Annotated in this window: 52 protein-coding genes and 1 pseudogene (1 of these 53 cut by a window edge); 25 read left to right on the forward strand and 28 right to left on the reverse strand. The window is 59.0% G+C overall.

Features of this window, described 5'->3' with window-relative positions:
- The 4 genes from PMI36_RS19170 to fecA all read left to right on the forward strand — a co-directional run.
- Positions 1-490: the 3' portion of an AraC family transcriptional regulator gene (locus PMI36_RS19170; protein WP_157214944.1), read on the forward strand. Its footprint begins 428 nt before the window's first position; the window shows 490 of its 918 coding nt (coding positions 429-918); its start codon lies beyond the left edge, outside the window; the stop codon is at positions 488-490.
- 235 nt (positions 491-725) lie between these two features.
- Positions 726-1,214, forward strand: coding sequence for a sigma-70 family RNA polymerase sigma factor (locus PMI36_RS19165; protein WP_007903262.1), 489 nt, complete (start codon positions 726-728; stop codon positions 1,212-1,214).
- Positions 1,211-2,149, forward strand: coding sequence for a FecR domain-containing protein (locus tag PMI36_RS19160; RefSeq protein ID WP_008070484.1), 939 nt, complete (start codon positions 1,211-1,213; stop codon positions 2,147-2,149). Before PMI36_RS19165 ends, PMI36_RS19160 begins: the two co-directional genes overlap by 4 nt.
- Before the next feature lie 270 nt (positions 2,150-2,419).
- Positions 2,420-4,753: a TonB-dependent Fe(3+) dicitrate receptor FecA gene (gene fecA / locus PMI36_RS19155; RefSeq protein WP_008070485.1), complete on the forward strand. Its 2,334-nt coding sequence runs from the start codon at positions 2,420-2,422 to the stop codon at positions 4,751-4,753.
- 266 nt (positions 4,754-5,019) lie between these two features.
- On the opposite strand, the gene PMI36_RS19150 is transcribed toward fecA, so the two are convergent.
- Both PMI36_RS19150 and PMI36_RS19145 read right to left on the reverse strand, forming a co-directional pair.
- Positions 5,020-5,427, reverse strand: coding sequence for an HPF/RaiA family ribosome-associated protein (locus tag PMI36_RS19150; protein ID WP_008070486.1), 408 nt, complete (start codon positions 5,425-5,427; stop codon positions 5,020-5,022).
- Positions 5,428-5,643: 216 nt separating this feature from the next.
- Positions 5,644-6,591, reverse strand: coding sequence for a LysR substrate-binding domain-containing protein (locus tag PMI36_RS19145; RefSeq protein ID WP_008070487.1), 948 nt, complete (start codon positions 6,589-6,591; stop codon positions 5,644-5,646).
- Between the two features lie 135 nt (positions 6,592-6,726).
- On the opposite strand from PMI36_RS19145, the gene PMI36_RS19140 reads away from it, so the two are divergent.
- Together PMI36_RS19140 and PMI36_RS19135 are read left to right on the forward strand one after the other, a co-directional pair.
- On the forward strand, positions 6,727-8,103 hold the full coding sequence (locus tag PMI36_RS19140; protein WP_008070488.1) for an L-serine ammonia-lyase: 1,377 nt from the start codon (positions 6,727-6,729) through the stop codon (positions 8,101-8,103).
- 63 nt (positions 8,104-8,166) lie between these two features.
- Positions 8,167-9,468 (forward strand): serine/threonine transporter, encoded by a 1,302-nt coding sequence (locus PMI36_RS19135; RefSeq protein WP_008070490.1) that lies wholly within the window; start codon positions 8,167-8,169, stop codon positions 9,466-9,468.
- Here PMI36_RS19135 and PMI36_RS31425 read toward each other — a convergent pair.
- Complete coding sequence (locus PMI36_RS31425; RefSeq protein ID WP_008070492.1) at positions 9,450-9,683, reverse strand: hypothetical protein; 234 nt, start codon at positions 9,681-9,683, stop codon at positions 9,450-9,452. The two genes, PMI36_RS19135 and PMI36_RS31425, sit on opposite strands and share 19 nt — an antisense overlap.
- 83 nt (positions 9,684-9,766) lie before the next feature.
- Between PMI36_RS31425 and PMI36_RS19130 the strand changes: the two genes are divergently transcribed.
- Positions 9,767-10,081 (forward strand): DUF3509 domain-containing protein, encoded by a 315-nt coding sequence (locus tag PMI36_RS19130; protein ID WP_008070494.1) that lies wholly within the window; start codon positions 9,767-9,769, stop codon positions 10,079-10,081.
- Here PMI36_RS19130 and PMI36_RS19125 read toward each other — a convergent pair.
- Positions 10,078-10,578: a phosphate-starvation-inducible protein PsiE gene (locus tag PMI36_RS19125; RefSeq protein WP_007903272.1), complete on the reverse strand. Its 501-nt coding sequence runs from the start codon at positions 10,576-10,578 to the stop codon at positions 10,078-10,080. The two genes, PMI36_RS19130 and PMI36_RS19125, sit on opposite strands and share 4 nt — an antisense overlap.
- A gap of 359 nt (positions 10,579-10,937) precedes the next feature.
- Here PMI36_RS19125 and PMI36_RS19120 point away from each other — a divergent pair.
- Positions 10,938-11,192 (forward strand): annotated as a pseudogene (locus PMI36_RS19120) (YebG family protein); the annotation flags it as partial.
- Between the two features lie 177 nt (positions 11,193-11,369).
- Here PMI36_RS19120 and PMI36_RS19115 read toward each other — a convergent pair.
- The 4 genes from PMI36_RS19115 to PMI36_RS19100 all read right to left on the reverse strand — a co-directional run bounded on the left by PMI36_RS19115 (position 11,370) and on the right by PMI36_RS19100 (position 15,713).
- Complete coding sequence (locus PMI36_RS19115; RefSeq protein ID WP_008070496.1) at positions 11,370-12,479, reverse strand: dihydrolipoamide acetyltransferase family protein; 1,110 nt, start codon at positions 12,477-12,479, stop codon at positions 11,370-11,372.
- A 28-nt stretch (positions 12,480-12,507) separates the two neighbouring features.
- Entirely contained in the window at positions 12,508-13,497 is a 990-nt protein-coding gene (locus PMI36_RS19110) for an alpha-ketoacid dehydrogenase subunit beta (protein ID WP_008070504.1), read from the reverse strand.
- On the reverse strand, positions 13,490-14,584 hold the full coding sequence (pdhA, locus tag PMI36_RS19105) for a pyruvate dehydrogenase (acetyl-transferring) E1 component subunit alpha (protein ID WP_008070506.1): 1,095 nt from the start codon (positions 14,582-14,584) through the stop codon (positions 13,490-13,492). Before pdhA ends, PMI36_RS19110 begins: the two co-directional genes overlap by 8 nt.
- A gap of 109 nt (positions 14,585-14,693) precedes the next feature.
- Positions 14,694-15,713: a Glu/Leu/Phe/Val dehydrogenase family protein gene (locus PMI36_RS19100; RefSeq protein WP_008070507.1), complete on the reverse strand. Its 1,020-nt coding sequence runs from the start codon at positions 15,711-15,713 to the stop codon at positions 14,694-14,696.
- A gap of 183 nt (positions 15,714-15,896) precedes the next feature.
- Between PMI36_RS19100 and PMI36_RS19095 the strand changes: the two genes are divergently transcribed.
- Positions 15,897-16,700 (forward strand): SirB1 family protein, encoded by an 804-nt coding sequence (locus PMI36_RS19095; RefSeq protein WP_008070509.1) that lies wholly within the window; start codon positions 15,897-15,899, stop codon positions 16,698-16,700.
- A gap of 111 nt (positions 16,701-16,811) precedes the next feature.
- On the opposite strand, the gene maiA is transcribed toward PMI36_RS19095, so the two are convergent.
- From maiA to hmgA, 3 genes are read right to left on the reverse strand one after another with little or no spacing between them, the layout of a single operon-like run.
- The gene (gene maiA, locus PMI36_RS19090) at positions 16,812-17,447 is read right to left on the reverse strand and encodes a maleylacetoacetate isomerase (protein ID WP_008070512.1); all 636 of its coding nucleotides are present in this window, start codon (positions 17,445-17,447) and stop codon (positions 16,812-16,814) included.
- A 12-nt stretch (positions 17,448-17,459) separates the two neighbouring features.
- Entirely contained in the window at positions 17,460-18,764 is a 1,305-nt protein-coding gene (gene fahA / locus PMI36_RS19085; RefSeq protein WP_008070514.1) for a fumarylacetoacetase, read from the reverse strand.
- Positions 18,765-18,766: 2 nt separating this feature from the next.
- Positions 18,767-20,071, reverse strand: a complete 1,305-nt coding sequence (hmgA, locus tag PMI36_RS19080; RefSeq protein ID WP_008070516.1) for a homogentisate 1,2-dioxygenase — start codon at positions 20,069-20,071, stop codon at positions 18,767-18,769.
- Between the two features lie 164 nt (positions 20,072-20,235).
- On the opposite strand from hmgA, the gene PMI36_RS19075 reads away from it, so the two are divergent.
- Positions 20,236-21,015: an IclR family transcriptional regulator gene (locus PMI36_RS19075; protein ID WP_008070517.1), complete on the forward strand. Its 780-nt coding sequence runs from the start codon at positions 20,236-20,238 to the stop codon at positions 21,013-21,015.
- A 17-nt stretch (positions 21,016-21,032) separates the two neighbouring features.
- On the opposite strand, the gene PMI36_RS19070 is transcribed toward PMI36_RS19075, so the two are convergent.
- From PMI36_RS19070 to PMI36_RS19055, 4 genes are all read right to left on the reverse strand, one after another.
- Positions 21,033-24,479, reverse strand: a complete 3,447-nt coding sequence (locus PMI36_RS19070; RefSeq protein WP_008070519.1) for a dermonecrotic toxin domain-containing protein — start codon at positions 24,477-24,479, stop codon at positions 21,033-21,035.
- Between the two features lie 164 nt (positions 24,480-24,643).
- Complete coding sequence (locus PMI36_RS19065) at positions 24,644-27,199, reverse strand: LuxR C-terminal-related transcriptional regulator (protein WP_008070521.1); 2,556 nt, start codon at positions 27,197-27,199, stop codon at positions 24,644-24,646.
- Positions 27,200-27,339: 140 nt separating this feature from the next.
- Positions 27,340-28,707, reverse strand: a complete 1,368-nt coding sequence (locus PMI36_RS19060; RefSeq protein ID WP_008070523.1) for a DUF1329 domain-containing protein — start codon at positions 28,705-28,707, stop codon at positions 27,340-27,342.
- Positions 28,708-28,730: 23 nt separating this feature from the next.
- Entirely contained in the window at positions 28,731-30,524 is a 1,794-nt protein-coding gene (locus PMI36_RS19055) for a DUF1302 domain-containing protein (RefSeq protein ID WP_008070525.1), read from the reverse strand.
- 668 nt (positions 30,525-31,192) lie between these two features.
- Here PMI36_RS19055 and PMI36_RS19050 point away from each other — a divergent pair.
- Positions 31,193-31,960, forward strand: coding sequence for an N-acetylmuramoyl-L-alanine amidase (locus tag PMI36_RS19050; RefSeq protein ID WP_008070527.1), 768 nt, complete (start codon positions 31,193-31,195; stop codon positions 31,958-31,960).
- Positions 31,961-32,036: 76 nt separating this feature from the next.
- Here the strand turns inward: PMI36_RS19050 and PMI36_RS19045 are convergent, their stop codons facing one another.
- The 4 genes from PMI36_RS19045 to PMI36_RS19030 form a co-directional block, all read right to left on the reverse strand.
- A complete protein-coding gene (locus PMI36_RS19045) occupies positions 32,037-32,948 on the reverse strand; it encodes an SDR family oxidoreductase (protein WP_008070528.1) in 912 nt (303 codons plus the stop codon).
- Positions 32,949-33,058: 110 nt separating this feature from the next.
- Positions 33,059-33,961 (reverse strand): alpha/beta fold hydrolase, encoded by a 903-nt coding sequence (locus PMI36_RS19040; RefSeq protein ID WP_008070529.1) that lies wholly within the window; start codon positions 33,959-33,961, stop codon positions 33,059-33,061.
- Entirely contained in the window at positions 33,962-34,744 is a 783-nt protein-coding gene (locus tag PMI36_RS19035) for a class II aldolase/adducin family protein (RefSeq protein ID WP_008070530.1), read from the reverse strand. It abuts the gene before it with no gap.
- 216 nt (positions 34,745-34,960) lie between these two features.
- Complete coding sequence (locus PMI36_RS19030) at positions 34,961-35,416, reverse strand: flavodoxin (protein WP_008070531.1); 456 nt, start codon at positions 35,414-35,416, stop codon at positions 34,961-34,963.
- Positions 35,417-35,519: 103 nt separating this feature from the next.
- Between PMI36_RS19030 and PMI36_RS19025 the strand changes: the two genes are divergently transcribed.
- Positions 35,520-35,996, forward strand: coding sequence for a PAS domain-containing protein (locus PMI36_RS19025; protein ID WP_008070532.1), 477 nt, complete (start codon positions 35,520-35,522; stop codon positions 35,994-35,996).
- A 54-nt stretch (positions 35,997-36,050) separates the two neighbouring features.
- Complete coding sequence (locus PMI36_RS19020; protein ID WP_008070533.1) at positions 36,051-36,656, forward strand: hypothetical protein; 606 nt, start codon at positions 36,051-36,053, stop codon at positions 36,654-36,656.
- 15 nt (positions 36,657-36,671) lie between these two features.
- Here PMI36_RS19020 and PMI36_RS19015 read toward each other — a convergent pair whose 3' ends face one another.
- Complete coding sequence (locus tag PMI36_RS19015; RefSeq protein ID WP_008070534.1) at positions 36,672-37,631, reverse strand: MerR family transcriptional regulator; 960 nt, start codon at positions 37,629-37,631, stop codon at positions 36,672-36,674.
- Positions 37,632-37,837: 206 nt separating this feature from the next.
- On the opposite strand from PMI36_RS19015, the gene PMI36_RS19010 reads away from it, so the two are divergent.
- The 7 genes from PMI36_RS19010 to PMI36_RS18980 all read left to right on the forward strand — a co-directional run bounded on the left by PMI36_RS19010 (position 37,838) and on the right by PMI36_RS18980 (position 42,465).
- Positions 37,838-38,407, forward strand: a complete 570-nt coding sequence (locus tag PMI36_RS19010; protein ID WP_008070541.1) for an antibiotic biosynthesis monooxygenase — start codon at positions 37,838-37,840, stop codon at positions 38,405-38,407.
- Between the two features lie 156 nt (positions 38,408-38,563).
- Positions 38,564-39,274: a dihydromonapterin reductase gene (gene folM, locus PMI36_RS19005; protein WP_008070543.1), complete on the forward strand. Its 711-nt coding sequence runs from the start codon at positions 38,564-38,566 to the stop codon at positions 39,272-39,274.
- A 22-nt stretch (positions 39,275-39,296) separates the two neighbouring features.
- A complete protein-coding gene (gene folE / locus PMI36_RS19000; RefSeq protein ID WP_008070545.1) occupies positions 39,297-39,872 on the forward strand; it encodes a GTP cyclohydrolase I FolE in 576 nt (191 codons plus the stop codon).
- Positions 39,873-39,874: 2 nt separating this feature from the next.
- A complete protein-coding gene (folX, locus tag PMI36_RS18995; protein WP_007901645.1) occupies positions 39,875-40,246 on the forward strand; it encodes a dihydroneopterin triphosphate 2'-epimerase in 372 nt (123 codons plus the stop codon).
- Between the two features lie 85 nt (positions 40,247-40,331).
- A complete protein-coding gene (locus PMI36_RS18990) occupies positions 40,332-40,628 on the forward strand; it encodes a DUF1244 domain-containing protein (RefSeq protein WP_008070547.1) in 297 nt (98 codons plus the stop codon).
- Positions 40,621-40,959, forward strand: coding sequence for a HopJ type III effector protein (locus PMI36_RS18985; protein WP_008070549.1), 339 nt, complete (start codon positions 40,621-40,623; stop codon positions 40,957-40,959). Before PMI36_RS18990 ends, PMI36_RS18985 begins: the two co-directional genes overlap by 8 nt.
- Before the next feature lie 255 nt (positions 40,960-41,214).
- Entirely contained in the window at positions 41,215-42,465 is a 1,251-nt protein-coding gene (locus PMI36_RS18980; protein WP_008070551.1) for a 2-aminoadipate transaminase, read from the forward strand.
- A gap of 192 nt (positions 42,466-42,657) precedes the next feature.
- Here the strand turns inward: PMI36_RS18980 and trxB are convergent, their stop codons facing one another.
- The gene (gene trxB / locus PMI36_RS18975) at positions 42,658-43,614 is read right to left on the reverse strand and encodes a thioredoxin-disulfide reductase (protein WP_008070552.1); all 957 of its coding nucleotides are present in this window, start codon (positions 43,612-43,614) and stop codon (positions 42,658-42,660) included.
- A gap of 316 nt (positions 43,615-43,930) precedes the next feature.
- Between trxB and cysZ the strand changes: the two genes are divergently transcribed.
- Entirely contained in the window at positions 43,931-44,686 is a 756-nt protein-coding gene (gene cysZ / locus PMI36_RS18970) for a sulfate transporter CysZ (RefSeq protein ID WP_008070554.1), read from the forward strand.
- Positions 44,687-44,726: 40 nt separating this feature from the next.
- Complete coding sequence (locus PMI36_RS18965; RefSeq protein WP_008070555.1) at positions 44,727-45,926, forward strand: glycosyltransferase family 4 protein; 1,200 nt, start codon at positions 44,727-44,729, stop codon at positions 45,924-45,926.
- Between the two features lie 126 nt (positions 45,927-46,052).
- On the opposite strand, the gene PMI36_RS18960 is transcribed toward PMI36_RS18965, so the two are convergent.
- The 3 genes from PMI36_RS18960 to PMI36_RS18950 all read right to left on the reverse strand — a co-directional run bounded on the left by PMI36_RS18960 (position 46,053) and on the right by PMI36_RS18950 (position 48,476).
- Positions 46,053-47,156 (reverse strand): NADH:flavin oxidoreductase, encoded by a 1,104-nt coding sequence (locus tag PMI36_RS18960; protein ID WP_008008644.1) that lies wholly within the window; start codon positions 47,154-47,156, stop codon positions 46,053-46,055.
- A gap of 226 nt (positions 47,157-47,382) precedes the next feature.
- Positions 47,383-47,865, reverse strand: a complete 483-nt coding sequence (locus tag PMI36_RS18955) for a glutathione peroxidase (protein ID WP_008070556.1) — start codon at positions 47,863-47,865, stop codon at positions 47,383-47,385.
- 125 nt (positions 47,866-47,990) lie between these two features.
- Positions 47,991-48,476: an FKBP-type peptidyl-prolyl cis-trans isomerase gene (locus tag PMI36_RS18950; RefSeq protein WP_007901600.1), complete on the reverse strand. Its 486-nt coding sequence runs from the start codon at positions 48,474-48,476 to the stop codon at positions 47,991-47,993.
- On the opposite strand from PMI36_RS18950, the gene PMI36_RS30445 reads away from it, so the two are divergent.
- Genes PMI36_RS30445 through PMI36_RS18940 form a run of 3 tightly spaced genes read left to right on the forward strand, consistent with a single transcriptional unit; the run spans position 48,445 to position 51,849 of the window.
- Positions 48,445-48,783 carry a DUF3565 domain-containing protein gene (locus PMI36_RS30445; RefSeq protein ID WP_081499249.1) on the forward strand — a complete coding sequence of 113 codons (339 nt, stop codon included), beginning with the start codon at positions 48,445-48,447 and terminating at the stop codon, positions 48,781-48,783. The genes PMI36_RS18950 and PMI36_RS30445 overlap by 32 nt on opposite strands.
- 60 nt (positions 48,784-48,843) lie before the next feature.
- A complete protein-coding gene (gene pta / locus PMI36_RS18945) occupies positions 48,844-50,943 on the forward strand; it encodes a phosphate acetyltransferase (protein WP_008070557.1) in 2,100 nt (699 codons plus the stop codon).
- Complete coding sequence (locus PMI36_RS18940; RefSeq protein WP_008070558.1) at positions 50,944-51,849, forward strand: acyltransferase; 906 nt, start codon at positions 50,944-50,946, stop codon at positions 51,847-51,849. It abuts the gene before it with no gap.
- Between the two features lie 185 nt (positions 51,850-52,034).
- Here the strand turns inward: PMI36_RS18940 and cysN are convergent, their stop codons facing one another.
- The 4 genes from cysN to PMI36_RS18920 all read right to left on the reverse strand — a co-directional run bounded on the left by cysN (position 52,035) and on the right by PMI36_RS18920 (position 56,266).
- The gene (cysN, locus tag PMI36_RS18935; RefSeq protein ID WP_008070560.1) at positions 52,035-53,933 is read right to left on the reverse strand and encodes a sulfate adenylyltransferase subunit CysN; all 1,899 of its coding nucleotides are present in this window, start codon (positions 53,931-53,933) and stop codon (positions 52,035-52,037) included.
- Between the two features lie 53 nt (positions 53,934-53,986).
- A complete protein-coding gene (locus PMI36_RS18930) occupies positions 53,987-54,328 on the reverse strand; it encodes a four helix bundle protein (protein ID WP_007901593.1) in 342 nt (113 codons plus the stop codon).
- Between the two features lie 104 nt (positions 54,329-54,432).
- Positions 54,433-55,350 (reverse strand): sulfate adenylyltransferase subunit CysD, encoded by a 918-nt coding sequence (cysD, locus tag PMI36_RS18925; RefSeq protein ID WP_008008639.1) that lies wholly within the window; start codon positions 55,348-55,350, stop codon positions 54,433-54,435.
- 157 nt (positions 55,351-55,507) lie between these two features.
- Complete coding sequence (locus PMI36_RS18920; protein WP_008070563.1) at positions 55,508-56,266, reverse strand: Nif3-like dinuclear metal center hexameric protein; 759 nt, start codon at positions 56,264-56,266, stop codon at positions 55,508-55,510.
- Positions 56,267-56,325 lie beyond the last annotated feature (59 nt).

A 56,325-nucleotide genomic window follows, 5' to 3' on the forward strand; every position in this document is an offset into this window, starting at 1 on the left:
TCTTGAAGACCCGCCGCAAGCCCGGCGCTTTCGGCAGTTGATCGCCCTCAACTGGGATGAGCCGGGCGAACGCCTGCTCACCAGCAGCCTGGCTCATGAAATGCTCAACCATGCCCTGCTCAGCCAGGTCGGTGTGCGTGAGGGCTTGCGCCTCAAGGGTGGGTTGGCGGCACATCAACGGCGGCAGTTGGTGGAGTTCATCGACCATCAATTGGCGGAAGCGATCAGCCTTGGACAGTTGGCTGCATTGTGTGCGTTGTCGGAATACCACTTTGCGCGAATGTTTCGAGTGAGCTTCGGTCTGCCGCCGCATCAGTATGTGTTGGCTCGGCGACTGAGCCGCGCGCGCGAATTGTTGCGCACAACGTCGCAGCCGTTGGGGGATATTGCGTTGGCCTGTGGGTTTGCCAGTGCGAGCCATTTCAGCAATCGGTTTCGGCAGGCTTTGGGTGGTACGCCTGGGGAGTATCGGCAGGCGTTTTTGCGCTAGTGGATTTTCGGTGCCTGTGCGGCCGCCTTCGCGAGCAAGCCCGCTCCCACAGGTGACCGAGTTCTTTCAGAGGAATTCGGTCGAATGTGGGAGCGGGCTTGCTCGCGAAGAACGATGACACGGTCTCCAGATCAGAAAAACCGGCCAAGAGCCGATTGCCGGATGCAGGCCCCGCCCCTACAATGCGAACAATTCTTGTTCTCTAACGTATCTAAATGCGTCCGGAGCGGTTCCGTTGTCGTCAGCCACTACCGTCGAAGTCCTTTATCACGCCCATCACAACTGGCTCACCGGTTGGCTGCGGCGCAAACTCGGCTGCCCTGACAGCGCCGCGGATCTGGCCCAGGACACGTTCATTCGAGTGCTGACGGCACGGGAAACGCCCCAAATCATCGAACCGCGGGCGTTCCTCACCACCATCGCCAAGCGTGTGCTGTTCAATCATTATCGCCGCCAGGATCTGGAGCGCGCCTACCTCGATGCGCTGGCGCAGATGCCGGAAATCGTCGCGCCGTCGGAGGAGGATCGGGCGATCATCCTGCAAACGCTGATGGAACTCGACCAGTTGCTCGACGGTTTGCCGCGCCTGGTCAAGCGCGCCTTTTTGCTGGCTCAGCTCGATGGTTTGACTTATCCACAGATCGCCGCCGAACTGGGCATTTCCATTGCCACGGTCAAACGGCACCTGAACAAAGCGGCAATGCGCTGCTACTTCGCACTATGAACAGCCCTGCGGATTTTTCCTCCAAGGTGGCTGAGCAGGCCGTGCACTGGTGGATGGAAGTCCAGCAAGGGCCGTTGAACCCACGTCAGCAAATCGCCTGGCAGCAATGGCTCAATGCTCATGGCGAACATCGACGGGCCTGGGAGCACATTCAGCGGGTCAATCAACGTTTGCGCGGTTTGTCTTCACCGCTGGCCCATGCCGCCCTCAACGCACCGAAATCCGCCGGGCGCCGTCAGGCATTGAAGCTATTGCTGATTCTCGGCGCGGGTTCGGCGGTCACTTGGGGCATGCGTGAGCACACTCCGCTGACGTCGTTGCTGGCCGACTACCGCAGCCCGATCGGCCAGCGACGTAAAGTGCCGCTCGGCGATGGCAGCCAAGTGCAGCTCAATACCGCCAGTTCGGTCGATGTGCGAGTCGACGGTCAGCAACGGCTGATCCACTTGCTAGAAGGCGAGATGCTGCTGACCGCCGCCCAAGCGTTTCAAGTACAGACCGCACAAGGCCTGTTGAAAACCCAAGGTGGGCGGCTGAACGTGCGGCAGTTTTCCGATCGCACTCACGTGGTGGTGTTCGAAGGCAGCGTCGAATTGACGCCCGATGGCGGCGCACCGCTGATGCTGCAAACCGCTCGACAGTTGAGCTTTGGCGCACGCGGCATCGGCACTCCCCTGCCACTGGACGCCAACAGCGGCGCCTGGGCCGACGGCATGCTGGTGGCCGCACACATGCGCCTGGGGGATTTCCTCGATGAACTCGGTCGCTATCGCCGGGGGCAGCTTAATTGCGCGGCGAATGTTGCCGACCTGCTGATCTCCGGGACTTATCCACTGGACGACAGCGAGCGGATTCTTGATCTGCTGGAAATCAGTTTGCCGGTGAAAGTGAGGCGTTTTACCCGGTATTGGGTGACCGTTGAGGCGCGCACCTGAATCTTGATCAACACATATAACCTGTGGCGAGGGAGCTTGCTCCCGCTCGGCTGCGAAGCAGTCGTAAAACTCGCTAACCTGATTTGCCTGACACACCGCACTGGATGGTTTCGGGGGCGCTTCGCACCCCAGCGGGAGCAAGCTCCCTCGCCACAAAAGCCAACCTGCGTCACCCCAGAAAAAATATTCATCCAGCGTGAGCCGTTTTTCAGATCTGGCGTGACAGAGAAGGAAAGCCCCCTTGATTCAACCTTCTCAGGATCGCCCTCCATGCAACCCACCCGTCTCACACCTATGGCTCGAACCTTGCGCCAACTCTTGCTGGGCGCCAGCCTGAGCTTCGGCGCACTGCCTCTGGTGCATGCCGCCGACACCAAGCCGTACCACATCGCACCGTCCTCGCTGGAGAACGCCCTCAACCAGTTTGGTCGTGAAGCCGGCGTGCTGATCTCCTTTGGCTCGCAAGTCACCAACGGTGTGCAAAGTCGCGGCCTGGAAGGCAACTACACCCCTTCGCAAGGCTTGAACGCGTTGCTCGAAGGCACCGGCCTGCAAGCTCGCGTGGAGGGTAACAATGCCTTCAGTCTGCAACCGGCGGGTGATGCGGCGCTGGAGCTGGACACCTCGAAAGTGGTTGGCGACTGGCTCGGCGATGCGGCGCAAACCAACGTCTTCGAACATCCTGGCGCTCGCGACGTGATCCGGCGCGAAGAATTCGAACGCCAGGGCGCGACTCAGGCCAGGGATGTACTCAATCGCGTTCCGGGGGTCAACGCGCCAGACAACAACGGCACCGGCAGCCATGACATGGCACTGAACTTCGGCATTCGCGGGCTCAACCCTCGGCTGGCTTCGCGCTCCACGGTATTGATGGACGGCATTCCGGTGCCTTTCGCACCTTATGGTCAGCCGCAGCTTTCGTTCGCGCCGATCAGCATGGGCAACATGGACGCGGTCGACGTGGTGCGCGGCGGCGGTGCGGTGCGCTACGGGCCGCAGAACGTCGGCGGTGTGGTCAACTTCGTGACTCGCGCCATTCCCGATGAACCGACGGTCAAGGGCGGCTTTCAGACTGAAACCAGTCCATCGTCCAGCCATGACGGCTTCAAAACCACCGGCAACCTGCTGGCCGGCGGCACGGCCGATAACGGTCTGGGCGGCGCGATTCTGTACTCGGGCACCCGTGGTGGCGACTGGCGCGAACACAGCGACACCGAAATCGACGACCTGATCCTCAAGGGCAAATACCAGCTCGACGAGGCCAACAGCTTCAACGCCATGGCCCAATACTACGAAGGCAAGGCAGACATGCCCGGCGGGCTGAACGTCGCCGATTACGACGCTGACCCGTACCAGTCGACCCGCCCGAAAGACCAGTTCTGGGGCCGTCGCACGATGTTCAATTTCGGCTATCGCTATCAGGAAGATCGCCGAGAGTTCACCGCCAATACCTTCTTCACCAAAACCCTGCGTAGCGGTTATCTGGACCAGGGCACGTTCCTCTCGCTGTCGCCACGCGAGTATTGGGTACGTGGCCTGGAAACCCGTTTCGCCCAAGGCTTCGACCTCGGCCAAACCAGCCATGAAGTCGGCGTCGGCTATCGCTACATCAACGAGGCCGGCCACGAACTGCGCTACCGCACGCCGATCGCCAGCAACGAACTCCCGACCACCAGCAGTCGCAACGACCGCGATACTCGGGGTGGCACCGAGGCCAATGCGTTCTTCGTCGATGACCGGATCGACATCGGCAAGTGGACGATCACGCCTGGCATCCGCTACGAGATGATCGAGTCGCAGCAGACCAACAACCTGACCAACGTGAAATACAAAGGCGACTACAACACCGCCCTGCCGGCGTTGAACGTGCTCTATCACCTGACCGACAGCTGGAACCTCTACGCCAATACCGAAGGGTCATTCGGCAGCGTGCAGTACAGCCAGATGCCTAACCGGGTGACCAGCGGCGAAGTCAAACCGGAAAAGGCGCGCACCTGGGAGCTGGGTACCCGCTACGACAATGGCGCGTTGCGTGCCGAGATTGGCGCATTCCTGATCAATTTCGACAATCAGTATGAAAGCAATCAAACCAATGACTCGGTGATCGCCCGTGGCGAAACCCGCCATCAAGGCATCGAAACCAGCATCAACTACGCCCTCGACGATTTGAGCCCGGCGCTGGCCGGTTTCGATGTGTACGCGACTTACGCCTATGTTGACGCGACCATCCGCGAGGACGGGCCGAACAAGGGCAATCGCGTGCCGTTCTCTTCGAAACACAAAGGCACGGTCGGCGTCGGTTATACCGAAGGCGCGTGGAAACTGAACCTGGACAGCAGCTACCAGAGTGACCAGTTCGCTGACAACGCCAACACCTCGGCCGAAAGCGCCGATGGCAGCACCGGCAAGATTCCGGGATACATGTTATTCAGCAGCCGCGCCGCATATGACTTCGGGCCGAAACTGTCGGACCTGAATGTGGCGGTGGGGGTGAAGAACATCTTCAACCACCAGTACTTCACCCGCTCGTTCGATGACAACAACAAGGGCAAGTACGTGGGAGAACCGCGGACGGTGTATGTGCAGACTTCAGTCGCGTTTTGATTACTGACCCCGGGGCAGAGGTCGGACACTTTGTGGCGAGGGAGCTTGCTCCCGCTCGGCTGCGAAGCAGTCGTAAAACCTGCTATCCAGATTTTGCCTGACACACTGCACTGGATGGTTTTGGGGCTGCTTCGCACCCCAGCGGGAGCAAGCTCCCTCGCCACAGGTTTCCATGGTGGCGAATACCATAAACAAGAACGGGCCTGCATAAGCAGGCCCGTTTTTCAGGTGGAGAGAAAGTGGGAAGGTAAAAAGTGAATCAGGCCTCAGCCGTTTTGTGCAGCCTGTTCGTTCTCGAGAAACTCGTCTTCCAGCAGCGCATCGGCCGTAGGCCTTTCGAACGGCACCACAGCGGCACGTGGTTTGCCCCGCAGTTTGCCGAACAGATGTTCAAGCGCATGTTCGAGTTTTTCAGCCGCACCGTCGATCGCCAGTTCCAGGTTAGCGGCTTTATGGGTAACAGAAATCGGTTGATGGCCTTTTGGCCGCGCTTCCAGCTGACAGCGCATATCGTGGGGACCGGGCTTGTCGCCGTTCTCGTCCCGCAGGTGGACCTCGACGCGGGTCAGGTCCTCTTCATAACGTTCGAGCGTGCTCTCAATGGTAGTACGTACCCACTCCTCCAGTCGGATGCTGCTTTGAATATGGTTATCGCTATTGACTTGGATTTGCATAGTTCATCCCTTATTTCAGCTAGCTCGCGAGAGGCCCTTCGGCTGGCCCTTGGGCTTCATCACCGTGACCTCTTGGTTACACAATCGGTGTGTGCGCAGAACATTTCAACCCCTAAAAAAAGATAAATATTCATTCGCAAAAAAAGCCGGACAACGGGTAAAAGCGCTGTTAATGTCGGGAGTTGGGTCGCCCCTGGCTGATGTCCCCAGCAGCTGTCACATCTGCCGCTCCGCCAGCGGGTGCAAGCTACGAAATATCCCCGCTTCTTCCACCAGCCAGTCATGCACCGCGCGCACGCCCGGATGGCTCAGCGCGCCCGGCGCATAAAGCAGTACGTAACGCTTGTGATTGGGCACCGCCAGGCCAAACGGCACGATCAACGTCCCGCGCTCCAGTTCATCGTTGAGCAGCGTTCGCCGCGCAATCGCCACGCCCATCCCGGCAATCGCCGCTTCAATAGTCAGGTGATTGCGATTGAAGGTATGCCCGCGCCGCACATCCGCGCCTTCGAAGCCGATGGCGTTGAGGTAGAACTCCCATTCCGCGTATTCGTAACTGCCGCGCCAGGCGGTGATGTCGTGCAGCAACGGAAAATGCACCAGATCCGCCGGGCCGTGCAGCGGCGGCCTTGCGCGCAACAGGCTCGGGGCGCACACCGGAAAGATCTGCTCATCCAACAAGGTTGTGGATAACAATCCCGGATAACTGCCGTCATTGAGGTCGATGGCCAAATCGAAGTCGCCCTCATGCAATGGCACGCTGCTGTCTTCTGCCACCAGCCGCAGTTGAATGTCCGGAAAACGCTGCTGCAAACGCGGCAATCTGGGGGTCAACCACTTGCTCAGGAACGATGGAATCGAGCGCAACCGCAAAATCCCGCTGATCATTCCCGCGTCCAGTCGTCGCAATTCCGCATCGATGCTGCCGTAGGCTTCGTTGACGGTGATAGCCAATCGCTGGCCTTCAGCGCTCAACTCCACGCCCCGGGCGCGACGATGAAACAGGCGAAAACCCAGGCGCTCTTCCAGTTGGCGAATTTGCTGACTGACCGCCCCCGGCGTGATGTGCAGTTCTTCGGCGCAACGGGTGAAGGACAAGTGCCGCGCGGCACACGAAAACACGTGCAGCCAGACGTAGGTCTGGGCGTGCAATTGGCGACTCATTGTTTAGTCCTGCTAAAGGCTGTCTTAGGAAGTTTCGTTGGTCACGTAGGACCGAGGTTGGCAGTATCGCCCACCTTGCGCTTGGCCTACAAAAATGGCGGCGATTTCTCTTCCATTGCTTGTATAGGCTTTAGCATGGCTATCAGTGTTTTCGATCTCTTCAAAGTCGGCATCGGTCCGTCCAGTTCCCATACCGTCGGCCCCATGCGCGCCGCCGCAACCTTCGCCCAGGCACTGATTGACCAACATTTACTGGCCGACGTACGGCGGGTAGAAATCCGTCTCTATGGCTCCCTTTCGGCCACTGGCGTCGGCCACGCGACCGACCGTGCCTGCGTCATGGGCCTGATGGGCGAATGGCCAGACAGCATTGATCCGAACTCAATCGACAGCCGAATCCAAACCTTGCGTGAAACCGGCGAACTGAGTCTGGCCGGCAAGTCGACTATTGCCTTCAACTGGCAGCGCGATCTCCTGCTGCTGGACGAGAGCTTGCCCTACCACCCCAACGCGATGTCTCTGACAGCCTTGAGCGAAACCGGTGAGCTGTTCGAGCAGACGTACTACTCGGTGGGTGGTGGTTTCATCATCGAAGCAGCAGAAGCCGAGTCCGGCATTGCGCCGGCCAGCGATGTGGTCCTGCCCTACGATTTCTCCAGTGCCGCCGAGTTGCTCAAGCTCTGCAACCAGCACGGTCTGCGGGTTTCCGAGCTGATGATGGCCAACGAACGGGCCTGGCGCAGCGACGCCGAGATCCGTCAGGGCTTGCTGCATATCTGGTCGGTGATGCGCGAGTGCGTCGAGCAAGGTTTGCGTCACGAAGGCATCCTGCCCGGTGGTCTGAATGTTCCGCGCCGTGCCGCGAAATTGCACCGCAGCCTGCTGGAAATCGGCAAACCGAATGTCATCAGCTCCACCCTGTCAGCCATGGAGTGGGTCAACCTGTTCGCCCTCGCCGTGAACGAAGAAAACGCGGCTGGCGGACGCATGGTCACCGCGCCTACAAACGGGGCGGCGGGGATCATTCCCGCCGTGCTGCACTACTACATGAAATTCAACCCGGACGCGTCGGACGATGACGTCGTGGCGTTCTTTTTGGGTGCTGCCGCTGTAGGCATTCTCTGCAAGAAAAACGCCTCGATCTCCGGCGCCGAAGTCGGCTGCCAAGGTGAAGTCGGCTCCGCCTGCGCCATGGCTGCCGCCGGCCTGGCCGACATACTCGGAGCGACTCCCGAGCAACTGGAAAACGCCGCCGAAATCGGCCTGGAACATAACCTCGGCCTGACCTGCGATCCGGTCGGCGGACTGGTGCAGGTGCCGTGCATCGAGCGCAACGCAATCGCTGCCGTGAAGGCGATCAACGCCACGCAAATGGCCCTGCGCGGCGACGGCAAACACTTCATTTCCCTGGACCGGGTGATCCGCACCATGCGCGATACCGGCGCCGACATGCACGACAAATACAAAGAAACTTCACGGGGCGGCCTGGCGGTGAGCTGGGTGGAGTGCTGAGGAGCACTCCCTGACCGTCTGCAACACGTGAGCCCGAGCAAGAATAATAACGAGGCAAAAACGATGACCGATGTACGTACACCTGCTGCCGATAATCCTGCTGTAGATCTGACACGCAATAGAGAAACAACCCACAAAGGCTGGAGCAAACACGACACCACCTGGATGCTTGGCCTCTATGGCACGGCGATTGGCGCCGGCACATTGTTCCTGCCGATCAACGCCGGCGTCGGTGGTTTCTGGCCGCTGTTGCTCCTGGCGGTACTGGCCTTTCCGATGACCTTCTTCGCCCACCGTGGCCTGACGCGTTTTGTTTTGTCCGGGCGTTCCGGGGACATTACCGAAGTGGTGGAAGAACACTTCGGCATCGGCGCCGGCAAGCTGATCACGCTGCTGTATTTCTTTGCGATCTTCCCGATTCTGCTGGTGTACAGCGTGGCGCTGACCAACACCCTGAGCAGCCTCATGGAGCACCAGTTGCACATGACGCCGCCGCCTCGGGCGATTCTGTCGCTGGGGCTGATTCTCGGCCTGATGGCGATCGTGCGTTGTGGTCAGGGCGTCATCGTCAAATGCATGAGCGTGCTGGTTTATCCGTTCGTCGCGGCGTTGCTGCTGCTCGGCGTCAGCCTGATCCCGAACTGGAACGGCGCGTTCTTTGCCACCGCCAGTGAAGGCATGCCGCTGCCATTGTTCTTCAAGACCTTATGGCTGGCGATTCCGGTGATGGTGTTCTCGTTCAACCATTCGCCGATCATCTCGGCCTTCGCCGTCGATCAGAAACAGCGTTACGGCGAACAAGCCGAACGCAAAAGCAGCGGCATTCTCGCGATCGCTCACCTCATGATGGTCGTCACCGTGATGTTCTTTTGCTTCAGCTGCGTGCTGGCGCTGTCCCCGGCTGATTTGGCCGCTGCGAAGGCGCAGAACATTTCGATCCTGTCGTACCTGGCCAACCACTTCCAGACACCGGTCATCGCTTATGCCGCACCGTTGATTGCGTTGGTGGCGATCACCAAATCCTTCCTCGGCCATTACATCGGCGCCAGCGAAGGCTTTCAGGGCCTGATCGTGAAAAGCCTGCGTGGCCGTGGTCGCGTCATGTCCGCCAGTTGGCTGAACCGCATCACTGCGCTGTTCATGATCCTCAGCTGCTGGGCCGTGGCGACCTTCAACCCGAGCATCCTGGGCATGATCGAAACCCTTGGCGGGCCGATCATCGCGTGCCTGTTGTTCCTGATGCCGATGTACGCCATCCGCCGCGTGCCGGCCTTGCGCCAGTACTCGAATCAGGCCTCGAACGTGTTTGTGGTGTTGATCGGTTTGATTGCACTGTCTGCGATCATCTACTCGTTCATGCCCTGAAACGGGCAGGCAAAAAGAAGGCGGGCCAGAGTGCCCGCCACTTTTTTGCCGTGTTCATTGTTCGACAATTTTTCCGGCATGCCCCTTGCTTTGCCCCTGTAGGAGCTGCCGAAGGCTGCGATCTTTTGATCTTCAGCGCCTTCACCGAACATCAAGATCAAAAGATCGCAGCCTTCGGCAGCTCCTACGTTACACGGATGAAAGTACATGAACATGGAAGGCCGATGGTCTGGTGTAGCGAACTAATCCCGATCATGGCCGGTCAACAACTGCACGTTCAATCAGGCGGTGACGCATCATGGACAACCCCTTTCAACTCATTACCGATGCCTTTGCACCGGATTATCAAGTCAACCTGAGCATTCAGGGGCTGGACGGCAGCATCATGCTGACCCTCTCCAAAAGTGGTCGCGTGGTGGCCAAACGGATGATCAGCACCGAACAGCGCAATGACCCCAAGCGCCTCAAACGCCTGGTGCAAAGCATTCAATTCGGCATCGCCATCGAACAAGGCCACAGCGCCGTGGCCATCCTCGAAGCCATGACCGACGGCGACAATCGCAACCCGCCGCCACAGGTCAAATCCCGGCCCCGACCTTCAATGGGGCTTTAAATCTCGCCCTTCTCCACTTCGGGATGCTCACCGGAACCCGCACCGATCTTGCGTTGCGGGTGTTCGATCTTCACCGAAGGGAACTGCGACGAGGCGTAACGCACCACCAGAATCGCAAACGCCAGCAGCAGAATACCGCCGCACAGATAGATGATCCCCAGGTCCGGCGGATTGTGGTGCGAGACGTTGGAGATCAGCAGCCGCGTCAGAGCGGTGATCGCCACATAGATCAGGAAACGCACCGGCATGTGGTTGGTCTTGAAATAAATCCCGACCATCGCCCCTAGTTCCAGGTAGATGAACAGCAGCAAGATGTCATCGATCTTGATGTGCCCCTGTTCGAGCATTCCGAGGAATTCCATCACCGCCGCCCACGCGGTCACCGCACCGATGGCGAACAGCGCCAGGTAGTGGAAGGTCTCGACGAACAGGTTGCCCAGGGACTCGGCCAGTTGGTGCACGTTCTGCCGCAGGTTCTCGGCCCAGTTGATTTTCACTTTGATTGTTCCTTAGCTCGGTTCGAGCGGATGATGCGGGTTGGACGTGACGGTTGTTCTGCATGCAGAAAAAAGGCCAGAGGCTGTTGGGTGAGATGGCGATGGGCTGCTACTGGACACTTTTGTGGTGTTTTTGCCGGCCTATTCGCGAGCAAGCCCGCTCCCACAAGGGACAGCACATATCCTGTGGGAGCGGGCTTGCTCGCGAATAGGGACAACACGGTTCACCTGACAAACCCTGAATTCGGTCTACATTAAAAAGCCACTACCCAAAGCGCAGGGATTCGCTTATCCTTTTCGCTGTATATAGATACAGTAGTCGAAACAGACAACTAATGTGAAGGCATGTGAGGTGGTGAATGGCCGTCGAAGTGGTATACCGCAGCAGCCGAGATCTGGAGCGCTTGTTCATGGATAAAGCCGAAGCTGACCGTCATGACAAAATGCTCGAACTGGCCGAATTGCTGGCCGAAGTGTTGCAAAAAGCCGTTCCGTCCCTGACTGAACAGCAAGTGGAAGAAGCCGGGATCTACATGGCGAAGAACCGCGATGTATTCGCCAAGGCATTCAAGAGCCAGCCGGACGCACTGTCCGAACTGCTGAATGCACCCGCCGAAGCCATTGAACCTGTTAAAGCCACTGAACCTGTTGAAGTAGCTGCACCAGTTGAAGTAGCGAGCGCTGAGCCGACCAAGCCAGCCAAGGCCGCCAAGACGCCAAAGTAAGCAATGCCCGAATTGAATAGGCCCTGAGTCAAATGACTCAGGGCCTTTTTCATGCCTGCGGGAAACCTAGACCTCGGGTTGTTCCAGCGCCTCGACCAACGCTTTGAAGAACCGCGCCGCCTCGCCGCCGGTGACCACCCGATGATCAAAGGTCAGGGACAGCGGCAGAATCGCATGCACCACCACCACGCCCTCGACCGCCACCGGTTCTTCGCGGATCGCCCCGGCGGCGAGGATCGCCACTTGCGGCGGCACCACCACCGGGTTGGCGTAGCGGCCGAACAAGGTGCCGAAGTTCGACAGGGTCAGGGTCGCGCCCATCATTTCCTTAGGTGGGATCGAGCGCGCCTGCACATCGGCCCGCAGACGCATCACACCTTCTTTCAAATCCGCCGCCGTGCGCTGACCGACATCGCGCAGCACCGGCACGAACAAGCCGTCCGGCGTGTCCACGGCAATGCCCAGATCGAGTTGTTCATGTTGCTTGAGCGCCAGGGTTTTGCCATCGAAGGCGCTGTTGAGCACCGGTTCTACCGCGCAGGCCGCCGCCATCGCCTTGGCCAGGCGAATCAACGGTTCTCGCGCCTGCCCCCAGCGATGCAGATCGGCATCACCGAAAATCGTCACCGGCACCACTTCGGCATGGGACCTGGCCATGTTCAGCGCCATGCTGCGTCGCACGCCACGCAGCTTCTCGCCGCCGAAGCGTTCGCGTGCCGTCTGGGCCGAGTTTTCCACGTCGCTGCGGGTGATCTGGCCGTCCTGGCCGGAGCCGGCCAAGGCGCTCAGTTCAACACCGAGTTGCCGAGCCAGTTGACGCACCGCCGGCGTGGCACGGTTCGCCAGATGCTCACGAGTCGAAGGTGCTGCGCCGATAAAAAATGCATCTTCCTGATTCGTGCCGCCGCCCTCAAGCCGCCCGACCACAGTGCCCGCATCCGCTTCGCCTTCGTAACCGAGCAGAGGTTCGCCAACGTGAAGGATGTCGCCCTCGCCACCAAAGGTTTTTGCCACCACACCGTCGTAGGGCGCAGGAATGTCCACCAGCGCCTTGGCGGTTTCCACCGACACCAGCAGTTGGTCGGCTGTGACGGTATCGCCGACCTTGACGTGCCAACGGACGATTTCCGCTTCCTGCAAGCCTTCGCCCAGATCCGGCAGTTTGAAATATTTCATCGCAACCTCCTCGGCCTCTGGCGTCTGTTCAGGGGTAGTGCTGCATGACGGTGTTGCAGGCATGAAGAATGTCTTCGATGCCGGGCATGTACAGCGATTCCAGTCGATACAGCGGCGGCGGAATGTCTGGCGCGGTGACTCGCTGGATCGGTGCCTGCAACTCCAGAAACACCCGTTCGTAGAGACTGGCGGCGATTTCCGCGCCGACTCCGCAGGAGCGCGGCGCTTCATGCACGATCACGCAACGACCGGTCTTGCGCACCGAGGCTTCCATCGTGTCGAGGTCCAGCGGTTTGATACTGGCGACATCGATCACTTCCGCCGAGACGCCCTGCTCGGCCAGTTGCGTGGCGGCTTGCAGGGTTTCCATCACGCTGGCGCCCCAACTGATCAAGGTAATGTCGCTGCCTTCACGCAGGGTGAAACAGCTGTCCAGTGGCAAGCGTTTACCGTCATCCAGCAGCGGTTGCGGGTTCATTCGATAGAGTCGGGTCGGCTCGAGAAATATCACTGGATCCGGGTCGTCGATGGCTGCGAGCAACAAGCCATAAGCCCGGGCCGGCGAGGACGGGATCACCACCCGCAGCCCCGGAATGTGCGCGAACAGCGCTTCGGTGCTTTCGCTGTGATGTTCCGGCGCGCGAATCCCTGCGCCCATGGGCGAGCGCATCACCATCGGGCAGGTGATCCGCCCGCGCGTGCGATTGCGCATGCGGCTGGCGTGGGACACCAGGTGCTCCATGGTGGCGTAGATGAAGCCCATGAACTGGATTTCCACCACCGGTTTCAGGCCTTGGGCCGCCATGCCCACCACCAGCCCGCCGAGCATGGTTTCGGCCAGCGGCGAGTCGATCACCCGCTTGAAACCGAAGGTGTCGCGCAGGCCCAGCGTGGCGCGGAACACGCCTCCGTTTACCCCGACGTCTTCACCGAGGACGATGACGTTCTCGTCCTCGCTCATGGCCCGATGCAACGCCAGATTCACCGCTTCCAGCAGCGTCACGTTGCCGTTACTCATCGCTCGAACCCCCTGTCCGGCGCGCCACGCGTTCAAGGAAATCTTCACGTTGCTCGGCCAGGGCTTGCGGCCATTGGGCGTAGACATGATCCATCACCGATTCCGGCGCCTGCAGGCCCGCCGCTTCGAAGTTATCCACAGCACGCTGCACCAAACCCTGGCATTCGCTGATTAGCGCCTGTTCGCGGCCCTCGTCCCACACACCCTGCCCGGCCATAAACCGTTGCAGGCGTTTGATCGGTTCTTCGAGCCAGGCCTGCTTGACCTCGTCCGCCGACCGGTAGCGCGTGGCATCGTCGGCGGTGGTGTGATCGCCGAGCCGATAGCTCAGGCATTCGAGCAACACCGGGCCTTTACCGTGACGCGTCCGTTCAAGGGCGGCTTGCACGCGGTCGTAAACGGCGAGCATGTCATTGCCGTCGACTTGCTCCCCGTGGAACCCGGCGCCAATGGCTTTCTGCGCCAGAGTCGGAGCGCCGCACTGGATTCGTCGCGGCACCGAGATCGCCCATTGGTTGTTGTTGACCATGAACACCACCGGCAACTGCCAGGCGCCAGCAACGTTGAGGGCCTCGAGGAAATCACCTTTGCTGGTTCCGCCGTCGCCGCACGTTGTGACAGCGACCCGATGCTCGCCGCGGATTTTGAAGGCGCTGGCGACGCCACAGGCATGCAGGGCCTGGGTGGCGATCGGCACGCAGATCGGGAAATCCTGGGCCACCGCCGGGTCGGCAAAGTCGCTACCTCGCTCATCGCCGCCCCAATACAGCAGGATTTCTTCCATGCGCACACCGCGCATCAATTGCACAGCGGTGTCGCGGTAATACGGGATCAGTACGTCTTCGGCGTGCATCAGGCTGCCGACCGCGACACCAATGGCTTCCTGGCCCAAGGTCGGCGCGTAGGTGCCGATGCGCCCGGTGCGTTGCAAGGCGACAGCTTTCTGATCGAAAAGGCGGGTCAGGACCATCTGCCGATACAGACGCGTCAACAGATTGAAATCGTCGGCCCAGGCGGGAAGATTGCCGAGCGGCTGGCCATTGGGGGATAAAAATCGGGTGTAAGGCAGCTCAACCTTGTGAAGCATCACAGGGCTCCTGGCACGCGGGAATCGGCGTGCATCTGTCAGGCCCGGCGCTTGTGACGCAGGGCTTGGGGAGCAACGGCCGGATAGGCTCTCACTCCTTTCAAACTTTTCACCGGTACAACACTTTCTCCGCCAACTCATCCGCCACCCGGGCCGGAGAGCGCTTTTCCGCCTGGGCATGGGCGAAGACTTCGGTCAGCCGTGAACTGATTTTCGACAGGTGCGCGGTGATGGTTGTCAGCTCTTCCCCGCGATGTTTGAGCGACACGTAGATCAGCCCACCGGCATTGATCACGTAATCGGGCGCATACAAAATGCCCCGGCGTTCCAGTTGATCGGCGATCTCGAGATGCATCAGTTGATTGTTTGCCGAACCGGCGACCGCTGCGCAGCGCAGTTGGGGCACGCTGTTTCTGTTAAGCACACCGCCCAGGCCGCAGGGCGCGAGTATGTCGCACGGCGTGCTGAGCAGCGCATCATTGGCGATTGGATGAGCGCCCAACTGCTCCATGGCCAGCTGCACCTTGCCATGATCGATGTCGCTGACCAGCAGCTCGGCACCGGCGGCGTGTAGCTGTTCGGCCAGGGCATAACCGACATTGCCCAGGCCTTGAATGGCTATGCGCAGTCCTTCGAGATTATCGCTGCCCAAACGGGCCATGGCGGTGCTGCGAATACCGGCAAATACGCCCATGGCCGCGTGAGGTGCAGGGTCGCCCGCGGCGGTGGTGCTGGTAACGAACTGCGTCTGTTGGGCGATGCAATCCATGTCCGCCACCGAAGTGCCGGCGTCGATGGCGGTGATGTAGCGACCGTCGAGTTCGTTAATGCAGCGCCCGAAAGCTTCAAATAGCGCGGCGCGGTTTTCCACATGGGCCGGGCGAACAATCACCGCAACGCCACCACCCTGAGCCAGACCAGCCAGGGCCGCCTTGTAACTCATGCCTTGGGCAAGGCGCACAGCATCCTCGATCGCGGATTCATCGCTGGGGTAAGCAAGGTAACGACACCCGCCCAGGGCAGGTCCCAGACGGCTGTTGTGGATGGCAATCACCGCCTTCAACCCGGTGACCGGATCGACGCTCAGGTGCAGCGATTCAAGGCGAGTGCTTTGCATGAGAGCGAACATCGTAGGGCTCCCGAATCACTTCTTGTAGTCGCCAGTATAAGCTTGTGCACAAAAATTGCAGAAACGCCCCGGAATAAGCGGCGTCGCTTTACAGGCTTTCGGACATAACCTGCCAGCGCCTGTGCCCGATACTGGACGAAAGCCTGAGACGGGGCTAAAACGAGGCATTCCCCGGAGATTTTGATGACCCCGCGCCAACGTTTTTTCGACTGTCTGCAACGATCACCGCCCGCGCTGTTCGAGGCGGCGCTGTGGATGGCCGTCGAACACGATAAGGAACTGAATCCCGAGACGGTGCTGGCGGATTTCAAGGACCTGCAACAGCGGGTCAGCTACGGGTTGCCGATGCTGCCGGTGAGTGAATTGGCCCAACCGTTGTTGCGTCGAATGAATGACCTGGGGTTCGCTCAGGACGACTCCACGCCCTTGCGTCCGCAAGTGGCGTTACTCAACAAGGTGCTGGAGCGTCGGCGGGGTCAACCGCTGGTACTGGGCCTGATTGCGCTGGAACTGGCCAGAAGGCTGGAGATTCCCATGGTCGGGGTCAACTTCCCCGGGCATTTCCTGCTGCGGGTGCAAGGCGCCGATCATCTGCTCGACCCTTGCGGCGGGCGACGGCTGTACCCCAACGACTGCCGGGAGTTACTGCAACGCCAGTACGGCCCGAACATGCAACTCGGCGCCGAGCATTTACTGACAGCCGAACCGGTGCAGATGCTGCAGCGGCTGTCGCGCAACCTGCGCCAGTTGTACCTCACGAATGATGACTACATCGACGCCCTGATCGACGCCGAGCGCGTGCTTGAATTGGGCAACGCCAGCGCCTCCGACTATCTGGCCCGGGCCAGTCTCTACCAACGACTGGACTGCCCGAATGCCGAGCGTTTTGACCTGGAGCACGCGCTGCTGCTCTGTGACGACCCGATCCAGCGGATTCGCCTGACCGAACGGCTCGGGCATCTACCGCCTAACTCAGTGGTTCACTGATCTCATGTGGGAGCGGGCTTGCTCGCGAAGAAGACACCGCGGTATTTCTGACGTACCGCGTTATCGTTCTTCGCGGGCAAGCCCGCTCCCACATTAGGTCTATGTGAGCCATCAAGGGGTGTCGGGCTGATTTGCCGGATGGGCCAGGAAGAAGGCGGGGTGTGTCGCCGCCAATGCAGCCACTCGACGAATTCGCGGGTAGGCCTCAAGGGAAATATTGAAGCGCTCGGCCGCATACAACTGCGGGATCAAATAGACGTCCGCCAGCCCCGGTTGATCGCCAAAGCAGTAACCGGTGTCACCGATCAATTGGTCCACCGTCGCCAACCCTTGCCTGATCCAGTGACCGATCCACTCAACCACCTGCGGCTCATCGTGCCCCAACTGCCGAAGCTGATTGAGCACGCTGACGTTGTGCAGGGGATGAACATCGCAGCCGATCACCGCCGCCACGCCACGCTCATGGGCACGGGCGACGAGGTCCTTGGACAGCAATGGCACCTGTGGATAACGTTCCTCCAGGTATTCGATGATCGCTGGTGACTGGATCAGCAACTCGCCCTCATCAGTGCGCAAGGCCGGCACCCGGCCTTGGGGGTTGATGCCCAGATAGGTCGGCTGCCGATGTTCGCCACCTTGCGGCGCGATCAAGTTGATTGGCAGCGCCTGGTAATCCAGCCCCTTCAACGCCAGCGCAATACGCACCCGGTAAGACGAGGTCGAACGATAGTAGGTATAGAGTTCCATGACACGATCCTCTTAGCGCGCGGGCAGCACTTTGCCGCGGCATTCGCCGAAACCGATGGAAGCAAAACCCTCGCGGCTGCAACGGGCACGCAGAATGATTTCGTCGCCGTCCTCAAGGAATTTACGCACCTCGCCCGACGCCAGTTCGATCGGCTTCTTACCGCCCTCGGTGATTTCCAGCAAGCTGCCGAACTGACCGTTTTCAGGACCGGACAGCGTGCCCGAACCGAACAGGTCACCGGCCTGCAACTGGCAGCCGTTGACGCTGTGATGCGCAACCATTTGTGCGACGGTCCAGTACATGTGTTGGGTGTTGCTGAGGGTCAGGCGATGGGCTGGCAGATTTTGCTCGCGCATCGATTCGGTCAGCAACAGCACTTCGAGTTCGATGTCGAAGGCACCGGCGGCCTGATCACGCTTGTCGAACAGGTACGGCAGCGGCTGCGGATCGCCTTCCGGGCGCGCAGGCTGCGCACGACGGAACGGCTCCAGCGCTTCGGCCGTCACCACCCACGGCGAAATGCTGGTGATGAAACTCTTGGACAGAAACGGCCCCAGCGGCTGGTATTCCCAGGCCTGGATGTCCCGCGCCGACCAGTCGTTAAGCAGGCAGAAACCGGCGATGTGGTCGGCGGCGTCACCGATGGCGATGGAGTCGCCCATCGCGTTGCCCTGACCGATCCAGATACCCAGTTCCAATTCATAGTCCAGACGTGCGCACGGGCCAAACGTCGGCTCGGTCTGGCCGGCTGGCAGGGTCTGGCCTTTCGGACGGCGAACGTCGGTGCCGGACGGGCGAATGGTCGAGGCACGGCCGTGGTAACCGATCGGCACGTACTTGTAGTTCGGCAGCAACGGGTTGTCCGGGCGGAACAGTTTGCCGACATTCTGCGCGTGCTCGATGCCGACGTAGAAGTCGGTGTAATCGTTGATCTTCGCCGGCAAGTGCATTTCGCAATCCGCCGCCAGCGGCAGCAGTTTGGCGCCTTGGGCTTCGATCTTGCCGTGCAGGGTGCTGCCTTCGGCAAACAGCTCCAGCAGACGCTCGCGCAGGGCAACGCGAGCATCGCGCCCCAGCTCGAAGAACGCATTCAACTGGCCGCCACGGGTGGCTTGGACCGCGGTGAGCGCGGTTCCCTCGAACAGACCGGCATCCAGTGCCGCTTCCAGATCAAAGATATGGTCGCCGATCGCCACGCCACTTCGCGGCGCGGAGCCCTTCACGCTGAACACGCCCAACGGCAGGTTTTGCAGCGGGAAATCAGCGTGGCCGTTGGCGGAGGCAACCCAGCTACGAGTGATGGAAGTCTGAGTCATGGTTATCTCCGGGTCGGGTCGAAAGTCGCGGGCAGTGTGGCCCAGCAGGCGTCGTAATTGTTTTGCAATTGTGGGCAATCCAGGGCAAATCGGCTCGGGCGCAACACTTGGCTGGTCTCGAACATGAAAGCCATGGTGTTGTCGATTTTAGCCGGCGCCAGTTCCGCGTTGATCGCCTTGGTGCAGGTCTCGCCGTCGGGGCCGTGGGCGCTCATGCAGCTGTGCAACGACGCACCGCCAGGCACAAAACCTTCGGCCTTGGCATCATATTCGCCCTGGATCAGGCCCATGAATTCGTTCATCAGGTTGCGGTGGAACCACGGTGGACGGAATGTCTTCTCGGCGACCATCCAGCGTGGCGGGAAGATCACGAAGTCGAGGTTGGCCAGACCATGCACGCTGGTCGGCGAGGTCAGGACGGTGAAAATCGACGGATCCGGGTGATCGAAACTGACCGTGCCAATGGTATTGAAACGGCGCAGGTCATATTTGTACGGCACGTTATTGCCGTGCCAGGCGACCACGTTCAGCGGCGAATGATCGAGCTCACAACCCCATAACTGGCCGAGGAATTTCTGTACCAGGGTGGTCGGTTGCTTGAGGTTTTCGTAATGGGCCACCGGCGTCAGGAAGTCTCGCGGGTTAGCCAGGCCGTTACTGCCGATCGGCCCAAGGTCCGGCAGGCGCAGAGGGGCGCCATGGTTTTCCGCGATATAGCCGCGGGCTTGCGGGTCGAGCAGTTCGACGCGGAATTTCAGCCCGCGAGGCAGAACGGCGATTTCCAGCGGTTCCAGCTCCAGCACGCCCAGTTCGGTGGCGATGCGCAAGCGGCCCAGTTGCGGCACCAGCAGCAATTCACCGTCGGCGTTGAAGAACACGCGTTCCATGGAACGGTTGGCGCGGTAGTTATAGATGCTGATCCCGGCCGGCTTTTCCGCACCCGAGTTGGCGGCCATGCTCACCAGCCCGTCAATGAAATCGGTGGGCTCGGTCGGCATGTCCAAGGGGTTCCAGCGCAGGCGATTGGGCGTTACCTCACCCAATGGGCCGCCGGCCAGTTGCCGATCCAGTTTGACGAATGCCGGGTGGTTGGCCGACGGCTGGATGCGGTACATCCAGGTCCGCCGTGCTTCGCTGCGAGCCATGGTGAACGCAGTGCCGGAGAACAGTTCGGTGTACAGGCCGTAAGGAGCTTTTTGCGGGGAGTTCTGGCCGACGGGCAGTGCGCCCGGCAACGCTTCGCTGCTGAATTCGTTGCCAAAGCCTGACTGATAAGCCAGCGCTGGCGCCGTTGAATCGAGGTTCATGGAGCCTCCTGAACGGGGAGTAGGCCGTGGCCTGTCGCTCTGCTGAAGAGGTCTTGGCACGCCCGGGTTATTTTTATCGTAATTCGATTACGCATAACGTAATTTGATTGGTATTGACCGTCAAGCTATAAAGACGCCCATTCGTCCCGGGATCACACCGCCTCATGACCAGCGAAAGCAACGGTAAACAGAAAGTCCGCTCGGCCGAGGTCGGCACCGATATCCTCAAGGCGCTTGCCGAACTGTCGCCATCGACCTCGTTGTCGCGCCTGGCTGAACACGTGCAGATGCCGGCGAGCAAGGTTCACCGCTATCTACAAGCGTTGATCGCCAGCGGTTTTGCCGAGCAGAACCCCGCCACCAACCATTACGGCCTGGGCCGTGAAGCGCTTCGGGTTGGCTTGGCTGCTCTGAACAGTATGGACGTGCTGAAAGTCGCCGCCCTGCCCCTGGCTGAACTGCGCGACGATTTGAATGAGACCTGTTTTTTGGCGGTGTGGGGCAATCAGGGCGCGACAGTGGTGCACATCGAACCGGCCGTGCGCGCGGTGACAGTGGTCACGCAATTGGGCTCGGTTTTACCGTTGCTCAGCTCCTCGACCGGGCTGGTGTTCAGTGCCTATTTGCCCCATCGCGAAACCGATGAGTTGCGCGATCTCGAAGTTCGCGCCGTCGACGTTCATCCGTTGGCCGATGAGCAGGCTTACACCACATTGTGCGAGCAGATCCGCGAACGCGGCTTGCACCATGTTCACGGCCTGCTGATGCCCGGCGTGGATGCGTTGTCGGCGCCAGTGTTCAATGCGGTTGGGCAGGTGGCCGCGGTGATGACCATTGTCGGCCCGGCCTCGTTGTTCCATGCCGATGAAAACGGCCCGGCGGCGCAGCGGTTGTTGGCGGCGACGCGGGCCGTGAGTTGGCGGATGGGGTATCAGCCTGAGTAACGGCTGACCCGGCAGGATCAGTCTGTGATTCGGGTTTTACTGTCCTGAATCAGGTACGTGGACGTCACCGCAGTGACATAGCCAACGCCCACCGGAACGCCGGTCGCGGTCGACACAATTTCGGAGATGTCCTTGATCCGCGACAACATGCCCACCGCCGAAGTCGACGTGCCAACCCCCGCGACGATGCCCACATACAAGAGGATGGTGCTTCTCCAGGCCGAGGCGAGGTAGGCTTTACCGGCATCTTCGTCGCCCAGGCTGTAGGCAATCACACCCTGAACGATCGACCGCGTGATACGCAGGACGCTGGCCACCAGAGCCACTGGAGGGATAAACAGCGAGATGACATCCACCACCAGTTCTGCGCCGATCATCACGTTACGCCAGAAAATTTCCGCACGCGTGCTCGTCTGATAGTCGACGTCATAAATAAGCCGCAACACCATACTGTGGTATTCGAACTTGAAGTCGGTCACAGGGTAACTGTCTCGCAACCTTGGCGTCGGCAAGGCACCTGAAGCGTTGCTGCAGCTGTCGACATAACGTTGCACTACGTCTCTGTGTTCCAGCCTGACAAGTCCGACAACCTGATTGCCCAGTGCGTCTTCCTTTAAGCCCTGAGTCAACGACTCAATGGGACGAAATGCCAGGCCATCCGGTGCTTTCGGAATGTAGATCAGGTATTCCAACCTGCCAGCCACGTTGCGCCCGAACGTATAGGCCCCCTCCAACCGTCGCCCCTCGAGCGCCAGCGTATAAACGCCTTCGCCTGGCGCGCCCGCCGTCTGCAACGGAAGCCTATTGTGAGTACGATCATGATCCAGATCCTCGATCAGCCCCTTGAGCCAATTGAAGTGTTCACCGGAAAGAGAGCCCTGAATTTTTTGTGTCAATGCCGCCCTGAGCATTTCGTTCTGCACGGTCTTGCAGTAAAGCTTTGCTTTCAGATCATAAGAAGGCGTTTCCAGAAAATCCTGCCGTAGATACTGCTTATATTTGACGCCCGGCAATAAGTTGATCAACGCAGTGACAGCGGCCTCATTCAAACGCCCCAGCGACGAGTTATCCAGGGAACGGAACGCCACCGATTCATTAGCACGCCAAATCTGCCACTGAATGAACACATTGGTGAGTGTCATCCAATCGTGTCCACGCAACTTGACGCTCACCCGATCCGGGTCGATTTCCGGATGTGGGCCGAATCGACGCAGATAATCGTTCAACGCCTTCATGACCAGTTTTCGTGAGAAGGCGGCAAGCGTTTCGATATGCAGTGGTTCTTTTGATACCTGGTAGATGGCTTTGAAATCTGTGTTCAGCCTTGTGAAAAGTTCGCGATCTTGTACCGCGGCCTTCCTGTACCAGCCGGGTGTGACCACTTGTTCTTCGGCAATTTCCCAGCCGACAATGTTATGGATGGCACCCATCAACGGTCCGTCTTCCATCCCCCCCGCCCATTTCACCAAAGCAACGCCGTCCCACCACCACTGCTGGTACACCGTCGCCGGCTCGACTTCAGATAGATAACTCTTCACGAGATCCGCGCGATCCATGCTGAAAGCCTGCCCGATCAGGAAGTCACGATCGCGCTGCTCGAAACCCCACGCAATGAACTGTCGCTTGAACGCCGTCAGATCGGGGAACTCATACCATTGCTGCCCCGTCGGTGCGCCAGGCGCATAGAGCACATGCATCGAAAGATCAGGCCTTGCACCTCTGGCACGGTAAACGATCATGTCTTTGAACGGTCGGTAGTGGCTGCGAAAAGCAACGCTGTATGCCTCCACGTTCGGATCGCCAAACAGATAGCGCTGCGCGATGTCCCGTGCTTGCGAGCCGATATGTTTTTGAAGCAACGCGGCGAAGTTACTCAGTGCAATCTGTTGACTCAATACTTCTCGCAAGGCGTCTTTAACTTGCGGATCGCTAAGGCGATAACTTCGTTCACTGGCGTATCTCAAACGAAGATCAAATTGCCGGATGGCCTTTTCGATATTGGACGCTGACAGTCGGGGGTTGTAGTGAAATTCTTCAAACTGAATCGTGTATCGCCCTGCAACATCATGCACACCGTACATGAACAGCTGTGTCAGGGTTTTACGCTGGACATGCTCGATGTTCCTGGCGCCCATACGCACCGAATGCTTTACCGACACCCAAACGGTATCGGGATCAACGCGATTGGCATCGCCCTGGGAAATATGTTCTTCGACGACACGCCGCACATAGTCCTGAAAGGAAGACAGCCCCCCCATCGCATCATGCAATGCCATCTGGCTTCCGAGCAACGCCCGTTCCAAAGCGGCAAATGTTTCCTGATCAGTGGTGGAAGTGTCCTTCAGCCATTGTGGCCTGGCGTTCATCGTCATCAATGCGAGCAGACGTGCGGTGCGGCTCTTGGCATCACCGTTCAACTCGTGCAGACGTTGAGTCTGCTCAATGGATTGGACGATGCCTGGCAGATCCGCATCTGGCTCCAGCAAACGGCGAATGCCATAAGCAACGTCACGCCGTTGTTTATCCAGAAGGTTGTCGATGACAACCTGGAAAATTTCGCCATGGGTTTTTAAATAACGGATATCAGGAACACTTATGACCTGTTCAGCGTCCTCCAGTGAAATATCTTTTAGCAACTGCGCCCGGCTGTTCGGGTCGCTCAGGCGCTGCTCCAGCGAGCGGTGCATTATTGCCGACGTCTGGAACGTTTCCAGCCCGTTTGCAGGGGTGTAAAGGATGACCCAGTCATCATTGGCAGGTACAAGTTCATCGATGGACCGGCCACTTAAATACATGACGAAACAACAAGCCAGCGTTGCAAATCGTCCGTTTTCCAGTTCCAGAGAAAGACTGTAAGCCGGTGTCTGGGGATTACCCCTGATGTAAATTTCGTAGCTCTTTTCTACTTCCGACCTCACCCCTTGCATTTGTACCGTTGCTTTCAACTCTTGCCAGAAAAGCGCCGCGTACAAGTCCCGCAGATCACTGCTGCGAGAGACCGATTCACGACCTTTGGCATCCTTGCCCAGAGGTGCCGCCCAGTGTTGATCCAGAACTTGCGTGTATTTTTGCGCCAGCGTGCCCAGCACATCGCCGATCAGCGACCCCAGAGCGACCACGTCCAGACCCTCGACCCGGTCCAACTCATCCATGGAGCCGGGCCAGTTATAGACGCCGTACTGACTCGCGTCATAAACAGGAGCGCGCCCACGACTCAGACACTCCATGAACACGTCCATGAACAGACCGGTCGGCTCCTGATTCGCAATGCCTGAACGTCGGGCATTGATGTAAGTCCTGCTGATGTAGACCTCCGGCAACAGTTGCTGAAGTTCCTTTAACAAAACGTCTTGCACGATTGATTTAAACGATGGGGCTTTGTTGAGCACTTCTTCCAGCGCGGCAAAACTTTCAACCACCTTCCCAAGATCTTCCTGTATTAACGGTATTTCCTGAACACCCATATATACACTCCATTAATGCACCTTAAAAATCAGACAACGAAACATTGCCTGAACCAGTGCAATTAACGTAACGCAACCAAAACCAATAATAACACCCACCACCCTTTGCAAAACATTAAATATCCAAGACATCAAAACAGATTCACAACATAATTAAAAAACAATTAACCGCACAAACCCAGCATTCTTGCCCTTGCCACTGCATGCGTCCTGCGTTCGACCCCTAACTTTCCATGAATTCGCCGGACATGTGTTTTAACGGTATGCAATGAGATGAACAACTTATCGGCTATTTGTCGGTTCGAATTTCCTGACGCAATCAACTCAAGCACTTCCACTTCCCTCAGGCTCAGTGGACTTTCATTAATATCCTTGTCAGGCAATGGCTCGTTTTTATCGATCATGTGCAATTCCGACAAGAGACCGGGACAACGCCTGTTCAACTGCGCCAACAACGGCTGCAAGTTACAACGGTTCGCCTTCGCTACGCCTTTTTCGAAAAACTGCCGGGCATTCCCCTGTTCGCCCACCATGAAGGCCGCCTCGGCCATCGCCAGCAGAAGCTCGGCTTCCAGGCTGATCATCCCGTTCGCTTGTGTGTTCTCAAGCAGGGTGGCGAGTCGAGCCAAGGGATCCTCCACCCGTTGCAGTTTGACCTCGGCCAGAATCAACAAATACTCAATCCGCGGAATCAACTCCAGTGTCGCCGGAGGGGCCTGCCTGGCCTGTGGCCCCCGATAATGTTTGAGCACCCGGCTCAACGCCTCACGGGCCAGTTCGGGACGCCCCTGTTGCAACCAGCACTGACTGCTGACCTGCAACAGAGCACCACGGTAGACCGTGTCCGGAATCTGCCGCTGCTGCATCAATCGCTCGGCGTCGCGCAGGCGGACGAAGGCTTGGGCGTAGTCGCCCTGATTGGCCGCCAGTTGTGCCTGCCCGAGAAAACCGTACAGCGCACGTTTGTCTTGATTGCGAACGCAGTCCTCCAGCCCGGCCTGAAAAAAATCCGCAGCCTGCTCATCCAGCCCCTGACACAAGGCCAGGCGCCCTCGACGCAAGGCAATTCGCCCCAGTAGAGGCACTGCGCGGTCTGATTGCAGGCAAAGCAGTTCATGCATATTGGCGAGCAGACTTTCAGCGCGCCCGGGGGCTCCACGTTGCTCCAGCAATTGCGCATGATCGAGTTCCATCAAGCCCTCGAACACCAGCGAACCTTGCGCCCGCGCCAGGCACAGCGCCTCGCGGTTATGTGCATGTGCCACATCGAGTTCGCCCCTTAGCAAGGCCTGTTGCGTCAGACCGGACAAACACATCAGGCGCGCCGTCCAGCATTCGGGATCGAGCGCGCTCAACGCATCAAGGAAATGCGCGCGTGAAGTCTCCATTCGTCCCTGCAAATGCAGTAGCCAACCCTGCAGGGCCTGCCAGCGTGCAATCAGTTGACGCTGAAGCACCGCCGAGGGTTGAGGCGTGAAATGCGCCAAATGAGCAATGCAGGCAGTTGCCTGTTCGAAACGCCCGGCGAACAACAGCGCAGCGGTAATCAAGCCCACCAATTGCGGGCTGCCCAGCGTCAATTCCTCGCCTTGCTGCTCGTGCAAACGCAGCAACAGCACGACCATTTGCTCTTCGAACAAGTGCTCGAAACTGAAGTGCTGCAACAGGCTGACTGCCACTTCGTATTCCTCGGCGAGCAATGCCTGTTCGAAGGCCGATTTCCAGTCCTGTTCAGTACAGAACCACTGGCATGCACGCCGATGCCAAGAGCGTCCCGCCGGCCATTGCTCATCGCGCAACAACTGCGTGAACGGGGTGAAAATCTGCAGCCAGTCGCTGGAGTCCCCCCAAGGTTCGATAAAACAGCCCAGCGCTTGCAAGGTCCGCAAGTATTGAGCGCCCTCCCCGGCTCCGAACAGGTGATCGCACAGCCGGGCATTGAAGCGGGGCAAGTGGGCCAGCACGCGCCAGGCCTCGCTCAACTCAGGTGTCAGCGAGCTGAACAACTCATGCTCCAGGTAATCGAGCAAGGTGGCCGCCCGTCCCAGGGAGTTGTCCTGACGTGACCAGTCGCACTTGTGCAGCAATGCAATCCGTACACCGGCACACCAGCCGCCGGTGCGCTGGATAATCCGACTCGCCACCTTGCCGGCTTGCTCGGGTACCCAGGGCTGCAATATCTGCTCGACTTCACCTTGCGTGAAAGCCAGCGAAGCGTTCTCGCACTCGTACAACTCATCATCGAGCAGCAACCTTGGCCAGTTGCATTGCGGCCGGCGGCGGGCACCCAGCCACCAGGTCAGCATCGGGCTGCTGATCGCCAGCATGCGATCCAGTAACTGATCCAGCTCCGGGTTCGGCAGACGGCAATAGTCATCGAGAAACAACCAGGTGGGCGTCTGCAATCGCGCCAGATCGCCCAGCAACCCGGTTTCATCCGATGAGGCCAGGCCCAACGTTTCTGCCAGACGCTGACGAAAATCCGCCGCGCTCCACGCCACGCCAGACAATGGCAACCAATGCACCCGGCATTGGGTTGGCGCCTGCAACAGGCATTCGGCGAGCAACGCGCTCTTACCACTGCCGGCGGGTGCGCAGAGTAATTTCACCCGGGCCGTCGAAGCCAATAACGGCTCGCTTAAACGAGCCCGCGACAGGTGATGAGAGGACAGGCGGGGCAGGAATCCAGAACGGTCCAGACACGGAGTCATGGCGGTCATTGCGGCGTGCCTTTTTATAATTGTCCGGCCACCGTAGCCTTCTGTAACCCGCTTGTTGAGAAGTATTCAGGACGCTGATTGGCGCCCATAAAAAAGGCGACCCGCAGGTCGCCTCTTGTGATGCCAATGTATCAAAACCCTTACCGAACGCCCTCGGCGCGCAGGGCCGATGGGGTGTAGTCCGCAGACTTGGCGTCGAAGCCGAATTCGAAGCTGTGCTTCTCTTCGTTCTTCATTCCCAAGGCAATGTATCGGCCGGCAATGATGTCGTAGAGCGCCTCCAGGGTGTAGGCCGGCGTCTGGTGATCGTAGTAATACTGGGCGTGACCTTCAGCCACTCGCCAGAGTTGACCGCGACCGTCGTAGTGATCCGCCAGCGCCACTTGCCAGCTGTCTTCGTCGAGGTACATATGGCGCTTGGCGTAGATGTGCCGCTCGCTCGGCTTGACCGTGCCGACCACTTCCCAGACCCGGTGCAACTCGTAACGGGTCAGGTCCTGATTGATGTGCCCGGCCTTCACCACGTCATCGTACTTGAGGCTCGGCGAGTCGAGTTTGTAGCTGTTGTAGGGAATGTACATTTCCTTTTTGCCGATCAGTTTCCAGTCGTAGCGATCCGGCGCACCGGAGAACATGTCGAAGTTATCCGACGTGCGCAGGCCGTCAGCGGCGGTGCCCGGCCCGTCGTAGGCCACTTGCGGCGCGCGTCGCACTCGACGTTGGCCGGCGTTGTAGATCCACGCCAGACGCGGCTCTTTCACTTGGTCGAGGGTTTCATGCACCAGCAGCACGTTACCAGCCAAGCGTGCCGGCGCGGTCACCGACTGCTTGAAGAAGGTCAGCACGTTGGCGCCTTTTTCCGGGTCCAGGTCCTTCATCAATTGCGGTACGGCGATCTCTTCCTCGAAGCGGATCGGCGTGAAGCTGCCGTTGGTCTGTGGGGTCACCTGGGTAATGATGCGGCGCAGGTTGCCGCCGTGATAACGGGTGATGTGGTTCCACAGCACCTCGACGCCGTTCTTCGGAATCGGGAACGCGTAGTAGCGATTGCCGGTGAAATTGGCCAGGCCGTTACCGTCGTTGATGCTGTTCACATTCAGCGCGCTGCGCTTGGCCGACTCGTAGATTTCCGCCGGCAGGCCCACGGTGCGATGGGTCGGGTAGACCGGGATCTTGTAGGTTTCCGGGTAGCGCTTGAACATCGCCACCTGACCATCCGAAAGCTTGTCCTTGTACTTATCAACGGTTGCAGCAGTAATGGTGAACAACGGTTTTTCGCTGGCGAACGGGTCAGCCAGGAAGCCTTTGCTGTCGACAGCGCCAGCGTTTTTCGGAATGCCACCGGTCCAGGCCGGGATCGAGCCGTCGGCGTTGCCGGCCTTCTCGGCGCCCAGCGGCGTGAGTGTGTTGCCAAGCTTGTTGGCTTCTTCCGGCGAGACCGCCGCCATCACGTTGGCGGCCAGCAGGCTCAGGGCCAGGGCGCCGCATTGCAGAATCATCTTGCGCATTAACATCATCCTTCTCAGCCAGATCAGAAGTTCACACCGAAGCTCAGCGCCAGGAAGTCACGGTCTTCCAGGACGTTGTAGTCACCGCCGAAGAAGTCGGTGTAACTGAGGCTCGCGGTATAGGTGTTGCGGTAATCGGCATCGACACCGACGCTGACCGCCTTGGCGCCTTCGTTGAATAGCCCGTTGGGACCGTAGCCGGCGACGTCATGGGACCAGGACAGGTTGGGTTTGAGGTTGATCCCGCCGATCACGTTGGCGTAATCGAGGATCGCCCGAGCGCGGTAGCCCCAAGAGGTAGAGGTGACAAAGCCATCGGTGTCGCCACCGAAACCGTACTGGCCGTAGACCGAATCACGGCCGTAACGCAGCTTGCTCCGCGACTCCAGACCACCGACTCGTACCACCGCGGCTTCACCGACCAGGGTTAGCCGTTGGGCGCCCAATACCTGGTCGAAAAAGTGCGTCAGGGTGCTTTGGACCTGGGTCACTTCCTTGCGGCGATAACCCGTGTTGTCGGCACCTGGCCGGGTCGCGACAGGCGATGCGGCGCCGCCGGCGATCGGGTTAAGCAACGCCAGGGTCAGGTCGTTGGTATTGACCTGCACCGGAGCGTTGGGCCGGTAGCTGATTTCGCCGGTCCAGGCAGTCCCGGTGGGCAAAGTGGTGGAGAAGCTTGCGCCGTACAGACGAATGTCTTCCGGATATTCGAGGTAATACTGGCCGCGCCCGAGCATCACGCTTTGCGCCAGGCCCGAGCCGCTGCCCGGGGCCAGACGGTTGGCAATGCTGACCATGCCCGGCAGGCTGGCCAGTGTCGACAGCCCGGCGGTGGAGGTGCCAACGGTCGGTGTGCGACTGTGATAGTTCATGAAGTAGAGGCCGTATTCGGTGTCGTCACCGAGCCAACGCAAGGCGGTGCCCCACTGCCCTGAATCCCGGGCATCGCGGTCGCCGCCACGGGGCACGATGACGCCCTCTCGGGTGACCTGAATAGGTTGGCCAAAGGCTGACGCCAGCGGCGCCAACGGGGCAATCGCCGGGCTGCCGACGGTATAACCGTTGTTGCAGCCGTCCGCCGCCACGTCGACGCCGAAGAAAGTGCCGCAGTTGTCGAGAACGGTCTGATCCCACTCCAGTTGGTAGAAACCTTCCACCGTGAGCTGATCGGTCAGGCCCTGGGAAGCGAACAGCATGTTCACCGGAATCAGGCCTTCCTTGATCTCCGCACCCGGACGACGGAATGCGGAAACGTCGACCGGGTTGATGCTGTTGATCGAGTTGCCGATGAAGGTACTTTCACCCCAGCTGACCACCTGCTTGCCGGCGCGCACGGTGCCCGGCAGATCGGCGATGGAATAGTTGTGATAGACGAATGCATCGAGGATCTGTGCGCCCGAAGACTTGGCGCCTTCTTTGCGACCGCTGTCGCTGATCTGTTTGAACTCGCGGTCTTCGTCCTTCAGCTCGAAGTCGTACCAGTACTTGCCACGGACGAACACGCCTGTGTCGCCGTATTTTAATTCCAGGTCGTGGATACCTTTGAAGATCTTGGAGAAGGTCTCGCCTTTCTTGAAGTTCAGGCGCCCGTCATCACCGGTCGAAGACTGGCCGGTACCGCCGTTGACGGTGCCCACCAGTGACTTGTCGGCATCGCGCATGCCCCAGCTCGCGCCGACGGACAACGAGGAATCGAACTGCCCCTCGATTTCGCCGATGTTGAATGAAACAGCCTGCGCCTGGGCACAGCAGCCCAAGGCCACCGCAGCGGCCAGCGCTTGCGGTTTGAAGATGGCGCGCATTGTTGTTTTTGTCATGCGTCTTCCCCGGTGAGTGACAGAAGGCCCCACCCTACTGCCGCGTGCCGGGAGCGATAAGCGCACCAAGGAGGTATTCGCGTTGTACCTCCAAAGGATGAATGCCCGCATGGGACGGGGGTTTGCGCGGGTTATGGATGGGCTGGATGGGGGGGTATCAACGCAACGCATGGCGTGTGGGAGGGGCTTGCTGCCACTGTTACTCATGCTGCAACAGTTCATGTCACGAATCGCTATTTTTCCTTTTGGCTCAAGGCCTTATTCTTGCCGGGCTTTCACGGCAATCGGCCGGAAAGCACGACGCAATGGCGAGTGCCCGTCCACGCCATTGGCGATAGGTTTCAGATGAATTGAAGCTATTCGACTCATCGCCCTGTGTTCACTGACGTTGATTTATTGCTCCTTGATCAATCGTCTTACTTTGGCCGCTGCGTATGAAGCGGCCTTTTTTATGGGCGGTGGTTTTGTGACGGTGGCGAAGAGTTGCATGAAGTAAAAGTGGCGCCCATTGCTTAATCAAATCTAACTTTCTATTTCCTACACACATCTCGGAAAGCAACTACATAGTTCTGTAATCACGCGAAGCGCCCTCGCGATTAAAGTTAAAAACAAGTCAGCCATTCTTTTGCACGTTGACTTTAACCTAATTAATTTCGAGCAATACTTCCATGAAACCTATTGATTACAACAAATACCGCTCCACCAAAAGTTTCAACACCCGAGTACGCTTTCTGATTTTCCACTACACCGCTGGCAACTTCTCCAGTTCGGTCAACGCACTGACCGGCCCGAATGTCAGCGCCCACTACTTGGTTCCCGACATCACCGATCCGAGCTACTTGAAAGCAGGTTATACCGGGCAGGAAGTTTTCAATCTCGTCGACGAAACCAAGCGTGCGTGGCATGCGGGCGTCAGTACTTGGGGCAATCGAAGCAATCTCAACGACACGTCTATCGGCGTTGAAATCGTCAACCTAGCAACGTTTAGCCAAGGAGTTTTCAACTTTCCGCCGTATCAGCCAGAACAAATTGCCGCCATTGAGGAGTTGGCGTTAAACATCCTTGAACGTTACCCGGATATCAGCCCGACCCTTGTTCTGGGGCACTCGGATATTGCGGTCGGACGCAAGAGTGACCCAGGGCCGAAATTCCCCTGGCATGCCCTTTACTTGAAAGGCGTCGGTGCCTGGTTCGACGATGCCACCCGAGACACCTTTCTGCAGCAATACAACGAGACCGGCATTCCAGCCCGAAGCGACTTGCTCAAACTGTTCAAGACTTACGGATACGACGTTTCCGGTGCGTCAACCGAACAAGGCTTCACACACCTTGTTCGGGCCTTTCAGTTGCACTTTCGCCCGGAAACGTACGACGGGATCATGGATGTGCAAACAGCAGCGAATCTGGCGGCATTGGTTGACAAGTATTTTCCTTGAAGACCGCTGCAAACCAGATGTCGGGCCCGACTATCAAGAACCAGCAAGGTCAAGAACGATGACCTTGCTGGCTTAATTAAATCGAATGCTTCTGCAAATTCGCCATCATTTCCTTCAGCGCTTCAAGGTTGTCCTGCGGGTGCGCCGCGCCTTCAAAATCGCAGATCTGTTGCCAATGCGCTGCCACATCTTCGGGGGAGAAACCAACCCGCGGATCAAACCCCGCGCCGAGGCTTCGCTCCCAGCGCACCTTGCCCATCCAGCCGCCACCGACTTCAAACAGCCCGGAGGTTTCCTGGCAGTTCTCGCTGGCGAGGTACACCACCAGCGGGCTGACCAGTTCTGGCTTGAGTTGTTCAAAGACTTGCGGCGGGATCAGGCCTTCGGTCATGCGGGTGCCGCCGGTCGGGGCGATGGCGTTGACCAGAATGTTGTTCTTGCGGCCTTCGATGGCGAGGGTGCGGGTCAGGCCATAGAGGCCGAGTTTGGCCATGCCGTAGTTGGACTGACCGAAGTTGCCGTAGATGCCCGAAGTCGAGGCGGTGAAGATTACGCGGCCATAGTTTTGCTCGCGCATGTGTGGCCAGGCGGCGCGGGTGACCTTGTAGGCGCCTTCGACGTGGACGCGGTAAACCAGGTCCCAGTCGCTGTCGTCCATTTTGTGAAAGGTCTTGTCCCGCAGGATGCCGGCGTTGTTCACCACGACATCGACACGGCCAAAAGTGTCGAGTGCATGCTGGACGATTTTGTCACCGTCGGTGACGGAGTCGTGGTTGGCCTCGGCGGTGCCGCCCGCTTCGCGAATCTCCATCACCACACGATCGGCAGCCGATGCATTGGCGCCTTCGCCTTGAGCCGAACCGCCGAGATCATTGACCAGCACTTTGGCGCCCTGCTTTGCGAACAACAGCGCGTGCGCCCGCCCCAAGCCACCGCCCGCACCGGTGACGATCACCACTTTATCTTCGAAGCGCACAGACTCATTCATGGGGAACTCCAGCAGGCCAAGGGACAAGGAGTGCGAGTGTCAGCCACAGCGCTGCCGGTCACAATGAACACGGGGGCGGCTGAATGGTGCGCAATAAGGCAGCGGGATAGTCAGGAACAGGCCGCTTTGCGCGGCGGTGAAACCAGCCGATCGCGAAATTCCAGATAGTGCTTGAGTACCTGCGCCGGCGCTTCGATCTGCGGGTAATGGCCAATCTCAGGCAGCAGGACCGTATCCGGGGCGGGAATCAGTTGCCGATAGCGCGCCACCATGTGCCCGCCAGAAACCGGATCGACCTCGCCATCGATGACCCGCAATGGCACCTCGCCACGTTGCATGGCGCTGACCCAACGCTCACGCTGGACACGGCGCTGCGGGATATAACTGATCAATTTGTGCATGATCCGTTGCCCGTGATTGCTGTCGACCAGGCTCCAGAAATCATCCAGTTCGCTTTCCGTAGGCCGGGTCTGTGGGCCAAAGATCTGCTGGAAACTCTTCACCAGCGCGTCACGGCTAAAGGCTCGCCCGATCATCCAGCCGAAGGGGCTGAGCAGGAGTTTTTGCATCAATACCGGACGATGGGTTTCGGGAAACAGCCCGCCATTGAGGAACACGCAACTGGCGATATCAGCGCGCGTTTCATAGTGCCGGGCCAACAGTTCCTGGGCCACGCTGTCGCCATAATCGTGTGCCAAAATATGAACGGGCTGGTCAACGTTCAGATGCGCCAGTAAGGCCTGCTGCAAATCGGCCTGTTCCAGCAGGCTGTAGTCGTGGTTCACCGGTTTGGCCGAATCGCCGAAGCCGAGCATGTCGCAAGCAATTACCCGGTAGCGCTGTGCCAGCGGCTGCCACAGGTAATGCCAGTCCCAACTGGCTGTCGGGAAGCCATGAATCAGCAACAGCGGCTCGCCTTGCCCCGCGGCCCAATAGCGCAGGGTCTGACCGCCGAATACGAACGTCTGGCCGCGCTTGCGCCAGACACATAGCGGAATCTCGGCGAGTGCCATTTAGAGTTTATAACCCGGGTCTTGTTTATCGAGTTTGCGCAGCAGCGCCGGCCAGGCCAGCGCGCCGCCCATCCCTTGAGCACTTTTGGTGACACCGGCGATCATCGCCTTGGCGCCTGCCAGAATCTGCGGTTCGATGGCAATCAGCTCTGCGCCACCGTTCTGCGCCAGCACCTGAATTTCGCAGGCGCGCTGAAAGGTAAACATCATCAGGAACGTGTCGGCGATGGTGCCGCCACAGGTCAACAGACCGTGGTTGTGCAGCATCAGGAAATTGTTTTCGCCAAGATCGGCTTGCAGTCGCGCCTTCTCTTCATGGTTCAGCGCAACACCTTCATAAGCGTGATAAGCCAGGCTGGAAAGAACGAACAAGGACTGCTGACTGATCGGCAAGATGCCCTGCTTCTGTGCCGATACCGCCACCCCCGCCGCGGTGTGGGTGTGCAGTACACACACGACGTCATGACGGACTTCATGCACGGCGCTGTGGATGGTGTAACCCGCCGGGTTGATCTCGTAAGGACTGTCCATCAGCTTGTTGCCGGCCTGATCGACCTTGACCAGGCTCGACGCGGTGATTTCATGGAACATCAGCCCGAACGGGTTGATCAGGAAGTCTTCAGTGCCCGGCACCTTGGCCGAAATATGCGTGAAAATCAGATCGTCCCAGCCGTGCAAGGCGACCAGACGATAACAGGCGGCCAGATCGACGCGGGTCTGCCATTCGGCGGCACTGACTTTGTCTTTGATGCTGTGGGGCGATTGGACGGGGGCTACGCTCACGGCAAGGATTCTCTTTTTTATTTTTCTGGGTTTTTATTGTTTTTTGCTGCGTTACAGCAGTCTAGTCAGCCCCCGGACTTCGTGTAGTTGCATTGGCAGCCAGCTTGATGGCCGAGCGAGTCAGTGCGCGGGTGAATCTGGATCCATTGTCAAGGCACCCGCGAACTTGTGGATGTTGCCTGACCCGCCGCTATCGCGAGCAGAATCTCCCACAAGTCAGCCCCGCAAAACGCTGACCAGTTCTGCCAACCAAGGCTCGGCGTCGGTTTCCGGCGTTACGGTTTCGCTGGCGTCCAGGCGCAGCATTTGCAGGACTTCACGCACGCCCAGTTCGCCGAACAATTCACGCATTTGTTCGCCGCCGCCGCAGAACGTGTCGCCATAACTGGAATCGCCCAAACCGATCACCGCGCCCGGCAAACCACGCCAGGCCGCCGGCAACTGATCGCGTATGGCGAAATACAACGGCTGCAGATTGTCCGGCAACTCGCCCATGCCGGTGGTCGAGGTCACCGCCAAAAACGCTTCGGGGCCAAACGCCAGAACATCGGCGAGTGTCGCGCGGGGGTTGTGCCAGGTTTCAAAACCGGCGGCGTTCAAAATGCTTGCAGCGTGACGGGCGACTTCTTCAGCCGTGCCGTACACAGAGCCGGAAAGGATGGCGACTTTCATCAATCTGATCCTGAATCTAAATAAAAGTAGGAGATATTAACAGCACCGCCTTCATTGATCTTTTAGAATGCAGCGTATCAATCAATACGCAAAGGACTCTGCGATGATCAATGCCCAACTGCTGCAAATGGTGATCGACGCCTCCAACGACGGCATCGTGATTGCCGAAAAGGAAGGCGGACAGGACAATATCCTGATTTACGTAAACCCGGCATTCGAGCGCCTGACGGGTTATACCAGCGAAGAAATCCTCTACCAGGATTGCCGTTTTTTGCAGGCAGGAGACCGGGATCAGCCAGCCCTCGCCTTGATTCGCCAAGCGTTGGGCAGTGGCGGCTCCTGCCGGGAAATCCTCAGGAATTATCGTAAGGACGGCACGCCGTTCTGGAATGAACTGTCGCTTTCCACGGTAAAAAACCCGAACGACGGACAAACCTATTTCGTCGGGGTGCAGAAAGACGTCACAACTCAGGTCAAGGCGCAGCAGCGAGTCGCGCAGCTGGAAGCGCAATTGGCCGAGGCACAGGCAGAAATTGTCGCACTCAAAACGACGAACGGCTCAAACCAATCTGCGAATTAGTGGTCACTTACTACAATCACCGATGACTTTGTAATTATTTCTTTCGAGCGAACCATGCAGCGCGACGCACTCTTGACCCAGGATGAGCTGGATTTTATCCAGAACATGCAGCACAACCCGCAACTCAATGTGCGGGATGCGACGTCGAGTCTGCTCGTCAACGGTGGCTCGCAGATTCGTGACTTGCTCACACGCCTGGCTGCTCATGAACAAGTCACTATCCAGGCCAATTTCGAAAATCAGCAAATAACCTTCCCACTGCACTTGGTGGAAGATGAGTTTCACGCCATGCATCTACGCCTCGGCGTCCCCAGCATCTATGAAGACGGGCCGATGGTTCGGCCATGGCGCCTGGTGCTCGAAGAGCCCGTGGCACTGGAAAATGCCAAGGGCCAACCCGGCACGATGTGGGTGCATGAAATATCGTTCAAAGGGGTTTTGCTGGAGGTTCGTAACAAGACCAAGGCGCCGAAGCATTTCGCGTTGTGGTTCAGCCCTTCAGGTTATGAGCGGATTGCGTTGCGCGGCACCTTCGAGCGTGAAACCGAGCAGGGTTTCTACGCCTACGAATTGAGCCAGAGTGACAAGGACGAAACCGAACGTCTGCGTCAGTACATTCTTCAGCAACATCGCCTGACCCATCCTGCCCTGCATATCTGATCTGTCTATCTTCGCTCAGGTATCCAGGTTTCCCGCCAGGAACTGCTTCAGACGCTGGCGCATTAACACTCCCTCGTTTCCCAGACAACCGATCGACGATCCAGCCAGGCTCTCCTGCGCCAGGTCCGATGCCTCTCCGGCCAGCAATACCTGACAATCCAGGCTCATGGCCAAGCGCTTCAAACGTCTAGGCAGTTCATCCGCCGGCGCGTGGTTGGAAACCAGTATCAGTGCCTTGGGCCTGATCTTTTCGCAGACCAGAACCAACTCTTCGAAGGGCTGGCCGATCGCCAACAACTGAATAGCCGAATCGATGCTGCTCAGATACAGCGCCGTGACCAACACGTCGAGTTCACGGCATTGATCGGCCAAGGCGCAGACAATCACTCGTCGCGGTTGCATGACTCGCACCAGCAACAGGCGTTGCAACACTCGAGAGCGCAGAAAACCATCCAGAAAAAGCCACTCGCTGATCTGACCGAACGCTTCATGGCGCTGTAGCAATAGCTTCCAGATCGGAATCAGAATGTCCTGAAACACCACCGTCAATGGGTAACTGGAAAAAATCTGACCGTAGACGTGTTCCAGTTGAACTTCGTCGAAAGCACCCACCGCAGCCTTGACCTGCTGCTGCCATTGGTCGTAGTCAGCTTGAACGAGTTCGTTGGGAATGACCTGCGCCAGCACCTTGAGCGGTTCGGTCTTGGCCAGTATCTTGCCGACCTTGCTGACTGCGACGCCGCGTTCTATCCAGCCGAGGATGCTACGAACACGCTCGATATCGGTCATCGAATACAAACGGTGCCCGCTTTCGGTGCGCGTGGGTTGTATCAAACCGTACCGCCGCTCCCATGCGCGTAGCGTGACCGGGTTGACCCCTGTCAGGCGCGCGACCTCACGAATCGGAAACAGCTCTTCTCGAATCAGGGAGGTGCTGGGGAGCAAGCCAGGTGCAAGGTCTGTCAACACAGCCATCAAGATCTACGTCCATGTAATAATTAGACACATTCTAACGCTCCTGCCCCAGTGGTGATCAACACATTGTTGAACTAATTGGAACAGACGTTCCAGACAGAATCAGGAATAATTCTTGCTTTCCCCAAGACGCAGCCCACCACCCCGGCGCTGTGTCTGGCGAAGCTCTCATCCGGAGCGACGCGTTTGCCCTACGGAGATACAAAATGTCTACCTCCCCCGTCACCCTGATGGTTGCGCGCCGCGTCGCCGATGGGCGTTACCAGGACCTGATGGCCTGGTTGCGCGAAGGCGAACAACTGGCCACCGATTTCCCCGGTTACCTGGGCTCTGGCGTACTGGCTCCGCCGCCCAATGATGACGAGTTCCAGATTATCTTCCGCTTCGCCGACGAGCAGACCATGCACGCCTGGGAGCATTCCGCCTCGCGCACTGCCTGGCTGGGGCGCGGCAGTGATCTGTTTGCCCACCCTTCGGAACATCGGGTCAGTGGCATCGATGGCTGGTTCGGTGCGGTCGGCCAGCGCCCGCCACGCTGGAAACAGGCCGTGGCCATCTGGCTGGCGTTCTTTCCGGTGTCCCTGTTGTTCAACTTTGTATTGGGGCCGCTGCTGGCTGAAACGGGTTTGCTGACCCGCGTGTTTGTCAGCACCCTGTGCCTGACGCCATTGATGGTGTATTTCTTCATTCCGCTGTCGACACGCCTGCTGGCCGGGTGGCTGCATACCCCATCGGCACGTCCGTTGCCCGCCGAACCCTCATCCCAGCATCGCTGATCCCCCTTGTGGGAGCGGGCTTGCTCGCGAAAGTGGTGTAACAGTCGACATTATTGCTGACTGTCAGTCCGCCTTCGCGAGCAAGCCCGCTCCCACAATAGGTGATCAACTCCCGTCGCTGGTATAGTTTTGCTCTTACCGCGACGCGAGCCGTTCATGACCTCTACCGCAGCCCCAATCCTCATCACCGGTGCCGGCCAGCGTGTCGGCCTGCACTGTGCGCAGCGTTTGCTCGAAGACGGCCATCCGGTCATTTTCAGCTACCGCAGCGAACGCCCTGGTGTGCAAACCCTGCGTGATCTGGGGGCGAGCGCGGTGTTTGCGGACTTTTCCAGCGAGGCCGGCATCCTTGCGTTCATCGGCGAACTGAAAAACCACACCGACAGTTTGCGGGCGGTTGTCCATAACGCTTCCGAATGGCTCGCCGAAACCCCGGGCACCGAAGCCGCGGCTTTCACCCGCATGTTCAGCGTGCATATGCTGGCGCCCTACCTGATCAACCTGCACTGTGCTGACCTGCTACGGCGTTCAAGTCCCGCCGACATCGTGCACATCAGCGATGATGTGACCCGCAGGGGTAGCAGCAAGCATATCGGCTACTGCGCCAGCAAAGCCGGGCTCGACAGCCTGACCCTGTCCTTTGCCGCGAAGTACGCGCCCAGCATCAAGGTCAACGGTATCGCGCCAGCCCTGCTACTGTTCAATCCCGACGACGACGCGGCGTACCGCGCCAGGGTTCTGGCCAAATCGGCACTGGGCATCGAGCCCGGCAGCGAAGTGATCTACCAGAGCCTGCGTTATTTGCTCGACAACCCTTATGTCACCGGCACGACCCTGACCGTCAACGGCGGACGGCACGTCAAATAAGCCGCTCCCGCGAGGATGTCCCATGACGTTATTCCCGCCACACAACTCCTTGTCCCAGAGCTATCGCGAGATCCTGATCGGCCTGGGTGAGAACCCCGACCGCGAAGGACTGCAAGACACCCCGGTGCGCGCCGCCAAGGCGATGCAATACCTGTGTCATGGTTACGAGCAAAGTGTCGAAGAGATCGTCAACGGCGCGCTGTTTGCCTCAGACAACGATGAAATGATCATCGTCGACAACATCGAGCTGTACTCGCTCTGTGAACATCACATGCTGCCCTTCATCGGCAAGGCTCATGTGGCTTATATTCCAACGGGCAAGGTGCTGGGCCTGTCGAAGATTGCGCGGCTTGTGGATATGTTCGCCCGCCGACTGCAAATCCAGGAAAACCTCACCCGGCAAATCGCCGACGCCGTGCAGCAAGTGACCGACGCCGCCGGTGTCGCGGTGGTCATCGAAGCCCAGCACATGTGCATGATGATGCGCGGCGTCGAAAAACAGAATTCGACCATGAACACCTCGGTGATGCTCGGCGCCTTCCGCGAGTCGAGTAATACCCGCCAGGAGTTCCTGCAATTGATTGGACGGAGCAAGTAGCAATGCCACAACTTCAACCAGGAATGGCACGCATCCGGGTCAAGGACCTGTGTTTGCGAACTTTCATCGGGATCAACGAGGACGAAATCCTCAACAAGCAGGATGTGCTGATCAACCTGACCATTCTGTACGCCGCCCAGGATGCAGTGCGTGACAACGATATCGATCACGCGCTGAATTACCGCACCATCACCAAGGCGATCATCGCCCACGTGGAGGGCAATCGCTTTGCCCTGCTCGAACGCCTGACCCAGGAATTGCTGGACCTGATCATGGTCAACGAGTCAGTGCTGTACGCCGAAGTCGAAGTCGACAAGCCCCATGCCTTGCGCTTTGCCGAGTCGGTATCGATAACGCTCGCGGCAAGCCGCTAAGCTTCAAGCCTTAAGCTTCAAGCTGTAAGCTACAAGCCACCGCAAACCACATCTTGCAGCTTGCAGCTGTCTCAAAGAGCCCCTTATGACCGAGCAACAACGCCTGGAACTTGAAGCCGCCGCCTTTCGCCGGCTGGTTGCCCACCTGGACAGCCGCAAGGACGTGCAGAACATCGACCTGATGAACCTCTCGGGTTTCTGCCGCAACTGCCTGTCCAAGTGGTATAAGGCCGCCGCCGACGAACGCCAGATCGACGTCAGCCTCGACGAAGCCCGCGAAGTGGTTTACGGCATGCCGTACGCCGAGTGGAAAGCCCAATACCAGCAAGAAGCCACCGCCGACCAGCAAGCGGCGTTCGCCAAAGGAAAACCCAATGAGTGATTTGAACACCCTGCGCGCCAGCCTCAAGAGCGGCGAACACGCTTTCGCCGATACCTTGGCATTCATCGCCGCCGGTTACGACTATCAGCCCCAGTCGTTCAATAACGGTGGTGTGGAAAACGCCGCCGGGCAGAACGAAGGTTCGTGCAAGACCCTGGGTCTGGCATTGCTGGAAGGCTTGAGTGATGAAGAGGCGCTGCTGGCGTTTGGCGAGCATTACCGCTCGGTGGTGGCCACGCCTGAAGGCAGCGACCATGGCAATATCCGCGCGTTGATCGCCCATGGTTTGGCCGGTGTGAAGTTCTCGCAGCAGCCCCTGACTCGTCGCTGATTCGCTAAAGATCAACATCAAAAGATCGCAGCCTGCGGCAGCTCCTACAGAATTTGTGTCCGCCCGATATTTCATGGGTGTACGCGATTCCAACGTAGGAGCTGCCGAAGGCTGCGATCTTTTGATCTTTTGCCATTCACCTCTTACCGCACATCCCGACTTTTAATATTGACCCGGCAACTTTATTTCGTTTGCCGGGCACCTCTGCTCGCGGCTTAGATAAAAGAAGCATCCCTTCTTCTGAGTCCGGTATCCATGAGCAGCGAAAACATCAGTCAGTCAATCAACATCGTTCATCCCGTCACGCTCAGCCATGGCAAAAACGCCGAGGTCTGGGACACCGATGGCAAACGCTACATCGACTTTGTCGGTGGTATCGGCGTGCTGAATCTCGGCCATTGCCATCCGCGCATCGTCGAGGCCATTCGCGAACAAGCCACCCGGCTGACCCACTACGCGTTCAACGCCGCCCCGCATGTGCCTTACCTCGAACTGATGGATCGCCTGACGGCGTTTATCCCGGTGGATTACCCGGTCAGCGGCATGCTCACCAACAGCGGTGCGGAAGCGGCGGAAAACGCCCTGAAGATCGTCCGTGGCGCCACCGGTCGCACGGCAGTCATCGCCTTCGACGGCGCCTTCCACGGTCGCACACTCGCCACCCTCAACCTCAACGGCAAAGTCGCGCCCTACAAGCAGAAAGTCGGGGTGTTACCGGGGCCGGTGTTTCACCTGCCCTTCCCCAGCAAAGACAATGACGTGGCCTGCGCCGAGGCCCTGAAGGCGATGGATCGGCTGTTCAGCGTCGAGATCGACGTTGGTGACGTGGCCTGTTTTATCGTCGAACCGGTGCAGGGCGAAGCGGGCTTCCTGGCGATGGACGTGGAATTCGCCCAGGCGCTACGACGCTTCTGTGATGACAAAGGCATCCTGCTGATCGCCGATGAAATCCAGTCCGGCTTCGGCCGTACCGGCCAGCGGTTTGCGTTCTCGCGACTGGGCATCGAGCCGGATTTGATCCTGCTGGGCAAAAGCATTGCCGGCGGCGTGCCGCTGGGAGCGGTTGTCGGGCGCAAGTCGCTACTCGATAACTTGCCCAAAGGCGGATTGGGCGGCACCTATTCGGGCAATCCCATCGCCTGTGCCGCCGCGTTGGCGACCCTGGACGAAATGACTGACGCGCATCTGCACGCCTGGGGTGCGCAACAGGAAGAAGCGATTGTCAGCCGCTACGAATCCTGGCGAGCCCGCGAACTGTCACCGTACCTGGGTCGCTTGACCGGCGTCGGTGCCATGCGCGGCATCGAGCTGATCAACGCCGACGGCACACCGGCCTCGGCGCAACTCACACAGCTGCTGGCCCTCGCGCGCGACTCGGGCTTGCTGCTGATGCCTAGCGGCAAATCGCGGCACATCATTCGGCTGCTCGCGCCGTTGACCACTGAGGCCTCCGTGCTGGAGGAAGGGCTGGATATCCTTGAGGCATGCCTGGCGAAATTGTCCTGATCCCAAAGTCCACACATCCATGTGGGAGCGGGCTTGCTCGCGAAGGCGGTATGTCAGTCAATATGAATGTCGACTGACATACCGCCTTCGCGAGCAAGCCCGCTCCCACACTGGAAATGTGATCAGGCATTAAATCGTGTACACAAAAAAACCGGCCAAGGCCGGTTTTTTTTGCTTTCTACAGAATCAGAATCAAGCGTTCTGCAGATCGTCGAGGTAACGCTCGGCATCCAGTGCCGCCATGCAACCGGCGCCGGCCGAGGTGATGGCCTGACGGTAAACGTGGTCAGCCACGTCACCGGCGGCGAAGATGCCTTCGAGGTTGGTTGCAGTGGCGTTGCCGTCACGGCCGCCCTGCACAACCAGGTAGCCGTCTTTCAACGTCAGCTGACCTTCGAACAATGAAGTGTTCGGGGTGTGGCCGATGGCGATGAACACGCCGTCGACTTTCAGCTCGTCGAAGCTGCCATCGTTGTTCTTCAGGCGAGCACCGGTCACGCCCATGTTGTCGCCCAGCACTTCGTCCAGGGTCGAGTTCAGCTTCAGGACAATCTTGCCTTCGGCAACCCGGGCATTGAGCTTGTCGATCAGGATCTTCTCGGCGCGGAACGTTTCGCGACGATGGATCAAGGTGACGGTGCTGGCGATGTTGGCCAGATACAGGGCTTCTTCCACAGCCGTATTACCGCCACCGACCACAGCCACGGGCTTGTTGCGATAGAAGAAACCGTCGCAGGTTGCGCAGGCCGAAACGCCTTTGCCCATGAACGTTTCTTCCGACGGCAGACCCAGGTAGCGGGCGCTGGCGCCGGTGGCGATGATCAGTGCGTCGCAGGTGTAAGTCGCGCTGTCGCCAATCAGGGTGTAGGGCTTGGCGGCGAAGTCCACGGCATTGATGTGATCGAACACGATCTCGGTTTCAAAGCGCTCGGCGTGCTCTTTCATCCGCTCCATCAGCGCCGGGCCGGTCAGGCCGTGGACGTCGCCCGGCCAGTTGTCGACTTCGGTGGTGGTGGTCAGTTGACCGCCAGCCTGCATGCCAGTGATCAGCAGTGGCTTGAGGTTGGCACGGGCGGCATAGACCGCAGCGCTGTAACCGGCAGGGCCGGAACCGAGAATAATCACTCGCGAATGACGAACTTCAGACATGACCTGCTCCTGTTGACCGGGCCCGAAACACTAGGCGCGGAACGCCGGATTGCCGGCGGGAATAAAAAAGGACCGTTGAAAGCACTTGGGGAAGGCTTGGGCTCGACAGTCCTGTAAAAAGAATGGGTGCAGCGTATCGAGGGGGCGAAGATTAAGGAAATACGGTTTAACAATCCAGCTCATAGGCGGTCTCTATCCCATTGCAGTGAATTTATAGACGCCTTTGTTACAGTTAATGTCGATGCCGCTACCGCGCTTTCGCCTGTCAGGCAAAGCCGGTAAGGTCGGCGCGTTTACCCTTTGCTCGGAGCACGTTATGCCCGCCCCCGTTCTGTCTGGCCCGCAATACCTGCGCGAGGGCCTCAAGCTGGTCCTGAGCCCAAGCCTGCGCTTGTTCGTGTTATTGCCGCTGGCCATCAACCTGGTGCTGTTCGTCGGATTGATCTATCTGGCTGGCCATCAGTTCAGTATGTGGGTCGATACGCTGATGCCATCCCTGCCCGATTGGCTGAGCTTTCTGAGCTACATCCTCTGGCCGATTTTCGTCGTGTTGGTCGTGTTGATGGTGTTTTTCACCTTCACCATGCTCGCCAACATCATCGCCGCGCCGTTCAATGGCTTCCTCGCGGAGAAAGTCGAAGTGGTGGTGCGCGGCACAGACGACTTCCCGGCCTTCAGCTGGGGCGAACTGATCGCCATGATCCCGCGCACCCTGTCCCGGGAAATGCGCAAACTCGGCTACTTCCTGCCCAGGGCCATCGGGCTGTTCATCCTGTCGTTGATCCCGGTGGTCAACATCATCGCCGCGCCGCTGTGGCTGCTGTTCGGGGTGTGGATGATGGCGATCCAGTACATCGATTACCCGGCGGATAACCACAAGCTGGGCTGGAACGAAATGCTCGCCTGGCTGCGGCAGAAGCGCTGGCAGAGCCTCGGCTTCGGCGGGAGCGTGTATCTGGTGTTGCTGATTCCGGTGGTCAACATTCTGATGATGCCGGCGGCAGTGGCCGGTGCAACGCTGTTCTGGGTGCGTGAGCGTGGCGCGGAAAATCTGGTGGCAGAACGCCGCTGATCGCGTCACAAATCCATCATCCCACCGTCACAATGACGACATGGCCTCAGCCGACACTGAGGTCATGACGACAACTCTGCATATCACCCTGATCACCGAAACCTTCCCACCGGAAATCAACGGCGTTGCCAATACCCTTGGCCGCTTGTTCGACGGTTTGCGCGCACGCGGGCATCAGGTGGAGTTGGTGCGGCCACGCCAGGGGGGCGACCCACTTATCGGAAGCAACGATGAGTTGCTGTTGTGTCGAGGCTGGCCGCTGCCGGGTTATCCCGGCCTGCAATGGGGTCAGTCGTCGATGCACAAGCTGCTGCGGCGCTGGAAACGCCATCGCCCGGATGTGTTGTACATCGCCACCGAAGGACCGCTGGGGTTGTCGGCATTGCGCGCGGCACGGCGCTTGGGGATTTCGGTGGTCAGCGGCTTTCATACCAATTTTCAGCAGTACTCCAGCCAGTACGGCCTCGGGCTGCTGACGCGCTTGCTGACTCACTACCTGCGCTGGTTTCACAATCGCTCGACCCTGACCCTGGTGCCCAGCGCCAGCCAGCGACTGGAATTGGAACGCCGCCGTTTCGAGCGCCTGGCGCTGCTCTCTCGAGGCGTCGACAGCCAGTTGTTCCATCCGGCCAAACGGCTGAAATCGCTGCGCGAGCAATGGGGACTGGCCGAGGAAGATATTGCCTTGATCCACGTAGGACGCCTGGCGCCAGAGAAAAATCCTGGCTTGCTCAAGCGGTGTTTCGACACGCTGAAAATGACTTATCCACAGCGAAAAATGAAATTGATTGTGGTTGGTGATGGGCCGCAACGATCGATGCTGGAGAAGGAATTGCCCGAAGCGATTTTCTGCGGCTCACAACGCGGCGAAGCCTTGGCCAGTCACTATGCGTCGGGGGATGTGTTTCTGTTTCCAAGCCTGACCGAAACCTTCGGCAATGTGGTGCTTGAGGCATTGGCTTCGGGGCTGGGGGTGGTGGCGTACGATCAGGCTGCGGCGGCCCAGCATATTCGCCATGGCTACAACGGCGTACTGGCCATGCCCGGGGATGAAGAGGCGTTCTGCGATGCAGCACGCTGGCTGCTGGAGGAGCGCGAAACCTTGCGCTGCGTGCGCCTTAATGCGCGCCAGCATGCGAGCCGTCAGGGGTGGGCGGCGATTATCGAGCAGTTTGAGGGGCAGTTGCGCGGGGCTTGTGTTGGGGAGCAGGTGGTTCCCAATGCACATACATTACCCTGAATCCTTGATGACATTGAATCAGCCTTCGCGAGCAAGCCCGCTCCCACCTTTGATCGCATTCCCCTAAGAGAACTCGGTCGAATGTGGGAGCGGGCTTGCTCGCGAAGGCGTCAGTCCTGTCGCCGCTTAAACCAGCGTCATCAACGCCTCACGGCTGAACGGCAGGATGTCCTGCTCACGACCGTCGCGCACTTTCTGCGCCCAGTCCGGATCCACCAGCAACGCACGCCCCACGGCCACCAGATCGAATTCATCGTTATTCAACCGCTCCAGCAGTTTTTCCAGGCTGGCCGGCTGCGCGATCTTGTCGGTGTTGACCATGAACTGCAGGAACTCGCCATCCAGGCCTACGCTGCCGACGGTGATGGTTGGCTTGCCGGTGAGTTTGCGGGTCCAGCCGGCCAGGTTCAGCTCGGAACCGTCGAACTCCGGCTCCCAGAAACGGCGTGTCGAGCAGTGGAAAATATCCACGCCAGCGTCGGACAACGGCTTGAGGAATTCGCCCAACGCTTCGGGTGTTTGCACCAGACGCGCGGTGTAATCCTGCTGCTTCCACTGCGAGAAACGGAAGATGATCGGGAAACCCTCACCGACCGCTGCACGCACCGCCTGAATCAGTTCGATGGCGAAGCGCGAACGGTTCGCCAGGCTGCCACCGTATTCGTCAGTGCGCTGATTGCTGCCTTCCCAGAAGAACTGGTCCACCAGATAACCGTGGGCACCGTGGATTTCCACACCGTCCATGCCAATGCTCTGAGCGTCTTTGGCAGCCTGGGCGAACGCGGCGATCACGTCCTGGATATCTTCCTTGGTCATGCCGTGAACCACGACCTGACCGTCCTTCAATTTTTCCGACGGACCGTAACCCGGCACGCTGGCGTCCGGCTCGGTGCCGATGCGGCGCACGCTGCCCACATGCCACAGTTGCGGAACGATTTTCCCGCCCTCGGCATGCACCGCATCGACGACTTTCTTCCAGCCGGCCAATGCCGCTTCACCATAGAAGTGCGGCACGTTCGGATAGCCGTTGGAGGCCTTGTGACCAACGGTGGTGCCTTCGGTGATGATCAGCCCAACCCCGGCAGCGGCGCGACGACGGTAGTACTCGATCACTTTGGAATTGGGCACACCGCCCGGCGAAAACGAGCGGGTCATCGGCGCCATGACGACGCGGGTCGGCAACTCGAGAGCGCCTAGGTGAAAAGGCTTGAACAGGGCTTTGACGGGCATGGGACGCTCCAAGGGACATAGACTTTATGACGGCGATAATATGGAGACTGCCAAGCCTTGAACAGCACTATTGATTTAAGTGATTAAGGATCAAAAGACAGAAAACATTGTAGGAGCGAGCGGTGCGGCGATCCGACTTGCCCGCGAAGGCGTCATATCATTCAACATTGATATCGACTGATATGACGCCTTCGCGGGCAAGCCTCGCTCCTACACAGAGGGGATGTCAGCTCAGCGCTTTTTCGATCGCCTGGATGACAGCATGATCATCCGGCGCCGTACGCGGCGAGAACCGCGCCAGCACGCGACCGTCCTTGCCCAGCAGGAATTTCTCGAAGTTCCAGGTGATGTCGCCCGGGAATTCCGCGCCTTCGCCCGCCAGCAGACGGTACAACTGATGACGCTCGTGACCGTTGACTTCCAGCTTGCTGGACAACGGAAAGGTCACGTTATAGTTGAGGCTGCAGAACGCCTGGATCTCCTGCTCGGTGCCCGGCTCCTGCCCGGCAAACTGGTTGCATGGCAAGCCCAGCACGCTGAAGCCCTTGTCCTTGTATTGCTGGTAGAGTTTTTCCAGCGCCGCGTACTGTGGGGTCAAACCACATTTGGAGGCAACGTTGACCACCAGCACGACACGCCCCTTGAAGGGCGCCAAAGGTAGCTCCTGACCATCCAGGGCTGTCAGTTTAAGGTCGTGAAAAGCACTCATGACGAACTCCAAATTCCAGTGTTCTTCTCAAAACAGCCACTTGGCGGTGCCATCAAGGACAGCCGCGGACTAAAAAAGGCGCCCCTCGGGCGCCTCTCCAGCTCTCGAAAGCTTAGCGCAGAAAATCAGTGGTGATGGCCACCTTCGCCATGGACGTGACCATGAGCGATTTCTTCCTGGCTGGCGTCACGGATATCGATGATCTTGACCTGGAAATTCAGGCGCTGACCGGCCAACGGGTGGTTGCCGTCGACAGTGACATCGTCGCCGTCCAGATCGCGAATGGTGACGATCTGCATCTGACCGTCCGGAGCGGATGCGTGGAACTGCATGCCCACTTCCAGCTCGTCGACGCCTTCGAACATGCTGCGGCTCAAAGTGCTGACCAGTTCGGCAGCGTATTCGCCGTAGGCATCTTCAGGTTCTACAGCGACAGTCAGCTCGTCACCGACTGCTTTGCCTTCCAGAGCCTTTTCCAGGCCCGGGATGATGTTACCTGCGCCTTGCAGGTAGACCAGCGGCGCGCCGCCGGCGGAGCTGTCGATGACCTCACCAGCGTCGTTGGTCAGGGTATAGTCGATGGAGACAGCCTTATTGGCGGCGATCAGCATGGGGCGAGACCTTTTGCATAAGAAAGATGAATGTCCAAGTTTAGCGAAGCAATCGCCCGAAAGCGAACACAACCCGGACAGACGGGGCGCGGCAAAGGGCTCGACGGTCACAGGCTTCCATCAGGATGAAGACGGACACTGGGTAGCCGAGCTTTCCTGCGGCCATACCCAACACCTGCGGCACCAGCCGCCGTGGCAATCCCGGGCCTGGGTGCTGGACCCTTCGTTGCGTAATGAAAAAATAGGCCAGCCCTTTGATTGCGGATGGTGCGCACAAGGCTCGGTTAGCGATAACCTTGGCGACTGAATTTCGGTAGAACGCCAGCCATAGGCGCTCACCATTGCCATGCACCCTTAGAGAATCCGCATGCAAACTTTTTTTATCGCACCCACCGATTTTGGTGTGGGTCTGACCTCCATCAGCCTCGGGCTGGTGCGTACGCTTGAGCGGGCCGGTCTCAAAGTCGGCTTTTTCAAACCGATTGCCCAGCCGCACCCGGGCGACACGGGCCCTGAACGCTCCACCGAACTGGTGGCCCGCACCCACGGTTTGAAACCGCCTCAGCCACTGGGCCTGGCCCACGTTGAGCGGATGCTCGGCGACGGTCAGCTGGACGAACTGCTCGAAGAAATCATCACCCTTTATCAGCAAGCCGCTGTCGGCAAGGACGTGCTGATCGTCGAGGGCATGGTCCCGACCCGCAGCGCCAGTTACGCCGCGCGGGTCAACCTGCATTTGGCCAAGAGCCTGGACGCCGATGTGATTCTGGTCTCGGCACCGGAAAACGAAGTGCTGACTGAATTGTCCGGCCGGGTGGAGTTACAGGCGCAATTGTTCGGCGGGCCGAAAGACCCGAAAGTCCTGGGCGTGATCCTCAACAAGGTCAAGACCGACGAAAGCATGGACGCCTTCGCCTCGCGCCTGAAGGAACACTCGCCGTTGCTGCGCAGTGGCGACTTCCGTCTGCTCGGCTGTATCCCGTATCAACCGGAACTGAACGCACCGCGCACCCGCGACGTGGCCGACCTGATGGGCGCTCAGGTGCTCAACGCCGGCGATTACGAAACCCGGCGCATGACCAAAATCATCATCTGCGCCCGTACCATGCGCAACACCGTGGAGCTGCTCAAGCCCGGTGTGCTGGTGGTAACCCCCGGCGATCGCGACGACATCATCCTCGCCGTCAGCCTCGCGGCGATGAACGGCGTGCCTCTGGCCGGCCTGTTGCTGACCAGCGACACCCTGCCCGACCCGCGCATCATGGATTTGTGCCGTGGCGCCTTGCAGGCTGGCCTGCCGGTGTTGTCGGTCAGCACCGGTTCCTACGACACCGCCAACCAGTTGAACGGTTTGAACAAGGAAATCCCGATCGACGACCGCGAACGTGCGGAGATCATCACCGATTTCGTCGCCAGCCACCTCGACGCCAACTGGCTGCACCAGCGCTGCGGCACGCCACGGGAAATGCGCCTGTCGCCTGCGGTGTTCCGCTACCAGCTGATCCAGCGCGCCCAGGCCGCCAACAAGCGCATCGTGTTGCCCGAAGGCAGCGAGCCGTTGACCGTGCAGGCCGCGGCGATCTGTCAGGCGCGCGGCATTGCCCGTTGCGTGTTGCTGGCCAAACCGGCGGACGTCGAAGCCGTGGCCCGCGCCCAAGGCATCGAGTTGCCGCCGGGGCTGGAAATCCTCGATCCGGACCTGATTCGCGAACGCTATGTCGAGCCAATGGTTGCGCTGCGCAAGACTAAAAGCCTCAACGCGCCGATGGCCGAGCAGCAACTGGAAGACACCGTGGTGATCGGCACCATGATGCTGGCGCTGGATGAAGTGGACGGGCTGGTGTCCGGGGTCATTCACTCCACCGCCAACACCATCCGCCCGGCCCTGCAACTGATCAAGACCGCGCCGGGCTGCACGCTGGTGTCGTCAGTGTTCTTCATGCTCTTCCCCGAGGAAGTGCTGGTCTACGGCGACTGCGTGATGAACCCGCACCCGAGCGCCAGCGAACTGGCCGAGATCGCCTTGCAAAGCGCCGATTCGGCCGCGGCGTTCGGCATCACTCCACGTGTGGCGATGATCAGCTATTCCAGCGGTGAGTCGGCCAGCGGTGAAGAAGTCGAGAAGGTTCGCGAGGCCACATTGCTCGCCCACGAACAGCAAAACTCGCTGTTGATCGACGGCCCGTTGCAGTACGACGCCGCCGCCAACGAAACCGTGGCCCGACAACTGGCGCCGAACAGTCAGGTCGCCGGTCGTGCCACGGTGTTCGTGTTCCCCGACTTGAACACCGGCAACACCACCCACAAAGCCGTGCAGCGCAGCGCCGACTGCGTCAGCCTCGGGCCGATGCTGCAAGGCCTGCGCAAACCGGTGAATGACCTGCCGCGCGGCGCGCAGGTCGACGACATCGTCTACACCATCGCGTTGACCGCGATTCAAGCTGCCAACCGACCTATGGATGTTTAAATGCTGGATTTTCTACCTGCACCCGTGCGCGGCGTGATCGCCTCGCTGTTGTTGGCGCTGAACACGATTGTCTGCTGCACGCCGCTGTTCGTGGTGGCGATCTTCAAACTGCTGCTGCCCTTCCCCGCCGCCCAGCGTTTCACCGACTGGCTAATGGGCCATATCCACGAAACCTGGATCAGCAACAACAAGGCCTGGATGGACCTGCTCGGGCACACGCGCTGGCAGCTCAGCGGGCTGGAAGGCTTGGACTATCAGCACTCATACCTGATCACCAGCAACCACCAGAGCTGGGTCGACATCATGGTGTTGCAATACGTGCTGAACCGGAAGATTCGCCCGCTGAAGTTCTTCCTCAAACAGCAACTGATCTGGGTACCGGTGATTGGCCTGGCGTGGTGGGCGCTGGGCTTTCCGTTCATGAAGCGTTACTCCAAGGCCTATCTGGAGAAGCACCCAGAGAAGAAAGGCAAAGACCTGGAAACCACCCGCAAGACCTGCGACAAGTTCCGCAATAACCCGGTGGGGATTTTCAACTTCGTCGAAGGCACACGTTTCACCGAGGGCAAGCACGTACAGCAGAGCTCACCGTTCCGCTACCTGCTCAAGCCGAAAGCGGGTGGCATTGCCTTCGTGCTGGATGCCATGGGCGACCAGCTGGAAGCCATCGTCAACGTGACCATTCACTATCCGGCCGGGCGTCCGGGTTACTGGAATTTGCTCTGTGGGAACGTGAAGGATGTGGTGGTGCACTTTCAGGAACTGAAGATTCCACCGCAGTTCGTTGGCAAGAACTACGACCAGGACGGTGTGTATCGGCTCGAGTTTCAGGGTTGGATCAATCAGCTGTGGAATGACAAGGATGCGTTGCTGGGGCAGATGCATCGCGAGTATCCAGCGCAGTAGTTCGGCGTCTGTTCCGGCCTCTTCGCGAGCAAGCCCGCTCCCACATTGGATCTTCATGAGACACAAGTTTTGTGTATGACAAAAATCCACTGTGGGAGCGGGCTTGCTCGCGAAGGCGTCCTCCCAGACACAAAAAAAACCGCAGACGATCACTCATCTGCGGTTTTTTTATTGGCAGCTAGCGCTTAGATCGCGCCACGTTTACGCAGCAGATCCAGCACTTGCTTGACGCTTTCTTCCAGCGACAGCGACTGGGTGTCGATCACCAGATCGGCATTCAGCGGCACGTCGTACGGGAAGGATTCACCCGGGATGTTGTCGCCACCCGCCGCGTACAGACCTTGCGGATCACGCTCGGCACAGACCGTCGGAGAGGCCTGGACGTAGACCGTCAGCAGACGCTCCTTGCCGATCAGTTCCCGGGCCTGCTCACGACCTTCTGCACTCGGCGCAACGAAGGCTGCCAAGGTCAACAGACCCGCTTCGTTGAACTGACGCGCAACGTGCGCTGCGCGACGCCAGTTTTCGGTACGCCCGGCGCGATCCTGTGGCAGACCTTTGTTCAGGTCGTGACGCAGATTCTGGCCATCGAGTACAAACACCGCACGACCCAGGTCGAACAGCTTGCGTTCAACCGCGTAGGCCAGGGTGCTTTTGCCCGCGCCCGACAGGCCGCTGAACAACACGGTGGCCGGTTGCTGACCAAAACGCTGGGCACGCTCTTCGGTAGCCACATGCGCCAGTTTGCCGTGGTGGGTGCTGGTGCCATGGCTCAACGGCTGAGCGATGATCATGCCGGCCGCGACGGTGCCGTTGGTCAGTCGATCGATGACGATGAACGAACCGGTGGTGCGGTTGCTGTCGTAACCGTCCAGCGCGATGGCCGCGTCGAGGCTGATCTTGACCCGACCGATCTCGTTCAGCTGCAGCGAGCTGGCGGGACCTTCGGCCAGGGTGTTCACGTCCACACGATTGACGATGCTGGTGATCGAACCCGGCACGTAAGTCGTGGCGCGCTTGATGTCGTATTTCTTGCCCGGCAGCATCGGCTCTTCGGCCATCCACACCAGCATGGCGTCGAAGGCGTCAGTCACTTGCGGCTGGTTGTCGGCATGCACCAGCAAGTCACCGCGGGAGATGTCGATTTCGTCTTCCATGGTCAGCGTCACGGCTTGACCGGGACCTGCATGCTCCAGTTCACCTTCGAAGGTGACAATGGATTTCACGCGGCTGCTCTTGCCCGACGGCAACACAACGACTTCGTCGCCCTTGTGCACGATGCCGCTGGCCAGGGTGCCGGCGAAACCACGGAAGTTCAGGTTCGGGCGGTTGACGTACTGCACCGGGAAACGCAGGTCGGTGTAGTTGCGGTCGCTGGCGATTTCGACGGTTTCGAGGATTTCCATCAGCGACTGGCCGGTGTACCACGGCGAGCGCTCGGACTTGTTCACTACGTTGTCGCCCTTGAGCGCGGACATCGGCACGAACGCCATGGTGGTCGGCTTGAACGCGATGCCTTCGGCGAACTTCAGGTAATCGGCCTTGATCGACTCGAACACGCTTTCGTCGAAGCCGTTGAGGTCCATCTTGTTGATGGCGACAACGATGTGCTTGATGCCCAGCAACGAGGCGATAAAGCTGTGGCGACGGGTCTGGGTCTGCACGCCGTAACGGGCGTCGACCAGGATGATCGCCAGGTCACAGGTGGAGGCACCGGTGGCCATGTTGCGGGTGTACTGCTCATGGCCGGGGGTATCGGCGATGATGAATTTGCGCTTGGCGGTGGAGAAATAGCGGTAGGCGACATCAATGGTGATGCCCTGCTCACGCTCGGCCTGCAAGCCGTCGACCAGCAATGCCAGGTCGATGTCTTCACCGGTGGTGCCGACTTTTTTCGAGTCGCGGGTAATGGCTTCCAGGTGATCTTCGTAGATCATCTTGGAGTCGTGCAGCAGGCGCCCGATCAGGGTGCTCTTGCCGTCGTCGACGTTGCCACAGGTAAGAAAGCGCAGCATTTCCTTGCGTTCGTGCTGGCCCAGATAGGCGAGGATGTCCTCGCTGATCAAATCAGATGCGTGACTCATTGCATTCGAGCTCCAAGCTGTAAGCTTCAAGCGGCAAGCTTGTCGGCGTACAGCTACTCAGAAATTTTGTTGATCAAGCCGCATAGCATTCTTGAAAGCTCGCGGGTCTCTGTAATCCAATCGTCAGCCAGAGGATCAGCGATGTAGGCAATTTCACGGCCGATGAGGATCTGAGTGCGTAACTCACCGCATGAAGCTTTCGCCACCCAAAGAAAATGTACTTTTTCCTTGGGACCGCAACGCTCCATTCCTTCAGCAATATTGGAAGGCACCGAAAGTGCAGAGCGGGTAATTTGATCCTTGAAGCCAAAGTCCCCACATCTCGACAACTCTCTATAGATCCTTACCGCCAAACACTTGCTTCTCTGCCAGACAATCAGCTTCTCGAAATCCATTGCGAGTCATCCGATAACGGCTCGCAACACCCAGCTGCAAGCACCAAACTGCGAAATTACGCGTACCGCCCTTAACTTGCAGCTTGCCGCTTGTAACTCGAAGCTTAAAAGTATCCCTGACGTTTCTTTTCTTCCATCGAACCGGCGCCATCGTGATCGATGACCCGGCCCTGGCGTTCGGAAGTTCGCGTCAGGAGCATTTCCTGAATGATGTCGGTCAGGCTGGTGGCCTCGGACTCGACCGCACCGGTCAACGGGTAGTCGCCCAGCGTACGGAAACGGACCTTCTTCTTGACGATGCGCGCCTTGTCTTCGTCGCTCAGGTGATTGAGCAGGCGCTCGTCGTCGATCATGATCCAGGTGCCATTCATCTCGATGACGTCGCGCTCGGCTGCAAAATACAGCGGCACGATCGGGATGCCTTCGAGGTAGATGTACTGCCAGATGTCCAGCTCGGTCCAGTTCGACAACGGGAATACGCGGATCGATTCGCCCTTGTTGACCTTGCCGTTGTAGACGTTCCACAACTCGGGACGCTGGTTTTTCGGGTCCCAGCGGTGCTTGGTGTCACGGAAGGAATACACGCGCTCTTTGGCACGGGATTTCTCTTCGTCGCGACGGGCGCCGCCGAATGCCGCATCGAAGCCGTACTTGTCGAGGGCCTGTTTGAGGCCTTCGGTCTTCATGATGTCGGTGTGCTTGGCACTGCCGTGGGTGAGCGGATTGATACCCTGCGCAACACCCTCGGGGTTCACGTGCACCAGCAGGTCCAGGCCGAGCTCTTCGACCATGCGGTCGCGGAATGCGTACATTTCCTTGAACTTCCACTGGGTGTCGACGTGCATCACCGGAAACGGAAGTTTGCCCGGGAAGAATGCCTTGCGTGCCAGGTGCAGCATCACGGCGGAGTCTTTACCGACGGAGTACAGCATCACCGGGTTATCGAACTCGGCGGCGACCTCGCGGATGATGTGGATGCTTTCGGCCTCCAGCTGTTTCAGATGCGTCAGTTTGTCGACCATGGCTACTCACGAAAACGATCTTATGGACGGCCTGCGGGCCGTGTTCGAGCGGGGAATCCTAGCACAGCGCCCTCTTCTAATCAGGACGCCGGCTAGATCGAAAGGGTATATGAATATACCCCCTCGTTTGGCACAACGGCCCCATTCAGTTTTGAAATCAGATAGGGTTCGGGCAATCGATGAAGATGTGCTCGAGGGCGAAACGTCGCGCCAGGTAATCGCCCAAAGCCTGCACACCATAACGCTCGGTGGCGTGGTGGCCGGCGGCGATGAAGCTGATGTCGTTTTCCCGGGCGCTGTGAAACGTCTGCTCCGAGGCCTCGCCGCTGAGGTACAGATCAACGCCCGCCAACACCGCCTGATCAATGTACCCCTGGCCGCCACCGGTGCACCAGCCGACCCGACGAATCATCTCGCTGCCTTCGATCAGCAGTGGCTCGCGCCCCATGACTTCCTGCACGCGACGGGCGAAATCGCGAGGGGTCATCGGTTCGTTCAACGAGCCGACCAGGCCAACGATTTTCAGATTGTCCGGATCCAGCGGGCCTTCGACGGTGATGTCCAGTTGCCGGGCAAGCTGCACGTTATTCCCGACTTCCGGGTGCAGATCCAGCGGCAAGTGATAGGACAGCAGGCTGATATCGTGCTTGAGCAAGGTTTTCAACCGGCGCTGCTTCATGCCGGTGATGCACGGGTTTTCGCCTTTCCAGAAATAGCCGTGATGCACCAGCACCAGATCGGCCTGGGCTTCCACCGCCGCGTCCAGCAACGCCTGGCTGGCGGTAACACCGCTGACGATGCGCATCACTTGCGGCCGGCCTTCGACCTGCAAACCATTGGGGCAGTAATCGGCAATCTTTGCACTTGCCAGGTAGCGGTCGGCTTCTTCGACCAGGGTGCTCAGGGCAACGGCCATAAAAGACTCCTAAATATCCCGTTCAGAGGCACGTGCGGCCTCGTATAATGCGCGACATT

The sequence above is a fragment of the Pseudomonas sp. GM79 genome (genome assembly GCF_000282495.1).
In the GTDB taxonomy this organism is placed as follows: Bacteria; Pseudomonadota; Gammaproteobacteria; order Pseudomonadales; family Pseudomonadaceae; genus Aquipseudomonas.

Excerpts from the sequence above, each read along its gene's own strand:
- PMI36_RS19160 (WP_008070484.1), top strand. The coding sequence starts at position 1,211 with ATGAACAGCCCTGCGGATTTTTCCTCCAAGGTGGCTGAGCAGGCCGTG.
- fecA (WP_008070485.1), top strand. The coding sequence starts at position 2,420 with ATGCAACCCACCCGTCTCACACCTATGGCTCGAACCTTGCGCCAACTC.
- PMI36_RS19150 (WP_008070486.1), bottom strand. The coding sequence starts at position 5,427 with ATGCAAATCCAAGTCAATAGCGATAACCATATTCAAAGCAGCATCCGA.
- PMI36_RS19145 (WP_008070487.1), bottom strand. The coding sequence starts at position 6,591 with ATGAGTCGCCAATTGCACGCCCAGACCTACGTCTGGCTGCACGTGTTT.
- PMI36_RS19140 (WP_008070488.1), top strand. The coding sequence starts at position 6,727 with ATGGCTATCAGTGTTTTCGATCTCTTCAAAGTCGGCATCGGTCCGTCC.
- PMI36_RS19135 (WP_008070490.1), top strand. The coding sequence starts at position 8,167 with ATGACCGATGTACGTACACCTGCTGCCGATAATCCTGCTGTAGATCTG.
- PMI36_RS31425 (WP_008070492.1), bottom strand. The coding sequence starts at position 9,683 with ATGTTCATGTACTTTCATCCGTGTAACGTAGGAGCTGCCGAAGGCTGC.
- PMI36_RS19130 (WP_008070494.1), top strand. The coding sequence starts at position 9,767 with ATGGACAACCCCTTTCAACTCATTACCGATGCCTTTGCACCGGATTAT.
- PMI36_RS19115 (WP_008070496.1), bottom strand. The coding sequence starts at position 12,479 with ATGAAATATTTCAAACTGCCGGATCTGGGCGAAGGCTTGCAGGAAGCG.
- PMI36_RS19110 (WP_008070504.1), bottom strand. The coding sequence starts at position 13,497 with ATGAGTAACGGCAACGTGACGCTGCTGGAAGCGGTGAATCTGGCGTTG.
- pdhA (WP_008070506.1), bottom strand. The coding sequence starts at position 14,584 with ATGCTTCACAAGGTTGAGCTGCCTTACACCCGATTTTTATCCCCCAAT.
- PMI36_RS19100 (WP_008070507.1), bottom strand. The coding sequence starts at position 15,713 with ATGTTCGCTCTCATGCAAAGCACTCGCCTTGAATCGCTGCACCTGAGC.
- PMI36_RS19095 (WP_008070509.1), top strand. The coding sequence starts at position 15,897 with ATGACCCCGCGCCAACGTTTTTTCGACTGTCTGCAACGATCACCGCCC.
- maiA (WP_008070512.1), bottom strand. The coding sequence starts at position 17,447 with ATGGAACTCTATACCTACTATCGTTCGACCTCGTCTTACCGGGTGCGT.
- fahA (WP_008070514.1), bottom strand. The coding sequence starts at position 18,764 with ATGACTCAGACTTCCATCACTCGTAGCTGGGTTGCCTCCGCCAACGGC.
- hmgA (WP_008070516.1), bottom strand. The coding sequence starts at position 20,071 with ATGAACCTCGATTCAACGGCGCCAGCGCTGGCTTATCAGTCAGGCTTT.
- PMI36_RS19075 (WP_008070517.1), top strand. The coding sequence starts at position 20,236 with ATGACCAGCGAAAGCAACGGTAAACAGAAAGTCCGCTCGGCCGAGGTC.
- PMI36_RS19070 (WP_008070519.1), bottom strand. The coding sequence starts at position 24,479 with ATGGGTGTTCAGGAAATACCGTTAATACAGGAAGATCTTGGGAAGGTG.
- PMI36_RS19065 (WP_008070521.1), bottom strand. The coding sequence starts at position 27,199 with ATGACCGCCATGACTCCGTGTCTGGACCGTTCTGGATTCCTGCCCCGC.
- PMI36_RS19060 (WP_008070523.1), bottom strand. The coding sequence starts at position 28,707 with ATGCGCAAGATGATTCTGCAATGCGGCGCCCTGGCCCTGAGCCTGCTG.
- PMI36_RS19055 (WP_008070525.1), bottom strand. The coding sequence starts at position 30,524 with ATGACAAAAACAACAATGCGCGCCATCTTCAAACCGCAAGCGCTGGCC.
- PMI36_RS19050 (WP_008070527.1), top strand. The coding sequence starts at position 31,193 with ATGAAACCTATTGATTACAACAAATACCGCTCCACCAAAAGTTTCAAC.
- PMI36_RS19045 (WP_008070528.1), bottom strand. The coding sequence starts at position 32,948 with ATGAATGAGTCTGTGCGCTTCGAAGATAAAGTGGTGATCGTCACCGGT.
- PMI36_RS19040 (WP_008070529.1), bottom strand. The coding sequence starts at position 33,961 with ATGGCACTCGCCGAGATTCCGCTATGTGTCTGGCGCAAGCGCGGCCAG.
- PMI36_RS19030 (WP_008070531.1), bottom strand. The coding sequence starts at position 35,416 with ATGAAAGTCGCCATCCTTTCCGGCTCTGTGTACGGCACGGCTGAAGAA.
- PMI36_RS19025 (WP_008070532.1), top strand. The coding sequence starts at position 35,520 with ATGATCAATGCCCAACTGCTGCAAATGGTGATCGACGCCTCCAACGAC.
- PMI36_RS19020 (WP_008070533.1), top strand. The coding sequence starts at position 36,051 with ATGCAGCGCGACGCACTCTTGACCCAGGATGAGCTGGATTTTATCCAG.
- PMI36_RS19015 (WP_008070534.1), bottom strand. The coding sequence starts at position 37,631 with ATGGCTGTGTTGACAGACCTTGCACCTGGCTTGCTCCCCAGCACCTCC.
- PMI36_RS19010 (WP_008070541.1), top strand. The coding sequence starts at position 37,838 with ATGTCTACCTCCCCCGTCACCCTGATGGTTGCGCGCCGCGTCGCCGAT.
- folM (WP_008070543.1), top strand. The coding sequence starts at position 38,564 with ATGACCTCTACCGCAGCCCCAATCCTCATCACCGGTGCCGGCCAGCGT.
- folE (WP_008070545.1), top strand. The coding sequence starts at position 39,297 with ATGACGTTATTCCCGCCACACAACTCCTTGTCCCAGAGCTATCGCGAG.
- folX (WP_007901645.1), top strand. The coding sequence starts at position 39,875 with ATGCCACAACTTCAACCAGGAATGGCACGCATCCGGGTCAAGGACCTG.
- PMI36_RS18990 (WP_008070547.1), top strand. The coding sequence starts at position 40,332 with ATGACCGAGCAACAACGCCTGGAACTTGAAGCCGCCGCCTTTCGCCGG.
- PMI36_RS18985 (WP_008070549.1), top strand. The coding sequence starts at position 40,621 with ATGAGTGATTTGAACACCCTGCGCGCCAGCCTCAAGAGCGGCGAACAC.
- PMI36_RS18980 (WP_008070551.1), top strand. The coding sequence starts at position 41,215 with ATGAGCAGCGAAAACATCAGTCAGTCAATCAACATCGTTCATCCCGTC.
- trxB (WP_008070552.1), bottom strand. The coding sequence starts at position 43,614 with ATGTCTGAAGTTCGTCATTCGCGAGTGATTATTCTCGGTTCCGGCCCT.
- cysZ (WP_008070554.1), top strand. The coding sequence starts at position 43,931 with ATGCCCGCCCCCGTTCTGTCTGGCCCGCAATACCTGCGCGAGGGCCTC.
- PMI36_RS18965 (WP_008070555.1), top strand. The coding sequence starts at position 44,727 with ATGGCCTCAGCCGACACTGAGGTCATGACGACAACTCTGCATATCACC.
- PMI36_RS18960 (WP_008008644.1), bottom strand. The coding sequence starts at position 47,156 with ATGCCCGTCAAAGCCCTGTTCAAGCCTTTTCACCTAGGCGCTCTCGAG.
- PMI36_RS18955 (WP_008070556.1), bottom strand. The coding sequence starts at position 47,865 with ATGAGTGCTTTTCACGACCTTAAACTGACAGCCCTGGATGGTCAGGAG.
- PMI36_RS30445 (WP_081499249.1), top strand. The coding sequence starts at position 48,445 with ATGGAGACAGCCTTATTGGCGGCGATCAGCATGGGGCGAGACCTTTTG.
- PMI36_RS18950 (WP_007901600.1), bottom strand. The coding sequence starts at position 48,476 with ATGCTGATCGCCGCCAATAAGGCTGTCTCCATCGACTATACCCTGACC.
- pta (WP_008070557.1), top strand. The coding sequence starts at position 48,844 with ATGCAAACTTTTTTTATCGCACCCACCGATTTTGGTGTGGGTCTGACC.
- PMI36_RS18940 (WP_008070558.1), top strand. The coding sequence starts at position 50,944 with ATGCTGGATTTTCTACCTGCACCCGTGCGCGGCGTGATCGCCTCGCTG.
- cysN (WP_008070560.1), bottom strand. The coding sequence starts at position 53,933 with ATGAGTCACGCATCTGATTTGATCAGCGAGGACATCCTCGCCTATCTG.
- PMI36_RS18930 (WP_007901593.1), bottom strand. The coding sequence starts at position 54,328 with ATGGATTTCGAGAAGCTGATTGTCTGGCAGAGAAGCAAGTGTTTGGCG.
- cysD (WP_008008639.1), bottom strand. The coding sequence starts at position 55,350 with ATGGTCGACAAACTGACGCATCTGAAACAGCTGGAGGCCGAAAGCATC.
- PMI36_RS18920 (WP_008070563.1), bottom strand. The coding sequence starts at position 56,266 with ATGGCCGTTGCCCTGAGCACCCTGGTCGAAGAAGCCGACCGCTACCTG.